The sequence below is a fragment of the Flavobacterium sp. genome (genome assembly GCF_040402835.1).
GTDB lineage: Bacteria > Bacteroidota > Bacteroidia > Flavobacteriales > Flavobacteriaceae > Flavobacterium.
In genome coordinates this window covers 57672-103438 of sequence record NZ_JBBALW010000006.1, presented here as the reverse complement: position 1 = coordinate 103438, position 45767 = coordinate 57672, and the positions used below count along the sequence as shown (strand labels likewise).

General features: G+C 33.3%; 42 protein-coding genes (1 of these 42 only partly in view). 28 read left to right on the top strand and 14 right to left on the bottom strand.

Annotated elements, in window-relative coordinates:
* Positions 1–112: 112 nt before the first annotated feature.
* Together AC9UEH_RS03605 and AC9UEH_RS03600 are read right to left on the bottom strand one after the other, a co-directional pair.
* Positions 113–2536 (bottom strand): YfhO family protein, encoded by a 2424-nt coding sequence (locus tag AC9UEH_RS03605; protein ID WP_509528478.1) that lies wholly within the window; start codon positions 2534–2536, stop codon positions 113–115.
* A 78-nt stretch (positions 2537–2614) separates the two neighbouring features.
* Entirely contained in the window at positions 2615–2881 is a 267-nt protein-coding gene (locus tag AC9UEH_RS03600; RefSeq protein ID WP_509528476.1) for a DUF4834 family protein, read from the bottom strand.
* A 126-nt stretch (positions 2882–3007) separates the two neighbouring features.
* Here AC9UEH_RS03600 and AC9UEH_RS03595 point away from each other — a divergent pair, with 126 nt between their 5' ends.
* Together AC9UEH_RS03595 and AC9UEH_RS03590 are read left to right on the top strand one after the other, a co-directional pair.
* Positions 3008–3985, top strand: coding sequence for a transporter (locus tag AC9UEH_RS03595; RefSeq protein ID WP_509528474.1), 978 nt, complete (start codon positions 3008–3010; stop codon positions 3983–3985).
* A gap of 3 nt (positions 3986–3988) precedes the next feature.
* Positions 3989–5113, top strand: coding sequence for a GTP cyclohydrolase (locus tag AC9UEH_RS03590; protein WP_509528471.1), 1125 nt, complete (start codon positions 3989–3991; stop codon positions 5111–5113).
* Between the two features lie 76 nt (positions 5114–5189).
* On the opposite strand, the gene AC9UEH_RS03585 is transcribed toward AC9UEH_RS03590, so the two are convergent.
* Complete coding sequence (locus tag AC9UEH_RS03585; protein WP_509528469.1) at positions 5190–5921, bottom strand: biotin--[acetyl-CoA-carboxylase] ligase; 732 nt, start codon at positions 5919–5921, stop codon at positions 5190–5192.
* 94 nt (positions 5922–6015) lie between these two features.
* On the opposite strand from AC9UEH_RS03585, the gene rsfS reads away from it, so the two are divergent.
* From rsfS to AC9UEH_RS03540, 9 genes are all read left to right on the top strand, one after another.
* A complete protein-coding gene (rsfS, locus tag AC9UEH_RS03580; protein ID WP_509528467.1) occupies positions 6016–6387 on the top strand; it encodes a ribosome silencing factor in 372 nt (123 codons plus the stop codon).
* Positions 6388–6401: 14 nt separating this feature from the next.
* Positions 6402–8333: an ATP-dependent zinc metalloprotease FtsH gene (ftsH, locus tag AC9UEH_RS03575; RefSeq protein WP_509528465.1), complete on the top strand. Its 1932-nt coding sequence runs from the start codon at positions 6402–6404 to the stop codon at positions 8331–8333.
* Positions 8334–8448: 115 nt separating this feature from the next.
* Positions 8449–9051 carry an LUD domain-containing protein gene (locus AC9UEH_RS03570; RefSeq protein ID WP_509528463.1) on the top strand — a complete coding sequence of 201 codons (603 nt, stop codon included), beginning with the start codon at positions 8449–8451 and terminating at the stop codon, positions 9049–9051.
* Position 9052: 1 nt separating this feature from the next.
* The gene (locus tag AC9UEH_RS03565) at positions 9053–9943 is read left to right on the top strand and encodes a phosphatidate cytidylyltransferase (RefSeq protein WP_509528461.1); all 891 of its coding nucleotides are present in this window, start codon (positions 9053–9055) and stop codon (positions 9941–9943) included.
* Complete coding sequence (locus AC9UEH_RS03560; RefSeq protein WP_509528459.1) at positions 9933–10586, top strand: phosphatidylserine decarboxylase family protein; 654 nt, start codon at positions 9933–9935, stop codon at positions 10584–10586. The genes AC9UEH_RS03565 and AC9UEH_RS03560 overlap by 11 nt, the downstream gene beginning before the upstream one ends.
* Entirely contained in the window at positions 10586–10855 is a 270-nt protein-coding gene (locus AC9UEH_RS03555; RefSeq protein WP_509528457.1) for an acyl-CoA-binding protein, read from the top strand. The genes AC9UEH_RS03560 and AC9UEH_RS03555 overlap by 1 nt, the downstream gene beginning before the upstream one ends.
* 6 nt (positions 10856–10861) lie before the next feature.
* Positions 10862–11635, top strand: coding sequence for a superoxide dismutase (locus tag AC9UEH_RS03550; protein WP_509528455.1), 774 nt, complete (start codon positions 10862–10864; stop codon positions 11633–11635).
* A gap of 47 nt (positions 11636–11682) precedes the next feature.
* Entirely contained in the window at positions 11683–12183 is a 501-nt protein-coding gene (locus tag AC9UEH_RS03545) for a DUF6452 family protein (RefSeq protein WP_509528453.1), read from the top strand.
* Positions 12155–12889: a DUF6048 family protein gene (locus AC9UEH_RS03540; RefSeq protein ID WP_509528451.1), complete on the top strand. Its 735-nt coding sequence runs from the start codon at positions 12155–12157 to the stop codon at positions 12887–12889. Before AC9UEH_RS03545 ends, AC9UEH_RS03540 begins: the two co-directional genes overlap by 29 nt.
* Here AC9UEH_RS03540 and AC9UEH_RS03535 read toward each other — a convergent pair whose 3' ends face one another.
* Both AC9UEH_RS03535 and AC9UEH_RS03530 read right to left on the bottom strand, forming a co-directional pair.
* Positions 12890–13126, bottom strand: coding sequence for a hypothetical protein (locus tag AC9UEH_RS03535; protein ID WP_509528448.1), 237 nt, complete (start codon positions 13124–13126; stop codon positions 12890–12892).
* 17 nt (positions 13127–13143) lie between these two features.
* Positions 13144–14316 carry a THUMP domain-containing class I SAM-dependent RNA methyltransferase gene (locus AC9UEH_RS03530; protein WP_509528446.1) on the bottom strand — a complete coding sequence of 391 codons (1173 nt, stop codon included), beginning with the start codon at positions 14314–14316 and terminating at the stop codon, positions 13144–13146.
* A 90-nt stretch (positions 14317–14406) separates the two neighbouring features.
* On the opposite strand from AC9UEH_RS03530, the gene AC9UEH_RS03525 reads away from it, so the two are divergent.
* The 8 genes from AC9UEH_RS03525 to AC9UEH_RS03490 all read left to right on the top strand — a co-directional run bounded on the left by AC9UEH_RS03525 (position 14407) and on the right by AC9UEH_RS03490 (position 19542).
* Positions 14407–15171, top strand: a complete 765-nt coding sequence (locus tag AC9UEH_RS03525) for an SAM-dependent methyltransferase (protein ID WP_509528444.1) — start codon at positions 14407–14409, stop codon at positions 15169–15171.
* Positions 15171–15851 carry a ZIP family metal transporter gene (locus AC9UEH_RS03520; protein ID WP_509528442.1) on the top strand — a complete coding sequence of 227 codons (681 nt, stop codon included), beginning with the start codon at positions 15171–15173 and terminating at the stop codon, positions 15849–15851. The genes AC9UEH_RS03525 and AC9UEH_RS03520 overlap by 1 nt, the downstream gene beginning before the upstream one ends.
* 225 nt (positions 15852–16076) lie before the next feature.
* Positions 16077–16898 carry an N-acetylmuramic acid 6-phosphate etherase gene (murQ, locus tag AC9UEH_RS03515; protein WP_509528440.1) on the top strand — a complete coding sequence of 274 codons (822 nt, stop codon included), beginning with the start codon at positions 16077–16079 and terminating at the stop codon, positions 16896–16898.
* Between the two features lie 2 nt (positions 16899–16900).
* Positions 16901–17122: a DUF6095 family protein gene (locus tag AC9UEH_RS03510; protein WP_509528438.1), complete on the top strand. Its 222-nt coding sequence runs from the start codon at positions 16901–16903 to the stop codon at positions 17120–17122.
* Positions 17123–17695 carry a pentapeptide repeat-containing protein gene (locus AC9UEH_RS03505; protein ID WP_509528436.1) on the top strand — a complete coding sequence of 191 codons (573 nt, stop codon included), beginning with the start codon at positions 17123–17125 and terminating at the stop codon, positions 17693–17695.
* 1 nt (position 17696) lies between these two features.
* Positions 17697–18236 (top strand): DinB family protein, encoded by a 540-nt coding sequence (locus tag AC9UEH_RS03500; protein WP_509528434.1) that lies wholly within the window; start codon positions 17697–17699, stop codon positions 18234–18236.
* 118 nt (positions 18237–18354) lie between these two features.
* Entirely contained in the window at positions 18355–18723 is a 369-nt protein-coding gene (locus AC9UEH_RS03495; protein WP_509528432.1) for a DNA topoisomerase IV, read from the top strand.
* Between the two features lie 45 nt (positions 18724–18768).
* Positions 18769–19542, top strand: a complete 774-nt coding sequence (locus tag AC9UEH_RS03490; protein WP_509528429.1) for a TerC family protein — start codon at positions 18769–18771, stop codon at positions 19540–19542.
* Between the two features lie 48 nt (positions 19543–19590).
* Here AC9UEH_RS03490 and msrA read toward each other — a convergent pair whose 3' ends face one another.
* Positions 19591–20238, bottom strand: a complete 648-nt coding sequence (gene msrA, locus AC9UEH_RS03485; RefSeq protein ID WP_509528426.1) for a peptide-methionine (S)-S-oxide reductase MsrA — start codon at positions 20236–20238, stop codon at positions 19591–19593.
* A gap of 146 nt (positions 20239–20384) precedes the next feature.
* Between msrA and AC9UEH_RS03480 the strand changes: the two genes are divergently transcribed.
* The 3 genes from AC9UEH_RS03480 to rlmD all read left to right on the top strand — a co-directional run bounded on the left by AC9UEH_RS03480 (position 20385) and on the right by rlmD (position 23350).
* Complete coding sequence (locus AC9UEH_RS03480) at positions 20385–21080, top strand: ABC transporter ATP-binding protein (protein ID WP_509528424.1); 696 nt, start codon at positions 20385–20387, stop codon at positions 21078–21080.
* Between the two features lie 15 nt (positions 21081–21095).
* The gene (locus tag AC9UEH_RS03475; protein WP_509528422.1) at positions 21096–21872 is read left to right on the top strand and encodes a TIGR02757 family protein; all 777 of its coding nucleotides are present in this window, start codon (positions 21096–21098) and stop codon (positions 21870–21872) included.
* 65 nt (positions 21873–21937) lie between these two features.
* Positions 21938–23350, top strand: coding sequence for a 23S rRNA (uracil(1939)-C(5))-methyltransferase RlmD (rlmD, locus tag AC9UEH_RS03470; RefSeq protein WP_509528420.1), 1413 nt, complete (start codon positions 21938–21940; stop codon positions 23348–23350).
* A 40-nt stretch (positions 23351–23390) separates the two neighbouring features.
* On the opposite strand, the gene AC9UEH_RS03465 is transcribed toward rlmD, so the two are convergent.
* From AC9UEH_RS03465 to AC9UEH_RS03455, 3 genes are all read right to left on the bottom strand, one after another.
* Positions 23391–24059, bottom strand: coding sequence for a hypothetical protein (locus tag AC9UEH_RS03465; protein ID WP_509528418.1), 669 nt, complete (start codon positions 24057–24059; stop codon positions 23391–23393).
* Between the two features lie 115 nt (positions 24060–24174).
* Positions 24175–25368 carry a pyridoxal phosphate-dependent aminotransferase gene (locus AC9UEH_RS03460; protein WP_509528416.1) on the bottom strand — a complete coding sequence of 398 codons (1194 nt, stop codon included), beginning with the start codon at positions 25366–25368 and terminating at the stop codon, positions 24175–24177.
* Between the two features lie 120 nt (positions 25369–25488).
* Positions 25489–25923, bottom strand: coding sequence for a DUF1573 domain-containing protein (locus AC9UEH_RS03455; RefSeq protein WP_509528414.1), 435 nt, complete (start codon positions 25921–25923; stop codon positions 25489–25491).
* 308 nt (positions 25924–26231) lie between these two features.
* Between AC9UEH_RS03455 and AC9UEH_RS03450 the strand changes: the two genes are divergently transcribed.
* Positions 26232–28979: a valine--tRNA ligase gene (locus tag AC9UEH_RS03450; protein ID WP_509528412.1), complete on the top strand. Its 2748-nt coding sequence runs from the start codon at positions 26232–26234 to the stop codon at positions 28977–28979.
* 51 nt (positions 28980–29030) lie between these two features.
* Here the strand turns inward: AC9UEH_RS03450 and AC9UEH_RS03445 are convergent, their stop codons facing one another.
* The 4 genes from AC9UEH_RS03445 to AC9UEH_RS03430 all read right to left on the bottom strand — a co-directional run bounded on the left by AC9UEH_RS03445 (position 29031) and on the right by AC9UEH_RS03430 (position 33116).
* Positions 29031–29333: a DUF6787 family protein gene (locus AC9UEH_RS03445; protein WP_509528410.1), complete on the bottom strand. Its 303-nt coding sequence runs from the start codon at positions 29331–29333 to the stop codon at positions 29031–29033.
* A 347-nt stretch (positions 29334–29680) separates the two neighbouring features.
* Complete coding sequence (locus tag AC9UEH_RS03440) at positions 29681–30634, bottom strand: D-2-hydroxyacid dehydrogenase (protein ID WP_509528408.1); 954 nt, start codon at positions 30632–30634, stop codon at positions 29681–29683.
* 169 nt (positions 30635–30803) lie between these two features.
* Entirely contained in the window at positions 30804–31889 is a 1086-nt protein-coding gene (gene serC / locus AC9UEH_RS03435) for a 3-phosphoserine/phosphohydroxythreonine transaminase (RefSeq protein ID WP_509528406.1), read from the bottom strand.
* Positions 31890–32027: 138 nt separating this feature from the next.
* Positions 32028–33116, bottom strand: a complete 1089-nt coding sequence (locus AC9UEH_RS03430) for an acyl-CoA reductase (RefSeq protein ID WP_509528404.1) — start codon at positions 33114–33116, stop codon at positions 32028–32030.
* A gap of 144 nt (positions 33117–33260) precedes the next feature.
* Here AC9UEH_RS03430 and AC9UEH_RS03425 point away from each other — a divergent pair, with 144 nt between their 5' ends.
* Positions 33261–33611, top strand: a complete 351-nt coding sequence (locus AC9UEH_RS03425) for a 4Fe-4S dicluster domain-containing protein (RefSeq protein ID WP_509528402.1) — start codon at positions 33261–33263, stop codon at positions 33609–33611.
* 77 nt (positions 33612–33688) lie between these two features.
* Here the strand turns inward: AC9UEH_RS03425 and AC9UEH_RS03420 are convergent, their stop codons facing one another.
* Positions 33689–36118 (bottom strand): TonB-dependent receptor plug domain-containing protein, encoded by a 2430-nt coding sequence (locus AC9UEH_RS03420; protein ID WP_509528400.1) that lies wholly within the window; start codon positions 36116–36118, stop codon positions 33689–33691.
* A 147-nt stretch (positions 36119–36265) separates the two neighbouring features.
* Here AC9UEH_RS03420 and ychF point away from each other — a divergent pair, with 147 nt between their 5' ends.
* The 4 genes from ychF to purL form a co-directional block, all read left to right on the top strand.
* Complete coding sequence (gene ychF / locus AC9UEH_RS03415; RefSeq protein ID WP_509528398.1) at positions 36266–37360, top strand: redox-regulated ATPase YchF; 1095 nt, start codon at positions 36266–36268, stop codon at positions 37358–37360.
* Between the two features lie 407 nt (positions 37361–37767).
* Positions 37768–39630 (top strand): DNA topoisomerase IV subunit B, encoded by a 1863-nt coding sequence (locus AC9UEH_RS03410; RefSeq protein WP_509528396.1) that lies wholly within the window; start codon positions 37768–37770, stop codon positions 39628–39630.
* 86 nt (positions 39631–39716) lie between these two features.
* Positions 39717–42353: a DNA gyrase/topoisomerase IV subunit A gene (locus tag AC9UEH_RS03405; protein ID WP_509528480.1), complete on the top strand. Its 2637-nt coding sequence runs from the start codon at positions 39717–39719 to the stop codon at positions 42351–42353.
* Between the two features lie 177 nt (positions 42354–42530).
* On the top strand, positions 42531–45767 hold the 5' portion of the coding sequence (gene purL / locus AC9UEH_RS03400; RefSeq protein WP_509528393.1) for a phosphoribosylformylglycinamidine synthase. It continues 429 nt past the right edge of the window; only the first 3237 of its 3666 coding nucleotides appear in the window; its start codon is at positions 42531–42533; its stop codon lies beyond the right edge, outside the window.

Here is a 45767-nt window from a genome sequence, read left to right as displayed (position 1 = left end):
GAAGCCTTTTTTTTGGCTTCTTTTTTATTTACTTTTATCGGACAACAATGATTTTGAATATTAAAAATATATTATTTACTGGTAATTTTTATATCAAATTTACAAATAAATATTATACAACAAACTTTCCTTTTTTTATTTTCATATAAATACCACCAATTAATAACAACAACATCAAAATAGAACTTATCAAGGCGATTGTACTTCCTGTTTTAACAACTTGTGGCTCAAATTTGAATTCAATACTGTGTTTTCCAGAAGGAATTTCCATTGCACGAAGCGCATAATCCGCTCTAAAATAATCCGCTTTTTTACCATCAATATAGACATTCCAACCATCTGCGTAATACATTTCTGAGAAAACAGCCAATCCTGAATTAGGGTTGTTAGAAGTGTATTTTAAATGATTTGGTTTGTAGCTAATCAAAGTAATCATTGCCAAACTATCTTTTACAAAAGTGGTGTTTTTCAATTGTGTTCCAAATTCTTTTTGGTTTACAATCGCACCATTTTTGGTGTCTAAACTATCCAATGCTTTCATTTCTTCATCTGGTGAATTTACGAATTTCACTTTTTGAACAAACCAAGCATTTCCATTGGCATTTGGATTAGAAGTTGGAAATGCTGCACCAGTCGAATCTGTTTGAATAATGTATTTTGTATTCAACATATTCAAAACTTCGGTATTGTTTTTTGCAATTTGATAATCAAATAATTGCTGCATTCTACGAGGTTTAACCGCGCTGTAACCACCAATAGATTGATGAAAATAGGAAGTTCTTGCATTTGCCATATTTCCATTTACTTCAAAAACGCGGTAATGGGTAGAATCGCGAAGGATTTCTAAATCAGAAGCAGTGGGTTGAAAAGGAACGTCAACATCACTTGGATTTACAAAATTCTTAGCATTCAAATAATTTTTATCAATAAAAAACAAGTCAGAAATCATTATGAAACCTACCAAAATAATTGCAGTGTTTTTAGCCAATTTGTTTTTTATGAAAAACCATAAAATTCCAAAAGCAACCAAGACTAAAAACCCAGAACGCAATAAATCAGCAGAATACAAACTTTTTCTATCTTCTTTTAAAGCATCAATAAATTCAGGACCATAATTTTGTAAAAAATAAGCATCACTTCCACCCGAGAAATTAAACTGACTTTTAATTACTAATAAAAATGCTATTATTCCGATAAAAACGCCACCAGAAGTATATAAACCTTTCAATTGTTGGTCTTTTTCTTCTTTAAAAAAGGATTGTAATCCCATAATTGCCAGAACCGGAATACACAATTCTAACACCACTTGAATGGAAGAAACAGCTCTAAATTTGTTATACATTGGAACAAAATCAATAAAGAAATCGGTCAAAATCGGGAAGTTTTTACCCCAAGAAAGTACTAAAGAAACCAAAGCTCCCGCAACAAAAATATACTTTATTTTGCGTTTATCCATAAATAAAGCCAACAAGCAAAGGAAGAAAACTACGGCTCCAATATAGGCAGGCGCTGCAACAATAGGTTGGTCTCCCCAATAAGCAGGCATACTCGAAACGAAATCTTTCGCTTGGTCTTCAGGAACACTTTTGCCAATTAAGAATTCATACATATTCGTATTTGTTCCAATATTTTCTCCATTAGAACCCCCAAAAATTCGAGGGGAAATCAAGTTGAAACTTTCCGCAATTCCGTAGCTGTATTCGGTAATATATTCGTGTGACATTGCATTATCAGAAACGCTTTTGGAACCATCAGGGCTGTAGGTTAATTCACTTTTATTTCGAGTGCTGTATTTTGCATATTCGGCTGTAGCCAATAAATTAGTAGCATTCGCACCAATGGCTAAAATTCCTGCAATTGCAAAAACTCCCAATGAATAAAATAAGGTCTTGAAATCCTTTTCTTTGGCATAATTATAAATGTAATAAAACGAAATTATTAGAATTAAAAACAATAAATAATAAGTCATTTGAAAGTGATTGGCATTCAATTCCAAGGCTGCGGCAATCATTGTAAGCAAACCGCCAACAAGAAATCTACGTTGGAAAACCAAAAGAACTCCAGCAACAACTAACGGCATATACGCAATAGCGTGGGCTTTTGCATTATGACCAACACCTAGAATAATTATCAAATAGGTTGAAAAACCAAAGGCCAAAGCACCAAAAAAAGCTTTCAAAGGATCTGCTTTTAAGACTAATAACAAGACATAAAACCCTAAGAAATAAAGAAATAAGTAATCGGCTGGTCTTGGCAAAAATCGTAAAGTAGCATCAAATTTATTAATATATTCGTGCGGATAATTAGCCCCCAATTGATACGTTGGCATTCCTCCAAAAGCAGAGTTAGTCCAATACGGTTCTGCATTTTCAGTAGCTCGGAAGTCATTTTGCTCCTTTGCCATTCCTGTATATTGAGCAATATCGGATTGCGCAATTTTCTTGCCTTGAAGAACTGGATAAAAATATAATAGGGAAATTAAAATAAAACCAAAAACGGCAATTGCGTGAGGATAAATTCTTTCTAATCTTTTCATTTTTTATTTTTAGATGACTGTAAAAGTAAAAAATAAATTAAACAAATCTGAATTTAAAAAAGCAAATACATCCAGTGACTATTCTATTTCTTCAAAATCAACATATTCGCCTACTTTTTTAGTTTCACGAGGTTTTGAAGCTGTTGAAGTATTGGAAACTTTTTCCTCTTGATTGTTAGGATTTTGTTGGTTTTGATATTGTTGTTGGAAATTTTGACCTGCTTTTTCAACTACTTTTTTCACCATTATTGGCAAAAGTAAACGCGCCAAAAACTTGAAAACATAATAAAACATTAATAGGTAGCAAATAGTTTCAATAAAACCTGAAAAAGAAGCCGTTTCCATAATCAAAATAATTTATGCAAAAATAATAAATCAATTTACAAATTACGCAAGAATTTTAAAATATGATTCTTAAATAAATAATAAATTATGGTACATTTGAATTGAAATAAATCTAAACCCAAAATTATGACCCAAGGCAATGCTTTTTTTCTAATAGTAGTATTATTTACAACATCAATACTTAATGCGCAATATACAGATGTAATCAATTCCAATCGTCCAGGAAAATCTATGGCAGCATTTTCAGTAGGGAAAACAGTAATTCAAGCTGAAATGGGTTTTTACGGAAGTACCGAAAAACACGACCTTTTGGGTTACGAAGCGAGAGGAATTGGGACTGATTTAAACCTTCGTTACGGTACTTTTTTGGAACAATTAGAATTCAATCTCGATTTGCAATATCAAAATGATACCTACAAGACTGATTTTGAAAATTATAGAAGAAAAGCCTTCAAACAATCAACTTTTGGTGCGAAATACCTGATTTATGACCCAAACAAAAACTATGAAGCAAAAGTTGATTTATTAAGTTGGAAAGCCAATCATAAATTCAAATTCAGAACCTTACTTCCTGCAGTTGGAATTTATGCAGGCATGAATCTCAATCTATCTAACAATGAATTTTCATTTCCTACAGACCCAAAAATTAGTCCAAAAGCAATGTTGATTACTCAAAATCAACTAGGAAGATCGGTAATTATAACTAATATTATTGCAGACAAAATAGGAACTGAATTTCCGTCCTATGGATATATCGCAACACTTACTCATGGTTTCAATCCAGAATGGATAGGTTTTTTAGAAACACAAGGGTACATAAGCAATTTTTATGCAGATAATGTAGTACGAGGTGGGGCAGCCTATTTAATTCAAGAAAATATTCAAATTGATGCCAACTTAGCAGTGAATTTCAAAAACACTCCTTCCCTTTTTGTAGCTGGAATTGGAATTTCTTGGCGTTTTGATGAAAATTATAATGAAGTAATGCTGAGAACTCCTAAATCAAAATCTGAAAAAGATAAAAAAGGAAAGGGCAAAAAAGAGAAAGATAAAGATAAAAGCAAAAAACGAGTTGATGAAGTTCCAGCTTCAAAAGGCAAATAAAATATGATTACAATAAAAGAAGCGATTACAAAAAAAGAGCTAACAGAATATATAAAATTCCCGTTTTCATTATATAAAAACAATGAATTTTGGGTACCGCCAATTATTGCCGATGAATTAGAATCATTTGATAAAACCAAAAATCCAGCTTTTGAGAACGCAGAAGCCTCCTTTTATTTGGCGTATAAAAACAATGAAATAGTAGGGCGAATTGCCGCTATAATTAATTGGAGCGAGGTCAATGACCAACAAAAAAAGAAAGTCCGTTTTGGTTGGTTTGATGTAATTGACGATATTAAAGTTACCAAAGCACTTCTTGAAAAAGTATCTGAATTAGGACGAAAATACAATTTGGAACATGTGGAAGGCCCAATGGGATTTTCCAATTTAGATAAAGTTGGCGTGCTTACAGAAGGTTTCGACCAATTAGGAACTATGATTACGTGGTACAATCATCCCTATTATGCGACTCATTTTGAGCAATTGGGATACGTTACCGAAAAGGAATATTTAGAAAACAAATTCCCTTTCGAAAATGTAAAATTGGAGTATTTCGACAAAGCACAGGAATTAATAAAAAGACGGTACCAACTCAAAGCGCTCAATTTCAAAAAAACCAAAGATGTCATGCCGTATGTGGATAAAATGTTCGATTTATTCAATGCTTCGTATGTCAGCTTATCTTCATTTGTGTCGATTTCTGATATTCAAAAAGAGTATTTCAAGAAAAAGTATATCAGTTTTATAAACCCCGAATACATCAAATTTGTAGAAGATAAAGATGGAAATTTGGTTGCTTTTGCCATTGTAATGCCCAGTTTTTCTAAAGCCTTGCAAAAAGCAAATGGTAAATTATTCCCTTTTGGATTCCTTCATTTACTAAATGCTCGAAACCATAGCAAAGATGTGACTTTTTATCTTATCGGCGTGCATCCCGACTATCAAAATAAAGGCGTTCACGCAATAATTTTCAAAGAATACCATACTACTTTTACTGAAAAAGGAATTCAAAATTGCATCCGAACACCAGAATTAGCCGACAATCATGCCATTCATTTACTTTGGAAAAACTTCGACCCCAAAATCATTTGCCGAAGAAAAACGTTCAGAAAAGAATTAGGAAATTAAAATATATTAACCCGAGGCTGATCCTAAAGGAATTCTTTTGATTAAAAAAGATGCTGATTTTAATTTAAAGGTTTTATCAATACAACATTTGAATTTCTTTAATTCCAAAAGTTTCGACGACATCATTTTCTAATAAAACAGCCAATTGCCCAAAAGAATTCACATTTTGAATTATTCCCATAAACTTTTCATTTTTGGAATTGCAAAAAGGCATTGGAACCCCTTTTTTGAAAAGTTTTTGATTGTATTCCAACCATAAATAGGATACTAAACCATTTTTCAAAACAGAAACATTTATTTTTATTGCATCAATAATTTTGAAAAGTAGTATTTCTTTATCAAATTCAGAACCCATTACAACCGCTAAAGAAGTTGCTTTTGGAAGTCCATCAAAATTAATTTGGTTCACATTTAGACCAAATCCAATGATAGAAACAATTTCACTATTATTTTTAATAGTGTTTTCAATCAAAATGCCCGCAATTTTTTTATTATCTGACAATATGTCGTTTGGCCATTTTATAGCTAAATTTGGAATGTTATAGGTTTCTAATGTCGAAAGAATAGCAACTGCAATAGCAACATTAAGATCAAAAATTTCAGTATTGTTTTTTAAAACATCTTTTATTAAGACGCTAACAATAAGGTTCTTACCAATTTCAGAATCCCACTTCGCCCCCATTTGACCTTTGCCATTGGTTTGATTTTCGGCTGAAACAACGGTAAAATTTTCTAGCATTTCTTTGCCTAACAAAGCCTTTAGGAAATCGTTCGTAGAATCTATGGCATCGAGTTTGATTAATTTCATATAATTAAAAGAGTGCTACAGTATTTAAACTTGTGTTAAGGTTCAAAATTAAGCACAAAAAATGGTAACTTTGCAAAAAATATAAAAATTTTAAATGGCTAAAAAAAACAATAGCAATGATGTTTTACTAACAAACATTATTAAGGGAATAGAAGAAGTAAAAGGAAATGATATTGACATTTTAGATTTGAGAGATATTGATAATTCAGCCTGTGATTATTTTGTTATTTGTAATGGTAATTCAAATACTCAGGTAAATGCAATTGTGAATTCTGTTCAAAAAACGGTTTCAAAAGAAATAAAAGATAAGCCTTGGCACGTGGAAGGAATGGAAAATGCAGAATGGGTTTTGATGGATTATGTGAATATTGTAGTTCACGTATTTCAAAAAAACATCAGAGAATATTACAACATCGAAAGCCTTTGGGGCGATGCAAAAATTACAACAATTGCTAATAAATACTAAAGATTTTATATTAAATGGCTACAGAAAACAATCAAAACCCTAAAAAAATTAAAATCAATCCTTGGTTGATTTATGGTGCAGTTGCATTGATTTTTTTATTCATAAGTTTCATGACTGGAGGTTCTAGCTTTGAAGAACCGCTAAAAACATCTTCATCAAAATTCAACGAATACCTTGAAAAAAGTCAAGTTGAAAAGGTAATTGTTTATAACAAAACGGAAGCCGATGTTTTTCTAACAGCTTCGGCATTAAAAGAACCAATTCACAAGGCTGTTGCAAAAGATTTATTAAACAGGCCCAATAAAGGACCTCATTATACATTTGATATTGGAAATGATCAAATATTCCAAAATAAGTTGGAAGCCGCAGTAAAAGCAGGACAATTGAAAGAATACAGCTTCTTGCCTAAAAGCAATTGGAGTGAACTTTTACAAATGATTCTTCCCTTTGTCCTTATATTAGGACTATGGATTTTCATCATGAGAAGAATGAATGGAGGCGCAGGCGGCGGAGCTGGGGGTCAAATTTTCAATATTGGAAAATCGAAAGCCAAACTATTTGATGAAAAAACAGATATTAAAACTACTTTCAAAGACGTAGCAGGACTTGAAGGAGCTAAAGAAGAAATACAAGAAATTGTTGAATTCTTGAAAAATCCTGAAAAATATACCAATCTTGGTGGTAAAATTCCAAAAGGAGCTTTGTTAGTTGGTCCTCCAGGAACTGGAAAAACATTATTGGCTAAAGCGGTGGCTGGAGAAGCACAAGTTCCATTTTTCTCTTTATCTGGTTCAGATTTTGTGGAAATGTTTGTTGGTGTTGGAGCTTCAAGAGTTCGTGATTTATTCAAACAAGCGAAAGAAAAGTCACCTGCAATTATCTTTATTGATGAAATTGATGCTGTTGGTAGAGCCCGTGGAAAAAGCAACATGTCTGGAGGAAATGACGAACGTGAAAACACACTAAACCAGTTACTTACAGAAATGGATGGTTTTGGAACCAATTCAAATGTAATTGTATTAGCCGCAACCAACAGAGCTGATGTTTTGGATAAAGCATTGATGCGTGCGGGTCGTTTTGACAGACAAATATTTGTTGATTTACCAGATGTTCGTGAAAGAAAAGAAATTTTTGATGTTCACCTTGCACCTTTGAAAAAAGTAGAAGGATTAGATACAGATTTTTTAGCAAAACAAACCCCCGGATTTTCAGGAGCTGATATTGCAAATGTATGTAATGAAGCTGCTTTAATTGCTGCAAGACACAACAAAACTGCTGTTGACAAACAAGATTTTCTTGATGCTGTTGATAGAATTGTAGGTGGATTAGAAAAGAAAAACAAAATTGTAACCCCTGAAGAAAAAAGAGCAATTGCTGTTCATGAAGCCGGACACGCAACGGTAAGTTGGATGCTTGAACACGCAGCTCCACTAATAAAAGTGACTATTGTTCCTCGCGGACAAAGTTTAGGAGCAGCTTGGTATTTACCTGAAGAACGATTGATTGTTCGTCCAGATCAAATGCTTGATGAAATGTGTGCAACAATGGGCGGAAGAGCTGCTGAAAGAGTCGTTTTTGATAAAATTTCTACTGGTGCTTTGAGTGATTTGGAAAAAGTTACAAAACAAGCTAGAGCAATGGTTACGGTTTATGGATTGAATGATAAAATTGGTAATATTACTTATTATGATTCGTCAGGGCAAAGTGAATATAACTTTTCAAAACCATATTCTGAAGATACTGCAATGATAATTGACAAAGAAATTTCATTGTTGATTGAAGGACAATACCAAAGAGCGATTCAAATTCTTAATGAAAATAAAGACAAACTGAATTTATTAGCCGATATATTAATTGAGAAAGAGGTTATTTTCAAGGACGATTTAGAAGCTATTTTTGGAAAAAGAAGCTTTGATAAAAATTTAATGGAAGAAACTTCGCTTTAAAATAGAATATTTATTACTTTTTTTAAAAAAATCTTAATTCAAAAATGCTTTTGAATTAAGATTTTTTTATCTTTGGATGTTTTGTATAAACAAACTAAATATTTTAAGTAATAGTATGAGTCTTTTTAGAAAATTTTTTGGTTCTGGTGAGGAATCCTCTGAAGAGGAAAGCCACAGTGAATTCAACCGTTCAGCAACAGACTTATCATTACCAGTTGATGAAAGATTTACATTTAACTTCAAAAAAAATGGAGGTAAATTTTTATACTGTGAAAATCTTGGGGAAGTTAAAGAACACTTTGAAAATATTTTAGAAGAAAACGATTGGTTTGAATCTGAAGTTTTATGTTTTGATCCCGGTTTGTACAGTATGTTAGATGATAATAAACTAACGTATGAAAAACCATTAAATCCTAAATTCCTTCTAGCTACTTGCGAAAATTTAATTGCTGAAGAAGGTTCAATCTTGTTTTCTTCAAATCAAATTAAGCAAAAAAAACCAAATGAATTACCTACTAACATAATTATTTTCGCAAAAACAAGTCAAATTGTTGAAAGTACTAGTGATGGACTACGAATGATTAAGAAGAAATATGAAAAAAATTACCCTACAAATATCACTACTATAAAATATTTTGAAAAAGTTAAAGAAGATGACTTTTTACACTACGGAAGTTCTGCTAAAAATTTATATTTATTGCTTTTAGAGGATTTATAAGATGAATGAAACTCTAAAAAGGGCCGTTTCAGGGTCTATTTATATCATTTTGTTACTTACTTCGATTCTGTATTCTACAGAAAGTTTTTTTGTGTTATTTGGGATATTTTTAACAATTACTATATATGAATTTTGCAATTTAGTTCAAATAAATAAAGTTTTCCCTATTCTTTTTGGTAATATCTTTTATACTTCAGTGACTTTAATTAGCCATTATAATTTAGTAGTTTCAAAAACTATAAATGAAATATTTAAAACTAATATTTCTTTTACAGTAAATATAGAACTACTAGATATAGTTTTATTAAGTATAGCAATCATAGTATCTATCAAATGTATCTTTTTTTTGTTGTATGATAAAATTCAAAAAGTAAGTGTTTCATCTAAATATATCTACTTATTAGGTTACATTATTCTACCATTTATTTTTATCACTAAAATTTCTTTCGGTGTAAAAGACTATAACCCAAAAATTATTATTGGACTCTTTATATTGATTTGGACTAATGATACTTTTGCATATATAGTAGGCAAATCGATAGGGAAAAATAAACTGTTTGAAAGAATATCGCCAAAAAAAACTATAGAAGGGTTCTTTGGAGGAATCATTTTTGCAATATTTGCAGGCTATTTAATATCAAAATATTACATTAAAGCTACCTCTCAATTTAGTGGAAAATCAATCTTAATTTGGACTATAATTTCAATTTTAGTTGGGATTATGGGAACAATTGGAGATTTAATTGAATCTAAGTTTAAAAGAATTGCTGGCGTAAAAGACAGCGGAAAAATAATGCCCGGGCATGGAGGGATTCTAGATCGACTAGATAGTGTTATATTTGTAGCGCCATTTGTATTTTTATTTTATAAAATTTTGAATTATGTTTCATAAAGAAGGAGGGAAAATTATCTTAATTGCAACTACACTAACGGTTGCGTTTTTATTATTAGCAGACACATTTATTGCAACTATTTGGTTGCAGAAAGCAGTAGAGATTACGATATTGTTGTTTTTACTTTTGATTTTACAATTTTTCAGAAATCCTGAAAGAACAGTTGAGATTAATGACAATAATATTATTGCGCCAGTTGACGGAAAAGTTGTTGTGATTGAAGAGGTATTTGAAGGGGAATATTTTAAAGATAAAAGGCTTCAAGTTTCTATTTTTATGTCACCTATAAATGTGCATGTAACAAGATATGCTTTGAATGGAGAAGTGAAATTTAGCAAATACCATCCGGGTAAATTTCTGGTTGCTTGGCATCCAAAGTCAAGTGAAGAAAATGAAAGAACTACGGTTGTTATTGAAAACCGTGTATTTGGAGAGGTTTTGTACCGACAAATAGCAGGTGCATTGGCAAGAAGAATTGTAAATTACGCTGAAGAAGGAATGCAAGTAATTCAAGGTACGGATGCTGGTTTTATTAAATTTGGTTCAAGAGTAGATTTGTTCTTGCCATTAGGTACCCAAATTAATGTAAAATTGAATGATAAAGCAATTGGAGGGAAAACAATAATTGCGATAAAATCGTAATGAAACAAAAAGATTTAGATACAAGATTTGCGGAAGCCGTTGAAATTGCTTCTACTATGGTACAGGAATCATTGCCTCAAGATGTGCAATTACGGCTGTATGCCTATTATAAACAAGCAACTTTCGGCACTCTTAATAGTAATCAAAATTCAAATTTTGATTTGAGAAATGCGTTCAAAACCAATGCATGGATGCAAATAAGTCATTTATCTATGGATGAAGCTAAGGAACTTTATATCGAAAATATAATGTCATTATATAAAAAATAACCAATCATGAAAAAGGCAAATTTATATTTATTGTGTTTTTCTATATATTTAGTAATAGTATCGTGTAATAATAAAAAACTTACAGAGGTAGTTGAAGTACCACTTCCTTCTGCCGTAGAAAAATACACGATAGGATCTCCTGACGATATTGAGGCGGAAAAAGGAACGTTTGAATTAGTCAAATTACCTTACAAGTATGATGCTGTTTCCCCTGAAATTGATGCGAGAACGATGGAACTTCATTATTCTAAACATTATCTTGCCTATGCAAATAGCTTAAATAAAGCTATAAAAAATACTGATTTTGAAAGATTAACTATTGATGAAATTTTATCAAAATCTGTAGCAGACAGTTTGAATTTAAGAAATAATGCCGGTGGATATTACAACCACAGTTTGTTTTTTGAATGTATAGGACCAAAAGCAGGCGGACTACCAAAAGATACTTTGGCGATTGCCATTACTAAAGATTTTGGCTCTTTTGAAGGCCTTAAAAATCAATTTAAAAATGCTGCCAACAAACAATTTGGTTCTGGTTGGGCTTGGTTAATAGTCGATAAAACTGGAAAACTACAAATTACAACCACAACCAATCAAGACAATCCTTTGATGCCAAAAGCTATCGTTTCTGGAACTCCAATATTAGCGTTAGATGTTTGGGAACATGCGTATTATTTGGAATATCAAAATAAAAGAAAAAATTATATCGATGCTTTTTTTAATATTATAAATTGGAAAGTCGTTGGAGAAAAATATGAAAAAGCTATAAAAAAAGAATAGCTAATTTTGAAATTTATGTATTTTAAACCCATTAGAACCCGCCAATAATGAAAAAAATATTCCCAGTTTTACTTTTATTATTAATAACTTTCTCCAGCTGCGAGAAGGATGATATTTGTGATGCAGCAACGGCCACAACACCAAAATTAATAATAGAATTTTACGATATTTTAAATCCAACAGTTTTAAAAAACGTAACCAATTTAGCAGTTAAAGAATTTGGAAGTACTACTGTTCTTGGTTTTGCAAGTGCAAGTAAAATCCAATTGCCATTAAAAACCAATGAAGATATAACTAAATATAGTTTGATTTTGAATAGCACAGATGTAACTATTGCAAATGAAGATTTTTTGCAATTCAATTACACTCGACAAAATATTTTTGTGTCGAGAGCTTGTGGCTATAAAACTATTTTCACATTAGACCCAATAACTCCATATATTAAAACTGATATGTCATCTCCAAATGGATATTGGATTCGAAATATAACTGTTGCAACCTCAAACATAACAACTGAAAATGAAACACACATCAAAATTTACTTTTAGTATTGCACTAATTTTGCTGTCGTTTTTAGTAAATGCACAACAGAAAAAAACAGACAGTATTCCTCCAAAAATTGAACGATTCGGAATTCGAGTTGGCGCCGATTTATTCAAATTAACTCGTTCTTTTTATGATAAAAATTACAAAGGAATTGAATTTGTTGGGGATTACCGACTCACGAAAAACTACTATTTGGCAGCCGAATTAGGAAATGAGAACAAAACTACCGACGATGATAGATTGAATACCACCGCAAAAGGCACCTATATTAAAGCTGGTTTTGATTATAATTCCTACGAAAATTGGTTGGATATGAGAAATATGGTTTTTATTGGGTTGCGTTACGGTGCAAGTACGTTCAGCCAGCAACTCAATAGCTATAAATTATACAATACTTCAACTTATTTTCCTGAAGCGCCAACAGTTGTTTCTGGAGAAACATTCAACGGATTATCAGCACAATGGTTTGAAGTTGTGGTTGGAATGAAAGCCGAAGTTTTGAAAAATATCTATGTTGGTTTCAGCGTTAGAATGAATAAAATACTTTCAAATACCAAGCCTGAAAACTTCGATAATTTATATATTCCAGGTTTTAATAGAACCTATAATGGCGATTTTGGTGTAGGTTTTAACTATACTGTTTCCTACTTTTTACCGCTATATAAAACAAAATCTTCACCGAAAAAACTGGTAAAAAAAAATAAATAGTTACTTGATTTTTTTAATTCCTTTGATAAACATCCATTTCATAAACAACTTTTCCCCGTCATTTGTTTTTACCGCTTGAAATTTAGGAGCCAAAAGTGTTCCTACTGCAAATGCCGTAAATGGAATCCAAAGTCCAGTTAAGTAAGTGTAACGTTCAATTAAATAGCGTCCCAAAATAAACAAAGTTGCAAAACACAACAATTGAAAAACAAACGCTTTTACTTGTAATTTTGTCATAATTCTTAAATTTAATATTATTCTGTAGGATTTTCTACCACTTGAAATTTCGTTCTTTTGCTACCTTCATACATTTCGTATTTTACCAAACGAGCTTCAATACTTGCATTGAAAAGTTTGATTTTTCGAGATGGTTTTAATCCAACATATTTCAAAGCTTCTAAATTTCCTGTAATGAACCATGCATTGGTACCAGGATAATTTTTCTTTAAAGTATCGCCAATATTTTTGTAAAATTCTTCCATATGAATGTCCAAACGCTCATCATAAGGCGGATTAAAAACGATATGCAATTTTCCTTCTGATGTTTTTTCAGTGTCAAAAAAATTGCGTTCTTCAATATTGATATATTCGTCTAAATTGGCGTTTTTAATATTGTCTTTTGCTTTATTTACGGCACTTGGTGCTTTGTCAAAACCTTTTATTGAATAATGAAATTCACGAACTCTTTTCATTAATGATTCCAAAATTGAATCAAATAAATCATTATCCCAATCGTTCCATTTCTCAAATGCAAACTCTTTTCTATTAATATTAGCTGGAATATTACAAGCAATCATCGCTGCTTCAGCAAGAAAAGTTCCCGATCCACACATAGGATCTAAGAAATCAGTTTGACCATCCCAACCAGAAAGCATTAAAATTCCCGCAGCCAAAACTTCATTTATAGGAGCAATATTGGTCGCCGTTCTGTAACCTCGTTGGTGTAATGAATTTCCAGAAGTATCTAAGGCAATTGAAACTTGGTCTTTATCAATATGAATATTAATTCTTAAATCAGGATGAATTTTATCAATACTTGGGCGTTGTCCCGTTCTATCTCTAAATTGATCCACAATAGCGTCCTTACATTTTTGTGAAACAAATTCCGAATGATTAAAATTATCAGAATGTACCGTTGCATCAATCACAAAAGTTTGGTTTGCACCAATAAATTTGGACCAATTAACACCTTGAACACCTTTATATAAATTTTGTTCGTTCGTAGCTTTGAAAAAATAAATTGGTTTTAATACCTTTAAAGCAGTTCTCAAAGATAGGTTTGCTTTGTACATAAAACCCTTGTCTCCTTTGAAACTAACCATTCTCACACCCTGTTCTACCTCTTGCGCACCAAGCATTTTCAACTCATTTGCTAAGATTTCTTCAAAACCAAAAAAAGTTTTGGCAATCATTTTAAAATTTTCCATACCTCACTAACCCCCAAAGGGTCAATTGTTATCGTTATATTTGGCAAAAATAGTCTAAATTTGTATTTTAAATGAAATTCAAATTAATAAATGTCAGATTTAAAAAATACAAACTCTCAAACTGCAAATTCTAAAGCCCAAAATTGGTTCGCCTCTTGGTTCGATTCGCCTTATTATCACATCCTTTACAAAGAACGAGATGAGGAAGAAGCGCAGTTGTTTATGGACACCATCGTTCATTATTTAAATCTACCCGAAGATGCTAAAATTTTAGATTTGGCTTGTGGAAAAGGGCGTCATTCCATTTATTTAAACCTATTAGGATTTGATGTTACAGGTGCAGATTTGTCATCAAATAGTATTGCTTTTGCAAAAAAATCCGAGAATGAAACCTTACATTTTGTAGAACACGATATGCGTAAACCATTCGAACAAAAATTCGATGCCATATTAAATTTATTCACAAGTTTTGGTTATTTTGAAAATGATGAAGACAATTTAACGACATTAAAAGCCATAAAAGAAAGCATTTCAGAGTACGGATTTGCCGTAATTGACTTTATGAATGTGCCAAATGTCTTGACTAATTTAGTTCCCGACGAAGTGAAAACGGTTGACAATATTGACTTCCACATCAAACGATATTTAAAAGACAATCATATTTATAAAGAAATAGATTTTGAAGATAACGGAGAAAAATATCATTTTACCGAAAAAGTAAAAGCCTTAACATTACAAGATTTTGAATCCATGATGGAACAAGCAGATATTTATTTATTAGATATTTTCGGTGATTATCGCTTGAAAAAATTCCATAAATTAGAAAGTGAAAGATTAATAATGATTTTCAAATAATGAACACTTATTTCCCCTTACTTTTACCACTATTATCTGTATTAATTGGATATATAATTGCATTATTCCTAAAACCAGAAGCCAAGAAAAACTTAAAATTACTATTGGCTTTCAGTGGTTCATTTTTGCTTTCATTAACCGTTATGCGTTTATTGCCAACGCTTTATGAATCACAAAACTCATCGGTTGGATTGTATATTATGTTCGGGATTTTATTCCAAATCATCTTAGAATTTTTCTCAAAAGGCGCCGAACACGGACACGTTCACGGTCACGAAAAAATGTTCAAAATGCCTTGGCTTTTATTCATAAGTTTGTGTATTCACGCACTTTTAGAGGGTTTTCCAGTGAGTCACCAACACGAATTGGCAATAGGAATCGCCATTCATCATTTTCCAATTGCAATCATTTTGACCACATTTTTTGTAAATGCACAATTGAATAAAAAAGCGATATTTTTATTTATGATTTCGTTTGCAATTATGACGCCTTTGGGAACGTTACTTTCGGATATTCTTCCCTTTTTAAACGATTATTACACCCAAATTACTGCGGTTGTCATTGGAATTTTGTTCCATATTTCCTCAACCATAATTTTTGAAAGCAGCGAAGGACACAAATTTAATATTGCCAAAATTTCAATGATTATTTTAGGAATTGCAATGGCTTATTTTATTTAATTTGGGCGTGACCTCGTTTAGAACATTTCGAGGTACGAGACAATTTTCGTTTAACGAGGTCGGGCTTTACGTTGCAAGTCCTCGTCAAGTTCCGCTACGCTACATTTGTCTGTGGGCTTTTCACTGCAATCCCTCACGCGAAAAAAAACTGCAATTGCTCAAAATTACAATAGTCCTTTCAATAAAAACTTTGTAACTTTGAACTTGAATCTTTGAACCTAAAAAATGACTTTTATAAAAACCACCGAACAATCCTCAAAATACGAACATTTAGAAAAAATGTCGGTTCAGGAATTGATATTTAATATCAATCAGGAAGATAAAACTGTCCCTTTTGCAGTGGAAAAAGCATTGCCGCAAATTTCACTCTTGGTTGCTCAAATAGTAGCTAAAATGCAAATAGGAGGACGCCTTTTTTATATTGGCGCAGGAACTTCCGGTCGGTTAGGAATTGTAGATGCTTCAGAATGTCCGCCAACTTTTGGAGTTCCTTTTGATTTGGTAAATGGAATCATTGCTGGTGGCGACAAAGCCATTCGCAGAGCGGTAGAAAATGCCGAAGATAATGCAACACAAGCGTGGATTGATTTACAAGAACATGCCATTTCTGAAAATGATGTTGTCATTGGAATTGCGGCTTCAGGAACTACACCTTACGTTATTGGAGGTTTGAAAGCGTGCAATGAAAATAATATTAGTACAGGTTCTATTTCGTGTAATGCAGAAAGTCCGCTTTCGCAAACAGCAAAATTCCCAATAGACGTGGTAGTTGGCGCCGAATTTGTAACTGGAAGTTCCCGAATGAAAGCAGGAACAGCACAAAAATTAGTACTGAATATGATTTCAACGGCAACGATGATTCAATTAGGAAAAGTCAAAGGAAATAAAATGGTTGATATGCAATTGAGCAACAGCAAATTAGTGGATCGTGGCGTAAAAATGATTATGGGTGAAATTCCTGTAACGTATGAAATTAGTGCAGAATTATTAGATAAATACGGAAGTGTCAGAAAAGCAGTTGATCATTATTTAAATAAAAAAAAATAAAAATGAAAACAGAAAAAGACCTATTGAACAAAGGAATAAAATTTTTGACAATTGCATTGCCTTGTCTGTTTATAGGGCCTGCGATTATTCATTTTGGTTTTATAAACAAGCTACAACCTACATTTTATTTGATATTAGGAATTGGAATTGCAATTTGTATTACAGCAATGGCATTACTGTTTTTAGGATTAAATACTATAATGAAAAGCCTTTTTGGCAAATAAATGGAAAACTTAATTAACGTTAACCAGACTTTTGAAAAAGTTAATTTTATAAATAAAAAAGTCAATAATCGGGAGTTTGAAGGTTGTGTTTTCAAGAATTGTGATTTTTCAAATAGTGATTTTTCTAGTAATACATTTATAGATTGCGAGTTTTTCGATTGCAACCTATCGGTGACTAATTTGAGAGGAACGGGATTGAAAACGGTAGATTTTATTAACTGTAAATTGCTTGGAATTCAGTTTCATGAATGCGATGATTTTTTATTTAACGTCAGTTTTGAAGAATGCGTTTTAGATTATGCCTCGTTTGCCAATAAAAAAATGTTGAAAACAAAATTTATGAATTCATCTTTGAAAGAAGTTACTTTTATTGGCGCAAATTTATCAAATTCTGTTTTTGAGAATAGCAATTTGGAAGGGGCCATTTTTAATGATACACAATTGACTGCTGTAGATTTTACTTTGGCACAAAATTTCAAAATTGACCCAGAGTTTAATCCAATGCGGAAAGCAAAGTTTTCATCGCAGGGAATCGTTGGATTATTGGATAAATATGATATTAAAATTGAGTAATATGAGCGTAACTGATTCTTATTTAGAAAGTGCTAAAAGCCAATTTTCATATTATAAAACATTGGGTGAAAAAGCAATAAATCAATTGACAGAAGAACAACTTTTTATTTCAACAAATGAAGATTCCAATAGTATTGCAACAATTGTGAAGCATATTTCAGGAAATATGATTTCACGCTGGACTGATTTTTTTACTTCCGATGGTGAAAAAGAATGGCGTAATCGGGATAGCGAGTTTGAAGAAACTATAAAAACAAAAGAGGAACTAATGATTTTTTGGAATAAAGGTTGGGATTGTTTTTTTGAATTACTGTTCTCTTTAAAACCAGAACAATTATCAGAAATCATTTATATTAGAAATGAAAAACACACTGTAATTGAAGCAATTAATAGACAATTAGCGCATTATCCATATCATATTGGACAAATTGTTTTTTATGCTAAACAATTAAAAAATAGTGAATGGGAAAGTTTATCAATAAAGAAGAATAAATCAAAGAATTACAATGATGAAAAATTCTCGCAAGATAAAAAAGCATGAAATAGTTGAGAAAATATGATATTAATATAGAATAACTAGCCCTGATGGAAGGGAAAATCCCGAGCTTTTTAGCGAGGATTTGGAATGACAGCAGGATTAGCTTCAAAAAAAAATAAAAATGAAAAAAATAATATTCTTTGTGCCACTTTTGATTTTGACATCGTGTTATGATGTAGAACGAAATTGCAAGGACTTTAAAACGGGCAAGTTTCAGTTTGATTTTGTCGTGAATGGCGTTAAGAAAACAACAGTTTTTGAGCGTTCAGAGACGTTACAAATCGAGACTTACGAAGGCAAAACCGATACGGCAACGGTGCGTTGGGTGAACGATTGCGAGTTTGTTTTACAGAAATTACACCCAAAAAACATTCAAGAAAAAAAGGCAATTAGTATGAGAATAGTGTCAACTACGAAAAATTCTTATACCTTTGAGTTTGGAATAATTGGAAGTGATGAAAAGCAAAAAGGAATTGCTAAAAAACTTTAGATTATCAAAATTATAATACAAAAATAATTTTTTACAACTAAATAAATGGAAGTTTTTTTAAACCCAAGCGCCTGGATTGCCTTATTAACATTAACATTTTTAGAAATCGTATTAGGAATTGATAATATCATTTTTATTTCGATTGCTACTGGGAAATTACCCTCTGAAAAAAGAAAAAGAGCTACAAAAATCGGAATGTTTTTGGCAATGTTTATGCGAATTGCTCTTTTGATGGGAATTTCTGTGTTGATTGCTATGAAAGAAGCATGGTTTACATTTGATTACAGTTGGTTTTCCGCTCAAATTACAGGGCAAAGTCTGATTTTATTGTTTGGAGGATTGTTTTTACTGTACAAAAGCACCAATGAAATTCGCGAAAAAGTGGAAGAAAAAGGACAGGAAGAAAAAGAATTGGGAAAATCAGCAACCAAATCTTTTTCAAACGTGATTGTGCAAATAATTTTGATTGACATTGTGTTTTCATTCGACAGTATTTTGACAGCAGTTGGAATGACAAATGGTGTTGAAGGTGCAATTTATATAATGGTTACAGCTGTTGTAATATCCGTTTTAACCATGATGCAGTTTGCAGTTCCTGTTGGAATTTTTGTAAATAAGCACCCTTCCATCCAAATATTAGGATTGACATTTTTAGTCTTAATAGGGTTTATGCTGATAACGGAAGCTGCACATTTATCCAATGCCTCCTTTTTTGGAAACCACGTGGAAGCGGTGCCAAAGGGCTATTTATATTTTGCCATTTCCTTCTCCCTTTTGGTAGAAGTTTTGAATATGAAAATGACGAAAAATAAGAAATAAAAAAAGCCACTTTCGAGTGGCTTTTTTAGGTATGAAAAAATTATTAATTTATTTTTTGAGTTTGTCTTTGAATAATTTCCTTACTTTTTCGACTTTTGGAGTAATTACATAACTGCAATAACCTTGAGATTGATTTTGGTTGTAATAATTTTGATGGTAATCTTCCGCTTCATAGAATTTTGTTGCAGAAGAAATTACAGTTACTATTGGTTTTCCAAACGTATTTTCTTTCCTTAATAAAGTAAGATAGTCTTCAGCTGTCTTTTTTTGGAGTTCGTTATGATAGAAAATTTCGCTTCTATATTGAGTTCCCGAATCATTACCTTGCCGGTTTAAAGTTGTTGGATCGTGTGTAGCAAAGAATACTTCTAATAATTCTCCAAAAGAAATTTTACTTGAATCAAATTCAATTTGGATCGCTTCAGCATGACCTGTATCGCCATTGCAAACCTCTTTGTAGGTTGGATTTATAGTCTTTCCACCAATATATCCTGATTTCACCGATTTAACACCGTTTAATTCTAAGAATACTGCTTCTGTACACCAAAAACAGCCACCAGCGAATGTTGCGACTTCTATTTTTTCTTGCATTTCCATTTTTATAGGTTGTTTGATTTTAGGTATAATAACCTCTTTTTCTTTTGATTGACACGAAAAAGGCAACATTGCCAAAAGGATTCCAATTTTCTTTTTCATAGTTTTCTAATTTTTGACAAATTTATCAAGAAATATGGATAGTCTTTTTCTAATTAACTAAAGATTATAATTTGTGATTAAATTTTATTTTCTGTTCCATTCAAAAATCGTTAAAATCTTTGTTTCTTTGTGGAAACTGTTCCAAAATGATACACGCAAAAAATATATATAAATTTTACGACGAACTCCAAGTATTGAAAGGGGTAGATTTGCACATTAAAAAAGGTGAAATAGTATCGATTGTTGGCGCTTCTGGCGCCGGAAAAACAACGCTTTTGCAAATATTAGGAACGTTAGACAAACCGAGCAATCCACGTTCTAATGATGGAATTACCGCAGATAATAATTCAGAATTAACTATAAATGGCGAAAACGTTCTAACGATGAATGATAAGACTTTATCTAAATTTAGAAATTTGAATTTGGGTTTTATCTTTCAATTTCATCAATTATTACCTGAGTTTACCGCTTTAGAAAATGTATGTATTCCTGCTTTTATTGCCAATAAATCCAAACATGAAACCGAAATTGCTGCTAAAAAATTGTTGGATTATCTTGGACTTTCCAATCGAATAAATCATAAACCCAACGAACTTTCTGGTGGAGAACAACAACGTGTGGCAGTTGCAAGAGCCTTAATTAACAATCCTGCAATTATTTTTGCTGACGAACCTTCTGGGAATTTAGATACCGCATCGGCAGAAAATTTGCACCAGCTATTTTTTAAATTACGGGATGAATTCGGACAAACATTTGTAATTGTAACCCACAACGAGGAATTGGCTAATATGGCAGATAGAAAATTGGTTATGGTTGACGGGCAAATTAGTAACCATTTATAGGGTTCCAACTATAAAATGACAAACAACGAAATCAAATCTTTTCTTGACGAAAAAGTAGAATTGTACAACAATCTGAATTTTATTGAAAGTGATCCTGTTCAAATTCCACATTTATATTCTCAAAAAGAAGATGTTGAAATAGCAGGTTTTTTAAGTGCTACTATCGCTTGGGGAAATCGCAAAATGATCATCAAAAACTCCCATCGAATTATGGATTTGATGGGAAATGCGCCTTATGATTTTGTAATGTCCCACACTGAAAATGATTTGGAGCGATTAGAATCCTTTGTTCATCGTACATTTAACAGTCAAGATTTTCAGTTTTTCATAAAAAGTTTACAAAACATTTATAACAATCATAACGGATTGGAAGCTGTTTTCTATAAAGGACAACTTAATAATAGCGAATTGAATTCAATGCAATCGAGTATTTCTGAATTCAAAAAAACCTTTTTTGAAATATCGCATCTTCACAGAACCGAAAAACATGTTTCCGATCCAATGAGTAATTCTGCTGCGAAGAGAATCAACATGTTCCTTCGCTGGATGGTTCGGCAAGACAATAAGGGCGTAGATTTAGGCATTTGGAAATCGATATCTCCTGCTTCTCTTTCATGCCCTTTGGATGTTCATTCAGGAAATGTAGCCCGTAAATTAGGGATTTTAAACCGAAAACAAAATGACGGGAAAGCGGTTGCTGAATTGGATGCTATACTTAGAAAATTTGATGAAAAAGATCCTGTAAAATATGACTTTGCGTTATTTGGTTTGGGAGTTTTTGAAGGATTTTAAAGTAAATAACATAAATTTCTAAAAATATTTTAACTTTTGGTTTTATAAAAACTTATTTTTGCGCTATGGCTAGAAAAATTACAGACAAAATCGTATTCGATCATATAAAAGTCCTTGATGCTGGCGCAAAAGGCGTTTCAGTTGCTAAAGCACCCGATGGAAAAATAATCTTTATTCCTAATGTTGTTCCTGGAGATGTTGTAGATGTTCAAACTTTCAAAAAACGCAAAGCGTATTATGAAGGAAAAGCAGTGAGGTTTCACGAATTTTCTGAACACAGAATAGAACCAATTTGCGAATACTTTGGCGTTTGTGGGGGTTGTAAATGGCAAAACATGAACTACAACCAACAATTATTCTACAAACAAAACGAAGTAAAAAACCACCTTCAACGTATTGGAAAAATAGAACTTCCCGAATTTGAACCAATTTTAGGTTCTGAAAAACAGTTTTTCTATAGAAACAAAATGGAATTTGGCTTTTCTAACAGCCGGTGGTTAACTGAAGAAGAAATTGGAAGTACCGAAGATTTGGGAAATAGAAACGCACTCGGATTTCATATTCCGAAAATGTGGGATAAAATTTTAGACATTACAAAATGTCATCTTCAAGAAGACCCTTCCAATGCCATTCGTAATGAAGTTCGTGATTTTGCAAACCAACACAATCTAACTTTTTTCAATCCAAGAAGTCATGAAGGATTCCTAAGAACACTGATGCTAAGAACAGCATCAACCGGAGAAATCATGGTATTAATTCAATTTTTTGAAGAAAACAAACCAAATCGAGAATTGCTTTTAGACCATCTTTACGAAAAATTCCCGCAAATAACTTCTTTACAATACGTAATTAATTCAAAAGCAAACGATACTTTATACGATACAAATATAAAATTATACAAAGGACGAGATTATATTTTGGAAGAAATGGAAGGTTTGAAATTTAGTATAAATGCAAAATCATTCTACCAAACTAATTCTGATCAAGCATTTGAATTATACAAAATCACTAGAGATTTCGCAGGACTTACCGGCAATGAAATTGTTTACGATTTATATACTGGAACTGGAACTATTGCGCAATTTGTATCTAAAAATGCCAAAAAAGTTATTGGTGTGGAAAGTGTTCCTGAAGCTATTCTTGACGCTAAAGCCAATGCCGAAAGAAACAATATCACTAATTGTGAATTTTATGTTGGTGATATGAAAATTGTTTTCAACGAGGATTTTATCGCACAACACGGGAAACCAGATGTGATTATCACCGATCCACCAAGAGATGGAATGCACAAAGATGTAATTGAACAAATCATGAAAATTGCGCCTGAAAAAGTAGTTTATGTAAGTTGTAATTCAGCTACACAAGCACGTGATTTAGCGCTAATGGATGAAAAATACAAAGTAACTCGTGTTCGTCCTGTTGATATGTTTCCACAAACGCATCACGTTGAAAATGTAGTGCTTTTAGAGAGAAGATAATATTTTTTAAGTTCTCTATTACTAATTATTTAATAGAGAATCACTCTTTTACAACAATTATAGTTGCCTTAAATCCCGTGGAAAGATTCCATTGATTTGCAGAAATCTGCTTTCCTTTATCATCATAAACTTGAAATTCAGCTGTGTTGGGGCCTGAAGTTCCTTCATTTAATGCTTCAATATCAATTTTATTGAAACCCGCTTTTAGTGTCATTTCAAACTCCTTAAAGTCTGCTTCCAAAAGAACGTTTTCTTGAATTATTAAATCATTAATATAAATTCGAACTCGATCGCCATCAACAAATTGATTGTCTCTGCAAAGTATTTTTAAAAAGATTGATTTTGTTTTAAAATCACCTAAATTTTGGTTTTTTCTAAAAGCTTGAGAAACTTCCCCGTCACCCATTTTGTTCAATTTATCTTGATATACAAGTCCTGGTTTTATAAAATCATTTTTTAAAGTAAGGTCAATTGGCTTAGAACCTCCAATTTTTTTAAAAATAATTTCAGGCTCTTTGTTTAACGGAATGTCTTTGAAATTAGGTTTAATTGAAGGTAATGGGCTGAATTTTGAAGGTGTACTCTTCGATTTAGATATCGGATTTTTCTTAATTGGAGAAATCTCAATAGAATTATTTCCGTTATCAAACTGAGAATATCCAGTGGCAACAAATAAAAGCGTACTAATTAATGATAAAATAAATTTCATAAACTTAAAAAGGTGTCAAATCTTTAATTTTTTCATAAATGTAAATAAAAAAACTTCGCTAATAAATACATTAACGAAGTTTTAAGCAATGAATGCAATATTTTAAAACAGTATCTTACTTTGAATTATAAACCGAAATAGCATCTTTCAATATTTCTACCGAACGAATCAAATCTGATTTTTTCAAAACATAAGCAATTCGAACCTCGTTCAAACCAACGCCAGGTGTAGAATAAAATCCTGCAGCAGGCGCAACCATTACTGTTTCTTTATTTAAATCATACGATTCCAAAATCCATTGTGCAAAAGTATCCGCATTGTCAATCGGCAATTGCGCAATGCAATAAAAAGCGCCTTTTGGTTTGCTCACTTTCACACCTTCAATTTTATTTAATTCATCAACCAAGGTATCTCTTCGGTCTCTATATTCTGTAATTACCTCGTCAAAATAACTTTGTGGCGTGTCCAAAGCCGCCTCGCTCGCAATTTGTGCAAACGTTGGCGGACTCAATCTTGCTTGCGCAAATTTCATAGCAGTAGCCATCAATTCCTTATTTTTCGAAACAATACAACCAATTCTTGCGCCACACATGCTGTATCTTTTGGAAACAGAATCAATCATAATCGCATTTTCTTCCAATCCAGGAATATTCATCACCGAATAATGAACATCACCATCATACGTAAATTCGCGATACACTTCATCAGCAATCAAAAACAAATCGTGCTTTTTTACTAATTCAGCAAGTTGCAGAATTTCCTCTTTTGAATACAAATAACCCGTTGGATTTCCAGGATTACATATCAAAATTGCTTTGGTTCTAGGTGTAATTAATTTCTCGAAATCTGCAATTGGAGGCAACGCAAATCCCGTTTCAATAGTCGAAATAACGGGCACCACTTTCACACCAGACGCAGTCGAAAAACCATTATAATTAGCATAAAAAGGCTCTGGAACAATTATCTCATCACCGTAATCCATTGTGCTTCCCATAGCAAAAAGCAACGCTTCAGAACCACCCGTAGTAATAATTATATCGGCAACCTCAATCGGTAAACCTGTTTTTTTATAATACTCGGATAATTTCGTTCTATAGCTTTCAAATCCTGCAGAATGACTGTATTCTAAAACCTTAATATCAAGATTTTTAATAGAATTCATAGCCACTTCTGGAGTTTTAATATCAGGTTGACCAATGTTCAAATGATATACTTTATTTCCTTTTTTCTTAGCAATATCAGCATAAGGCACCAATTTACGAATTGGCGATTCTGGCATCTGTTTTCCTTTATTTGAAACTTTAGGCATAATTTGTAGTTTTGAAATGCAAATTTGCAAAATTTATTTTGAAAAAATAGAAAATTTAGCAATCTTTATTTCACAAAAAAAGCGCCTCGTTTGAAGCGCTTTACTTTTTATTTAAATTAGTTACTGACTCGGCAATGCTTTTTTCTTTTCCAACAAATTAACCTCTGGTTTTACGATAACTTCGCCCTTAATTTTCAGCGCAATTTTACCGCTTTCAACATTCACCGCATTCGATTCCACCGTAATCGTTTTGCGAATTGGGCCCGGATTCATATTGTATTTCACATCAATTTTCCCCGTCATTCCTGGCAAAATCGGCTCAGTCGGCTTCGTCGGAACCGTACATCCACAAGTCGATTGCACATTTGTAATAATCAGTGGCGCATCGCCCGTGTTTTTAAAAATAAAAGTCCGAATTCCACTATCAGAATCCTTCGAAACCGTTCCGAAATCAACCGTATTGTCTTTATTCAAAAATTCAATTTTCGCCCCAACTTGAGCAAACCCTCCCACGTTAATGGCAAAAAAGGCAAATAATACACGTAATTTTTTCATCGAATAAGTCTTTAATTAGTTATAGTAAATTTACTTTTTTTTAATTAATTGCACAAATTTATATTTCCCTTTTTAAACTGTCCATAATTATTTACTTTTGTAGCAATTACAAAAAACGTACCAATTCATAATCTCTTTTTTTGGGAGCGAAATTTTTGGCATTTTCAGTAATTCATTTTCCTGCTGTCCGTTGCAATCCTCGCTAAAAAGCGCGGGATTTTCACTGCCATCAGGGCTATATTTTTTTCATTTGAATACTTAGAAATGTTCAAAAACACAACAATTAGAAACAACGAACAAACAATAAAATGACAATTCCATCGCAATTCGACGCTAAAAACATAGAAGATAAATGGTACGAATACTGGATGAAAAACAACTATTTTCATTCCACACCCGACCATAGAACGCCTTACACCATTGTCATTCCACCACCAAATGTTACTGGCGTGCTACACATGGGGCACATGCTCAACAACACAATCCAAGATGTTTTAATTCGTCGTGCGCGACTAAAAGGATTTAACGCCTGTTGGGTTCCAGGAACCGATCACGCCTCCATTGCAACCGAAGCAAAAGTAGTAGCAAAACTAAAAGCCGAAGGAATCAACAAAGACGATTTAACGCGGCAAGAATTCCTTGCTCACGCTTGGGAATGGACTGATAAATACGGCGGTGTAATCTTGGAACAACTAAAAAAATTAGGAGCTTCTTGCGATTGGGAACGCACAAAATTCACAATGGATCCAGATATGTCAGCATCTGTAATCCGCTCATTCGTTGATTTGCACAAAAAAGGATTGATTTATCGTGGATTCAGAATGGTCAATTGGGATCCTGAAGCCAAAACAACACTTTCTGACGAAGAAGTTATTTACGAAGAACAACAAGGAAAATTATATTTTATAGAATACGAAATTGTAGCTTCCAATGAAGATGAAGCCATAACACAATCCATTTCTTCGGATAATTCTAAAAATGATGATAACAGAAGAATTGATTCTCAACTTAACATCCAGTCATCCTCTCCTTTGGAGAGGGCTGGGGAGAGGATTATTGTTGCGACAACGCGCCCCGAAACAATCTTTGGAGATACCGCAATTTGTGTAAATCCAAATGATGAAAGATATGCTCATTTAATAGGTAAAACAGTTGTTGTTCCAATATGTGGTAGAGAAATTCCTATAATTGCAGATGAATATGTCGATGTCGAATTTGGAACGGGCTGCTTGAAAGTTACACCGGCACACGATATGAACGATAAAACCCTTGGAGAAAAACATAATTTAGAAATTATCGACATCTTCAATGAAGATGCATCGCTGAATAGTTTTGGATTGCATTATCAAGGAAAAGACCGTTTTGTAGTTCGTGAAGAAATCGCAAAAGAATTAGAAAAAAATGGCAGTTTGGTAAAAACCGAAATTCACCTAAACAAAGTGGGAACTTCAGAAAGAACCAAAGCCGTAATCGAACCTCGTTTGTCAGACCAATGGTTTCTAAAAATGGAAGATTTGGTAAAACCAGCCATAAAATCGGTGCTGGTTGATGGAGAAATAAAATTGCATCCAAATCGTTTTAATAATACCTACGCGCATTGGTTGAATAACATCCGTGATTGGAATATTTCGCGTCAATTATGGTGGGGACAACAAATTCCCGCGTACTTTTTTGGTGACGGAAAAGAAGATTATGTTGTAGCTTCAACTATTGAAGACGCTTTATTTTTAGCGAAATCCAAAACCAACAACCAACAACTAACAACCAGCAACCTTCGCCAAGACGTTGATGCTCTTGACACTTGGTTTTCCTCTTGGCTTTGGCCAATGTCAGTTTTTGGAGGAATTATGGATCCTGAAAATGAAGATTTCAAATATTATTATCCAACAAATGACTTGGTTACAGGTCCAGATATTTTATTTTTCTGGGTTGCCCGAATGATAATTGCAGGTTATGAATACACCGATAAAAAACCATTTACAAATGTATATTTAACAGGTTTGGTTCGCGACAAGCAACGCCGAAAAATGTCTAAATCATTAGGAAATTCACCTGATCCATTAGATTTAATAGAAAAATTTGGTGCCGATGGTGTTCGTGTAGGATTGCTTTTGAGCGCTTCGGCAGGAAACGACATTATGTTTGACGAAGAATTGTGCAACCAAGGAAAAGCATTTACAAACAAGATTTGGAATGCCTTTAAATTAATCCGTGGTTGGGAAGTTAGTGCGACTATTCCTCAGCCAGAAGCTTCAAAAGTTGCCATTGAATGGTATGAAGCAAAATTGCAACAAACGCTTTTGGAAATTGAAGCTAATTTCGAAAAATACAGAATTTCTGATGCCTTAATGGGAATTTATAAATTGGTTTGGGACGATTTTTGTTCTTGGTTTCTTGAAATGATAAAACCAGCATATCAAGCACCAATAGACAAAATTACTTTTGATAAAGCAATTGAAATGCTGGAAAGTAACTTGAAATTATTGCATCCATTTATGCCCTTTCTAACAGAAGAAATTTGGCAAATTCTTGCCGAAAGAACTCCAGATGAAGCTTTAATCGTTTCGACATGGCCTAAAATAAAATCATTTAATGCGCAATTAATAACTGATTTTGAAAACACAATCGAAGTGATTTCAGGAATCAGAACCATCAGAAAAGACAAAAATATTCCATTCAAAGATACTATTGAATTGAAAATTGTTAATAATGACAACGTAGCAACTCATTTTGATTCCGTAATATCCAAATTAGGAAACATAACTACATTGAATTATGTAACCGAAAAAGTGGACGGTGCCTTATCATTCCGAGTAAAATCAAATGAATATTTTATCCCAATTACAGGAAATATCAATGTAGAAGAAGAAATTGCGAAATTATCGGAGGAACTAAAATACATTCAAGGATTTTTGAAATCAGTACAAGCAAAACTGTCTAATGAAAAATTTGTTGCTGGTGCGCCCGAAAAAGTATTGGCAAACGAAAAACAAAAAGAAACAGATGCACTTGCTAAAATTGGAACAATCGAGCAAAGTTTAGCAAGTCTGAAATAATTCAAATAGCAAAAAAAAACCTCAAAAAGTTAGATACTATTTGAGGTGTTTTTATTTAAACACAAATCCCAATCCCATACTTTTCAGCATTCTTTTACCAAAGGGAAAGAAAAATTTAGATTGCCCGAATAAATAGCCAAAACCCATTAATAAAAAGGGATATATTGGCAAAACCAAAAGTAGTAAAACCAAATAATACAAAAACCAATGTGTGTTTTCATTATTGATTCCCAAAAACGACATCAAATAACTCGAAATTTTAGCCGACAAAGAACCATTAATAGCAAAAACAACAAGTATCAATAGTAATTGAAAATTGTTCGTAGTTCCCCAGCGTTGTTTTAGCTTCTTCATCGTTTTTGAATCTTTCCCGAAATTACAAAATTAATTGCCAAATTACATTTTTAACCAACCAAAAAATGCACCTCGATTAAGGGATGCATTTACATTTAAATGAAATAATTTAAATAATGTTTCTTGACAAAAAACCTTTTAAAACCAGGGAACCTCAACAAAAATAGTCCCTACGTGACATTTTTACGGGAAACACTTCTTATTATTTTACCAACATTTAACTCCTATCGGAGTATATCTCGTAGAGATTATATGTTGGTAAATAAATAGTTATGAAGATGAATTTTGTCCCCTAGGGACTATACAATTTTTTATCTAAAAAGTATGAAATCTAAAAAAACGCTTCTTTAATTCTTCAATAAACTAATAATTTGTGAAGCCAGTTCGGTTCCAATTCTATCTTGCGCTTCCAATGTAGCAGCTCCAATATGTGGTGTCAATGAAATTTTGTGATTCATCAAAATAGTGATTTCAGGCGTTGGCTCGTTTTCAAAAACATCTAAACCAGCAAACAAAACTTTGCCACTATCCAACGCTTTTACTAAGGCAACCTCATCAATAACACCTCCACGAGCACAATTTACAATTCCAACACCGGTTTTCATTAGTGCCAATTCTGCTTCTCCAATAATATATCCATCTTGGGCAGGAACGTGCAATGTGACGAAATCTGCTTCTTGAAATAACGATTCTAATGATTGAGAAACGATTGTAGTTGTAATTGATTGACCATCAAAAAATACTACTGAAACGTCCACTTTCTCAATAAAACTATCAGCAGCAATAACTTTCATTCCTAATCCTAAAGCCATTTTTGCAGTAGCTTGACCGATACGACCAATTCCTACAACTCCCAAAGTTTTTCCTCGCAATTCAATTCCATTTGCGTACGCTTTTTTCAAACCTTCAAAATTAGAATCTCCTTCCAAAGGCATATTTCTATTGGAATCGTGCAAAAATCGAACGCCAGAAAATAAATGTGCAAAAACCAATTCTGCAACAGATTCTGATGAAGAGGCAGGCGTATTTATTACACTAATCCCTTTGCTTTTAGCATAATCAACATCTATATTATCCATACCAACTCCTCCTCTACCAATGATTTTCAATCCCGGACAAGCATCAATTATATCTTTTCTAACTTTCGTTGCACTACGAACTAAAACCACGCTCACGTTATTTTCATTCACAAAATTCGCAACTTGTTCTTGCGCAACTTTTGTAGTAATTACTTCAAAACCCCCTTTTTCTAAAGCTAAAATTCCACTTTTAGAAATTCCATCGTTTGCTAATATTTTCATTGTTTATGTCATTGCGAGGGATTGCGAGGCACGTGGTAAAGCAATCTCATCCTCCTATTAATATTTTTTTTACTATAAATTCTAAATGATATCGTTTCCTAATTCTTTCAAATAACCAAATAACCGAATCAACAAATAAACACTTTATCCGATTAACCGAATTAACTCCTTAAAAATTCATTCCTGATACTTTGCTTTCAAAATCCTGCATCACATCAACTAAAACCTGAACACTTTCTATAGGAAGTGCATTGTACATCGAAGCTCTGTAACCGCCCACAGAACGGTGACCTGGCAATCCCGAAATACCAGCTTCTTTCCATAAAGTATCAAAAATAGTAGCGTGCGCTTCATTCTCCAATAAGAAAACGGCATTCATATTCGAACGATCTTCAACATTTACTGCTCCTTTGAAATAAGGATTTCTATCAATTTCTGAATATATCAAAGCTGCTTTTGCGTTGTTCAGTTTTTCTATAGCAGCAATTCCACCTAATTTTTTTAACCATTGTAATGTCAATAAAGAGGCATAAACAGGAAAAACAGCTGGCGTATTGTACATACTTTCAGCTTTTATGTGTTTTTCATAATCCAACATGCTTGGAATTACTCGCCCTGATTTGCCAAGAACTTCTTCTTTTACAACAACTAAAGTAGTTCCTGCCGGCCCCATGTTTTTCTGAGCTCCAGCATAAATAATATCGAATTTAGAAAAATCTAAAACCCTCGAAAAAATATCTGAACTCATATCACAAACCACAGGAATGGAAACGTTTGGAAATGTTTTCATTTGAGTTCCAAAAATAGTGTTATTGCTCGTGCAATGAAAATAACTAGCCTCTTCAGGAACGGTATATCCTTTTGGAATATGATTATAATTTTGATCTTTTGAGGAAGCAACAACGACCGTTTCTCCAAATAACTTTGCCTCTTTTATTGCTGCCGAAGCCCAAGTTCCTGTATCAAGATAGGCTGCTTTTCCATCTATTTTCATTAAATTATAAGGAGCCATTAAGAATTCTAAACTTGCTCCTCCATGAAGAAATAACGCTTGGTAGCCTTTTCCTTTCAAATCTAATAAATCCAAAGCCAAATCTCTCGCTTCATCCATTACAGCAACAAAATCTTTGCTTCTGTGTGAAATTTCCAAAAGTGACAAACCCGAATTATTGAAATTTAAAATTGCTTCCGCTGATTTTTCAAAAACTTCTTGAGGTAAAATGCAAGGACCTGCGCTGTAATTATGTTTTTTCATTGTAATGGTAATATTCAAAAAATTAAAGTACAAATTTCGGAAATAGGAAACTAAAAACGATTAATAATATCAAAATAATTCTATTGTTTTATTAACAAAATCGTTATAGTTGGCATCGCTAATTGAGAATTTGATACTCTATAATGTAATTAAGAATTTTATGGTGTCCACATTATCTGCATAATCCCATAAATTTGGTTTTTGAGATTGTCCAAATGCAACGCTATTTTCTATTAAATCATTTGAAACAATGCATTGAATTAGCTCATTGTCAGCTTGTAAACGCAATTTAATATCTTCTAAATTTTCATAAAATTCATAAAACACACTCGAAATTGGCGAAGCATAACTGCTGTCTTCTTTGATAATTAGAAATTCATTATCCAACAAATTAAAATTGCTCATTAAGAAAACTGCTTTGTTATAATCGTAATTATTAATGTATTTTTCATATTTGATTACGTCTTGATAAGGAAACATTCCGCCAAAAAAAGCATCAAAATTATAGTCTTTTGGAACAAATATTTTAGAAACATTTCTGCATCCCAGACCAAAATAGCGAAACACATCCTCTCCCAAAGCAATCATTTGTTCTTTCGTTTCTTGCCCGTTTAAAACAGCAACTGAATTTCTTGATTTTCTAATAATAGAGGGTTTGTCTTTGAAATAAAATTCAAAATATCGCGCCGTATTATTACTTCCTGTTGCAATTACAGCATCAAAACCTTCTAATTTACCTGCCACGAAAGTAATGTAATTTACGAGTTTTGGTTCAATTGAAATCAAATATTCAGCTAAAAAAGGCAATAAATGTTGGTCATTTGAAGATGTTTTTACCAACACTTTATGTCCAGAAAGCAACACCGAAATAAAATCATGAAAACCAACCAATGGAATATTTCCTGCTAATATCAACCCTACTGTTTTAGAATCTACATCGTTGAAATTATAGGCGTCCAACCATTGATTTAAGTTGTCAAATGTCAATGCTTCCGCCCAAGATTGAATGGCAAAATACACATTATCATTGGTGTACCAGCCGTTGTGCGATTGTGATAATTTGATTAAAGCATTAAAGCGTTCAAAAAACACCCGAGACGCAGTCGAACTGAGCGAAGCTAAATCATTATTTAAAACAGCTTCCTTTTTTAAGTTTTCAACCTCCGAAAATTGAGATAAGAAAGTCCCAAGTGCTACGAAAATATTTTTTTTATGTTCTAAAGTCATATTGATTTGCTTATGAATAGTTTTGGGTGTAATTTTGCACAAAAATAAGGATAAATATGTCGAATGTCAAAAGTCGAATGTCAAAAGATTCAAATCTCTTTTAACTTTAAGACTTTAAGACTTTCAACTTTAAGACTAAATAATATGGCAATAATAATAACAGATGAATGTATCAATTGTGGTGCTTGTGAGCCAGAATGTCCAAATACTGCAATTTATGAAGGAGCAGACGATTGGAGATATAAAGATGGAACGAAAATTCGTGGAAAAGTAATATTAGCTGACGGAACTGAAGTTGATGCAGATGCCGCACAAACGCCAATTTCGGACGATATTTACTATATTGTTCCTGGAAAATGTACAGAATGTAAAGGCTTTCACGACGAACCACAATGCGCCGCAGTTTGCCCAGTTGACTGCTGTATCCCCGATGATAATCACGTTGAAAGTGAAGAAACGTTGCTAAACAGACAAGCTTTCTTGCATAACGAATAATTATCAAAATAGCATTAAATAAAAAATCCTGAGTTGTAAAGCTCAGGATTTTTTTGTGGTTATATATAAAGTATTGATTAGAAATTAAATCCTAATCTTGCATAATAATACGCTCCGTTGAAGCCCATTTGAACGGCATCCCAATATCCACCAGCTTCAGTATTCCCTGATTCATCTTGTTTCGTTGGATAAACATTGAAAAGGTTATTGCTACCTAATGTTAATTTCAAATGATTTGTCATTTTGTATCCAACTGTTAAATCAGTGTTCACTCTTGCATCATATACATTATCCAAGCCAGCATAGTCAATTAAAACTACTTTACTGAAATGAGTGAATGCCAATCCTGCATCAAATTTGCTTTGAGAATAGTTAAGATTTAACCCGAATTTGTTTTTTGGAGCAGAAGCCAATAAAAAAGCTTGTTCTCTTTTTCCGAAAAAAGTTTCAGCATCTAAAGCACCGTTTTTAACTTTTTCAATTTTCATATCATTGATGTTCCCGACAAGAGTAATACCATAAGTAGCATTATCAATTCTTTTTTTCCAAGCTAAAACGATGTCTAAACCAACCGTTTTCGTATCTGCTGCATTAGCAAAAAATTGCGCTTGATTCACCCCTAAACCTTGGCCTGAAGCGTCAAAATAGCTTGTTAATACAATTCTATTTTTTACATTAATCATATAACCATCAACGGTCGCAGTGAAATTTCCGAAATTAGCCGTTACTCCTAAAGAAGAATTGACCGCTGTTTCTTGTTTCAATTTTTGAATTCCAAAAGAACGCGTTACTGGACTATCATTTGGAGAAAGTAAAATCTCAGTTGCACCTGCTGCATTAATATTGGTAAAATGCAAACCATAATAGGATTGAGCTAATGAAGGAGCACGGAAACCAGTACTCACAGAACCTCGTAAGTTAATATGGTCTGTAAGTTTAAGTCTTGATGCTAATTTGCCATTGGTAGTACTTCCAAAATCACTGTATTTTTCAAAACGAACAGCTCCACTAACCATAAACCTTTTGGTGAGATCAAATTCAGTATCTACATATAAAGATAGGTTACTTCTGTTTTTATCCACTGCATTGCTTGGGCTGTAACCTGGGAAACCTTGCGAACTTCCTGGTCTTGGATCTCCAGAAACAGGGTCGATTGGTGGTGTTTGAAGTGCAGGATTCGTAATTGGATGTCCATTCACATCATACGTTGTATAGGAAGCTTCTTGTCCAGCAAAAACAATAAAGTTTTCGGTGCGAAATTCTGCTCCAAAAGCTAAATTCATTCCACCTAATACGGTATCATAATTTTTTGAGAAATCAAAATTAGTAACATCCTGAGACAAACTATGTCCACCAGCATCAAATTCTGTAGGCGAAGCCATCAATAACGATGGATTCATTGTTCCTTTTATAGTGTAATGAAAAAGATTTTTTCCATACGTATTACTAATGTCAATTTTCCAACCACTATCTGTTACTGTTGTAATTCCAGCTGTTAGTGAATTGTCTAAAACAATGGACGTAATTCTAGGGGTGTATCCACCTGGATAAAAAGATTCTACCACATTGGCGTTGCCACTATTTCTTGTAAAAGCATACGCATCGGTATCTCTATAATTTTTACCGCCAAAAGCATAGAATTTAGTTCTTGCAGAAATTGGAATTGCAGTATTTAAAGTAAAATTATAACTGTCCATTGAAGCTTCTCCAAAACCTTTTCTGAAGTCAAAACCTGGTCGAAGTACTTTTTGTTTTGTGAAATATTCCGTTGTGAAATTTATAAAACCTCCGTCTTTACCGATAGCAACACCATAGTTAAGTCCAACTTTTACAGTATTCCCATCAAAAGCTTTTCTTTTGGTATACGTATTTCCATTCCCATTTTGATCTAAGGTATAGTCTGCTGTATTTGCCGTTCCTGGAAGGAAATTTCCTTGAGCATTTGTGTTATAAGCGCCATAGGTAATTGCTCCTGTTAGTTCATTGACATTGTCATTCAATACAATATTAATTACACCCGCAATGGCATCAGAACCATATTGCGCCGCTGCTCCATCTCTCAAAATTTCAATTCTTTTTATGGAAGTAGCCGGAATTGCATTCAAATCGGTTCCTGTATTTCCTCTACCACGAGTACCATACAAAGTAACCAATGAAGATTGATGTCTTCTTTTCCCATTAATCAAAACCAACGTTTGATCGGGTCCCATTCCTCTCAAAGATGCAGGATCTACGTGATCGGCACCATCTGAACCTGATTGTTTATTGGCATTAAATGAAGGCGCAATGTACTGCAACAATTGATTAATTTCAATTTTCCCACTTTGTGTCGTGAGATCTTTCATATTAATAATATCAATCGGAACGGCTGAATTCACCACTGTTCGTTTGGTATTTCGAGAACCTACAATCTGAACTTCTTTAAGTTCTTCTGCTTTTTTCTCTTGCTCTTGTGCAAAAATAATAGTAGCATTTAGAAAAAACAGTAACAATGTAATTTTTTTCATAGTTAATTAAATTAGGTTTATAAACAATTTTAATAATTAGCAAGTTACCTTTTTTAATTAACGATTACTTAACATCAATCATTTTTTTATACAATTTTTATTAAAAGATATAAATCCTATATTTGCACTCTTTAAAAACAAACTATAATGAAAGCAGGAATTGTAGGATTACCAAATGTAGGAAAATCAACGTTGTTCAATTGTTTATCAAATGCCAAAGCGCAAAGTGCCAACTTTCCCTTTTGTACCATCGAACCTAATATAGGAGTAGTAAATGTTCCTGATTCGAGAATTTCGAAATTAGAAGAATTGGTCAAACCAGAACGCGTTCAAATGGCAACTGTTGACATTGTTGACATTGCAGGATTAGTGAAAGGTGCCAGCAAAGGCGAAGGTTTAGGAAATCAATTTCTTGGAAACATCAGAGAATGTAACGCAATTATTCACGTTTTGCGTTGTTTTGATAACGATAACATCATCCACGTTGATGGAAATGTAAACCCAATTCGTGACAAAGAAACCATCGATATCGAACTGCAACTAAAAGATTTAGAGAACGTTGAAAAAAGGTTGGAAAAAGTAAATCGTGCTGCCAAAACTGGAAATAAAGAAGCTCAAACTGAAAAAGCACTTTTAGATAGAATCAGAGAAACATTGCTTCAAGCAAAATCGGCAAGAACCATCATTCCTCAAAATCACGAAGAAGTGGAATTAATGGAAGGTTTCCAATTAATTACTGCAAAACCAGTTTTATACGTTTGTAATGTAGATGAAGAATCCGCTGTAAACGGAAATAAATATGTAGATCAAGTTCGAGAATTAGTAAAAGACGAAGCCGCAGAAGTAATTCTACTTTCCGTTGGTGCCGAAGCAGATATCACCGAATTAGAAAGTTTTGAAGAACGTCAAATTTTCTTAGAGGACATGGGATTAACCGAGCCAGGCGCATCCGTTTTGATTCGTGCAGCCTATAAATTACTAAAACAACAAACCTATTTCACAGCAGGTGTCAAAGAAGTTCGCGCATGGACAATCGACGTGGGAGCAACAGCACCGCAGGCTGCAGGAGTAATTCATACTGATTTCGAGAAAGGATTCATCCGCGCCGAAGTAATCGCATACGAAGATTTCATCCATTATGGCTCAGAAGCAAAATGCAAAGAAGCCGGAAAATTCAAGGTCGAAGGCAAGGAATATATCGTAAAAGATGGCGACGTAATGCACTTCCGATTCAACGTATAAAAACTAAGATTTCAAAACCGCTACCAATTTAGCGGTTTTTTTTGGTGCCAATTCCAGCTTTCCACTTCAAGATTTTTCCATAAAACGTTTTTTTCTAAGGCAAAAAAGCAGCTTCCTTTAGTCGCTCTTTTTTGCCAAGAAAAGATACGTTTTCTCAAAAAAATGCTTTCCGTTGCAATCTGGGGCACAATCCCGAGACAACGGAAAAATAGATTTTAAAAGGAATTTCAGAAGATTTAAATTAAAAATCTACAATCTTAAATGAAAAATTCCATTGTCAATATCATTCTTAATAACTTTGATTGCAAAATATTTTAAAACAAATCGAATTTCACTACATTAGCAAATTCGTGGTCTAAACAAAAATAATGACTAAAGAAAAGCAGTTAAATTCGATAAAAATAAAAATGTCAGATCAAAATCAATATACCGAAGACAACATCCGTTCACTAGACTGGAAAGAACACATCCGAATGCGTCCCGGAATGTACATAGGAAAACTTGGTGATGGTTCGTCTCCAGACGATGGTATTTATATTCTTCTCAAGGAAGTTCTCGACAACTGTATCGATGAGTTTGTTATGGGAGCAGGTAAAAACATTGAAGTTACCATCAAAGAGAAAACCGTAACCGTTCGCGATTATGGACGTGGAATTCCACTTGGAAAAGTGATTGACGTAGTTTCCAAAATGAATACAGGTGGAAAATACGACTCGCTTGCCTTCAAAAAATCAGTAGGTTTAAACGGAGTTGGAACAAAAGCTGTAAATGCTTTATCCTATTATTTCCGAGTTGAATCTGTTCGTGATGACAAACAAAAAGCCGCAGAATTTTCAGCAGGAAACTTGGTTCTTGAAGAAGATATTGTAGAAACTACCAAACGAAAAGGAACTAAAGTTACCTTTATTCCAGACGAAGCTATTTTCAAAAATTACAAATTCCGTTATGAATATGTAATCAAAATGGTAAAGAACTATTGTTATCTAAACAACGGTTTGACCATTTTATTCAATGGCGAAAAATACTTTTCAGAAAATGGATTAAAAGATTTATTAGAAGAAACCATCCACGCTGATGATTTAGAATATCCAATTATTCACTTGAAAGGCGAAGACATAGAAATTGCAATTACACATAGTAAAACCCAATATAGCGAAGAATACCATTCGTTTGTAAACGGTCAAAATACCACTCAAGGAGGAACGCATCTTGCTGCCTATCGGGAAGCAATTGTGAAAACCATTCGGGAATATTACAACAAAAGTTTTGAAGCTTCCGATGTGCGAAAATCGATTGTAACTGCAATTAGTATCAAGGTTATGGAACCTGTTTTTGAGTCGCAAACCAAGACCAAATTAGGTTCTACCGATATGGGTTCGGAAGCAGGAATGCCTTCGGTTCGTACCTTTGTAAATGATTTTGTAAAAACCAAATTAGATAATTTCTTACATAAAAACCCACCAACTGCAGATGCTTTGTTGCGTAAGATTTTGCAAGCCGAAAGAGAGCGTAAAGAATTATCTGGAATCCGAAAATTGGCTACCGATCGTGCAAAAAAAGCCAATCTTCACAATAAAAAATTAAGAGATTGTCGGGCACATCTTCCTGATACAAAAAATCCTAAAAATTTAGAAAGTACTCTTTTTATTACCGAAGGAGATTCTGCTTCTGGATCGATTACAAAGTCACGCGATGTGAATACCCAAGCGGTTTTCAGTTTGCGTGGAAAGCCATTGAATTCCTATGGAATGAGCAAAAAAATTGTTTATGAAAACGAAGAATTCAATTTGCTTCAAGCAGCATTAGACATTGAAGATGGTTTAGAAAAATTACGATACAACAACATAGTAATCGCTACCGATGCCGATGTCGATGGAATGCACATCCGATTATTATTGATTACTTTCTTCTTGCAATTTTTTCCAGAATTGATAAAAGAAGGGCATTTATATATTTTGCAAACGCCCCTTTTCAGGGTTCGTAATAAAAAAGAAACCATATATTGTTATTCTGATGACGAACGAAAAGAAGCAATCGAAAAATTGAAGCCAAAACCAGAAATTACGCGATTTAAAGGTTTGGGAGAAATATCGCCCGATGAATTCAAGAATTTCATAGGCGAAACCATTCGTTTGGATCCGGTTATGATGGACAAAAACACCTCAATTGAGCAATTATTGTCTTTTTATATGGGAAAAAATACGCCAGACCGCCAAGAATTTATCATCAAGAATTTGAAGGTAGATTTAGATGTTGTTGAAGCAAGTTAAATTAAAAGATGCAAAGAAATTAAATGGACGAAGATAACATAATCCCAAATGAAGACGAATTTAACGAAGAGTTAAACGAATCTGCAATGGAACAAGGCTTTGAAGATATAAAATCATCAGAAGGAAAGCATTTTTACGAAAATGACGAGGACGGCAACGATACCATTACCAAAGTTACAGGAATGTACAAAGATTGGTTTTTGGATTATGCCTCGTACGTAATTTTAGAACGTGCTGTACCTGCAATTGAGGACGGTTTTAAACCTGTTCAACGCCGTATTATGCATTCGCTTAAGGAGTTGGACGATGGTCGTTATAATAAAGTTGCCAATGTTGTTGGTCATACAATGCAATACCATCCTCACGGAGATCAGAGTATTGGTGATGCTATGGTGCAAATTGGGCAAAGAGAATTATTGATTGATTGTCAAGGAAACTGGGGAAATATCCTTACCGGAGATAGCGCCGCAGCCTCTCGATATATAGAGGCACGATTATCAAAATTTGCTTTGGAAGTTTTGTATTCCCCAAAAATTACCGATTGGGGAGTTTCCTACGACGGCCGTCGGGCTGAACCTAATAATTTACCTGTAAAATTCCCATTATTATTGGCTTCTGGAGCTGAAGGAATTGCTGTTGGACTTTCCACAAAAGTATTGCCTCACAATTTTAATGAATTAATTGATGCTTCTATAAAAATATTAAAAGGAAAACCATTTCAGCTATTTCCAGATTTTATGACGCAAGGAATTGCAGATGTTTCCAACTATAATGATGGATTGCGTGGTGGAAGAGTTCGTGTTCGTGCTAAAATTGGACAATTAGACAAAAATACCTTGGTGATTACCCAAATTCCGTTTTCTACAAATACGACTACTTTAATAGATAGTATTTTGAAAGCCAATGAAAAAGGAAAAATCAAAATCAAGAAAATTGAAGACAATACTGCTGCTGAAGTTGAAATTTTAATTCATCTTTTTCCAGGCGTTTCTCCAGATAAAACCATAGATGCTTTATTCGCTTTTACCGCTTGTGAAACTTCGGTAGCGCCTTTAGGATGTGTAATTGAAGACAATAAACCTTTATTTATTGGTGTTTCAGAAATGTTGAAAATTTCAACAAACAGAACGGTTCAATTACTAAAAAGTGAACTCGAAATTCAATTAAGTGAATTAGAGGAACAATGGCATTTTGCTTCATTGGAACGTATTTTTATTGAACAAAAAGTATATCGATTAATTGAAGAAGAAACAACAAAAGAAGGCGTAATTTCTGCAATTGACGAAGGTTTGAAACCGCATATAAAACATCTAAAACGAGCCGTTACTGAAGATGATATACTTCGATTGTTAGATATTCGGATTATGCGTATTTCTAAATTTGATAGCAATAAAGCCCAAGACAAAATCGAAGCTTTAGAAGGCGATATTGAACAAGTAAAACACGATTTAGCCAACTTGATTGATTTTGCAATAGCATTTTTCACTCGTCTTAAAGATAAATACGGAAAAGGAAGAGAACGTCAAACAGAACTTCGCATTTTTGATGATATTGAAGCTACAAAAGTAGTCTTAAGAAACACTAAATTATATGTAAATAAAGAAGAAGGATTTGTGGGAACAAGCCTTAAAAAGGACGAATATGTTACCGATTGCTCTGATATTGACGATGTTATTGTATTTCTTCGAGATGGAAAAATGATGATTACTAAAGTCGATGCGAAAACATTTGTTGGTAAAGATATCATTCACATTGCTATTTTTGATAGAAGCGACAAACGAACGATTTATAATATGATTTATCGCGATGGAAAATCAGGACCATCGTACATCAAAAGGTTCAATGTTTCTGGAGTTACACGTGACAAACCGTATGATTTAACAAATGAGAACTCAGGCTCTCAAGTATTGTATTTTTCTTGTAATCCAAACGGAGAAGCCGAAGTAATTACTATTTTACTGCGCCAAGTTGGAAGTGTTAAAAAATTAAAATTCGATATTGATTTTGCGAAATTAGCCATCAAAGGTAGAACCTCTAAGGGAAATATTGTTACCAAATATCCTATCAAAAAAATTGAATTGAAAGAAAAAGGTATTTCTACATTATTACCGAGAAAAATTTGGTTTGATGATACCGTTCAACGATTGAATGCAGATGGACGAGGCGAATTGTTAGGAGAGTTCAGACCAAATGATAAAATTTTAATCATACAAAAATCTGGTAAATTAAAAGTCATTATTCCCGAATTGACGACGCATTTTGATGAAGATATGGTTGTTCTTGAAAAATGGATTCCTAAAAAACCTGTTTCCGCAATTTATTACGATGGCGAAAAAGAGCGTTATTTTATAAAACGTTTCTTAATAGAAGTGGAAAATAAAGAAGAAATTTTCATTACAGAACATCCAAACTCACAATTGGAAATCGTTTCGACTGATTATCGACCTGTCGCAGAATTGGTATTTAACAAACTTAAAGGGGTTCAAAAAGAAAATTTAACAGTTGATATTGAGTCTTTCATTGCTGTAAAAGGCTTTAAAGCACTTGGAAATCAATTGACAACCGACAAAGTAAAACAGGTAAATTTATTAAAATCTTTAATTTACGAAGTCCCTAAAGAAATAATTCCAGAAGAAATCGAAGTTGAGGGAGATATCGAAGTTAATGGCATTGACGATTCTGAAATTCAACTTGATGAAGACGGACAAATCACGTTGTTTTAATTTTTTTTATGACCTCAAAACTTTTTTTGATAAAAAATTAGATAAATAACAATGATTTATTTATTAAAAAAGTATAAATAATGATATCAATAAATTTCACTCAGACACTTTAATATTAATTTTGCACAACGCACTTTTTTAAAGTATTTTTGCGTAACACAACAATAATTACAAAAAATGATTCACTTCTTCGGAAACCAGACCAATACGGTTTTTGCTGTTCAATCGCAAAACGAACTTTCTGCCCAAGACATTTCAAAATTAAACTGGCTTTTTGGCAATTCAAATAAAATAGAAAAATCCGTTCTAAATACAATTGGAACGGATTTTTTTATTGGCCCACGAGCCACAATGATAACGCCTTGGAGCACGAATGCCGTTGAAATCACTCAGAATATGGGGATTTCTGGAATTATCAGAATTGAAGAATTTCAAAAAGTTACAGCTGATTTTACTGATTTTGATCCAATGCTTTCTCAAAAATATTCTGAATTACATCAAGATATTTTTACCATAAATAGTCAACCAGAACCCATTCTTGAAATCGATGATATTTCTAGATATAATAAATCAGAAGGTTTGGCTTTGAGTCAAGAAGAGGTTGATTATTTGGATACTTTATCAATTAAAATAGGACGAAAACTAACCGATTCTGAAGTTTTTGGTTTTTCGCAAGCCAATTCAGAACATTGTCGTCACAAAATTTTCAACGGAACATTTGTAATCGATGGCGAAGAAATGCCCTCTACCCTATTCAAATTAATCAAGAAAACAGCTGCTGAAAATCCAAACGATATTGTTTCTGCTTACAAAGATAATGTGGCATTTGTAAAAGGACCAAGGGTGCAACAATTTGCACCAAAAAGTGCTGACAAACCTGATTTCTATGAAACCAGAGATTTCGATTCTGTAATTTCATTAAAAGCAGAAACTCATAATTTCCCAACAACTGTTGAACCTTTTAATGGCGCAGCAACAGGTTCTGGCGGAGAAATTCGTGACCGATTAGCTGGCGGACAAGGTTCATTGCCATTGGCTGGAACGGCGGTTTATATGACTTCCTATTCTCGTTTATCTGAAAATAAACCTTGGGAAAATGGAATGGAAGAAAGAAAATGGCTGTATCAAACCCCAATGGATATTTTAATAAAAGCATCAAATGGAGCTTCTGATTTTGGAAATAAATTCGGTCAACCCTTAATTACAGGTTCTGTTTTAACATTTGAACACGATGAAAATAACCGCAAATTAGGATACGACAAAGTCATTATGCAAGCGGGTGGAATTGGTTATGGAAAATTAGATCAAGCCATCAAGAAAAAGCCAAAAGCAGGCGATAAAATCGTGATTTTAGGTGGTGATAATTATAGAATTGGAATGGGTGGAGCGGCAGTTTCATCAGCAGATACAGGTGCTTTTAGTTCTGGAATTGAATTGAATGCCATTCAACGCTCGAACCCAGAAATGCAAAAAAGAGCTGCAAATGCAATTCGTGGATTGGTTGAAAGCGACTTAAATCCAATAGTTTCCATTCACGATCATGGAGCTGGAGGACATTTGAATTGCCTTTCAGAATTAATCGAAGAAACGGGCGGTTTAATCGATTTAGACAAATTGCCAATTGGCGACCCTACGCTTTCCGCAAAGGAAATTATTGGAAACGAATCTCAAGAAAGAATGGGATTGGTAATTGCGCCAAAAGACATTGAATTACTACAAAAAATAGCTGACAGAGAACGTTCGCCAATGTATCAAGTTGGCGATGTTACGGATACCAATCGCTTTACATTTGAATCAAAAACTACGGGTCAAAAACCTATGGATTTTGCTTTAGAAGATATGTTTGGAAGTTCCCCAAAAGTGGTTATGACGGATAAAACCATTACTCGAAATTATTCCGAATTAGACTATTCCCAAGATAAAATTTCAACCTATTTAGAGCAAGTATTGCAGTTAGAAGCCGTTGCTTGCAAGGATTGGTTGACCAATAAAGTCGATCGTTGCGTGGGTGGAAAAGTCGCCAAACAACAATGTGTAGGGCCGTTGCAATTGCCATTAAATAATTGCGGCGTAATGGCATTGGATTATTTAGGAAAAGAAGGAATTGCAACTTCCATCGGACACTCGCCAATTGCGTCGTTAATTGACCCAATTGCAGGAACCAGAACGGCAATTGCAGAAGCATTATCAAATATTATTTGGGCACCAATAAAAGACGGAATGAACGGACTTTCATTGTCTGCCAATTGGATGTGGGCATGTAAAAACGAAGGCGAAGATGCCCGTTTATACGCTGCTGTAAAGAGTTGTTCCGATTTTGCAATCGAATTAGGAATTAATATTCCTACTGGAAAAGATTCCCTTTCGATGAAACAAAAATACCCAAATGATGAAGTAATTGCACCCGGAACGGTGATTATTTCGGCAGGTGGAAATTGCATTGACATTAAAAAAGTAGTCGAACCGGTATTACAAATTGACGGCGGTTCCATTTATTATATCAATCTTTCACAAGATAATTATAAGTTGGGTGGAACTTCATTTGCCCAAATATTAACAACTATTGGAACAGAAACGCCAACAATTAAAGATTCAAAATTCTTTAAAAACGCATTCAATTCAATTCAAGAATTAATTTTAGAAAATGAAATTATTGCTGGTCACGATATTGGAAGTGGCGGATTGATTACTACTTTATTTGAAATGTGTTTTGCAGATATTAATTTGGGAGCTAGAATTAATTTCTCAACTTTTGAAGAAAAAGACCTTATAAAAATATTGTTTTCTGAAAATATTGGAATTGTATTCCAAGCCAAAAATGATGCTGTAATTGAAAATAAACTTTCAAATAACGGAATTGAATTTTTCAAAATTGGTTCTGCAACTAACGAAGCTACTTTAGACTTTGGACATTTGACTTTAGACATACCTAAATACCTAGATATTTGGTACACAACATCGTATTTATTAGACCAAAAACAATCTAAAAATGGAATGGCGAAAGCCCGTTTTGAGAATTATAAAAACCAACCTTTAAAATTCATTTTCCCTACTCATTTTACAGGAAAAAAACCAGTAATTGATTCGACAAAACCACGTCCAAAAGCAGCAATTATCCGTGAAAAAGGAAGTAATTCAGAACGTGAAATGGCAAATGCTATGTATTTGGCAGGATTTGATGTAAAAGATGTTCACATGACCGATTTGATTTCGGGACGTGAAAATTTAGAGGAAATTCAGTTCATTGGCGCTGTTGGAGGTTTCTCGAATTCAGATGTTTTAGGCTCTGCCAAAGGTTGGGCAGGAGCCTTTTTATACAATGAAAAAGCAAAGACTGCCTTAGATAATTTCTTCAAAAGAGACGACACTTTATCCGTTGGAATTTGTAATGGTTGCCAATTATTTATGGAGTTG

What these genes read in the sequence shown, in the direction of transcription:
- AC9UEH_RS03600 (WP_509528476.1), bottom strand. Translation starts at nt 2,881, where the DNA reads ATGGAAACGGCTTCTTTTTCAGGTTTTATTGAAACTATTTGCTACCTA.
- AC9UEH_RS03585 (WP_509528469.1), bottom strand. Translation starts at nt 5,921, where the DNA reads ATGAAATTAATCAAACTCGATGCCATAGATTCTACGAACGATTTCCTA.
- AC9UEH_RS03455 (WP_509528414.1), bottom strand. Translation starts at nt 25,923, where the DNA reads ATGAAAAAATTACGTGTATTATTTGCCTTTTTTGCCATTAACGTGGGA.
- msrA (WP_509528426.1), bottom strand. Translation starts at nt 20,238, where the DNA reads ATGAAAAAGAAAATTGGAATCCTTTTGGCAATGTTGCCTTTTTCGTGT.
- AC9UEH_RS03545 (WP_509528453.1), top strand. Translation starts at nt 11,683, where the DNA reads ATGAAAAAAATATTCCCAGTTTTACTTTTATTATTAATAACTTTCTCC.
- serC (WP_509528406.1), bottom strand. Translation starts at nt 31,889, where the DNA reads ATGAAAAAACATAATTACAGCGCAGGTCCTTGCATTTTACCTCAAGAA.
- AC9UEH_RS03535 (WP_509528448.1), bottom strand. Translation starts at nt 13,126, where the DNA reads ATGACAAAATTACAAGTAAAAGCGTTTGTTTTTCAATTGTTGTGTTTT.
- ychF (WP_509528398.1), top strand. Translation starts at nt 36,266, where the DNA reads ATGAAAGCAGGAATTGTAGGATTACCAAATGTAGGAAAATCAACGTTG.
- AC9UEH_RS03500 (WP_509528434.1), top strand. Translation starts at nt 17,697, where the DNA reads ATGAGCGTAACTGATTCTTATTTAGAAAGTGCTAAAAGCCAATTTTCA.
- AC9UEH_RS03495 (WP_509528432.1), top strand. Translation starts at nt 18,355, where the DNA reads ATGAAAAAAATAATATTCTTTGTGCCACTTTTGATTTTGACATCGTGT.
- AC9UEH_RS03425 (WP_509528402.1), top strand. Translation starts at nt 33,261, where the DNA reads ATGGCAATAATAATAACAGATGAATGTATCAATTGTGGTGCTTGTGAG.
- AC9UEH_RS03605 (WP_509528478.1), bottom strand. Translation starts at nt 2,536, where the DNA reads ATGAAAAGATTAGAAAGAATTTATCCTCACGCAATTGCCGTTTTTGGT.
- AC9UEH_RS03570 (WP_509528463.1), top strand. Translation starts at nt 8,449, where the DNA reads ATGAGTCTTTTTAGAAAATTTTTTGGTTCTGGTGAGGAATCCTCTGAA.
- AC9UEH_RS03405 (WP_509528480.1), top strand. Translation starts at nt 39,717, where the DNA reads ATGGAACAAGGCTTTGAAGATATAAAATCATCAGAAGGAAAGCATTTT.
- AC9UEH_RS03525 (WP_509528444.1), top strand. Translation starts at nt 14,407, where the DNA reads ATGTCAGATTTAAAAAATACAAACTCTCAAACTGCAAATTCTAAAGCC.
- AC9UEH_RS03540 (WP_509528451.1), top strand. Translation starts at nt 12,155, where the DNA reads ATGAAACACACATCAAAATTTACTTTTAGTATTGCACTAATTTTGCTG.
- AC9UEH_RS03465 (WP_509528418.1), bottom strand. Translation starts at nt 24,059, where the DNA reads ATGAAATTTATTTTATCATTAATTAGTACGCTTTTATTTGTTGCCACT.
- AC9UEH_RS03420 (WP_509528400.1), bottom strand. Translation starts at nt 36,118, where the DNA reads ATGAAAAAAATTACATTGTTACTGTTTTTTCTAAATGCTACTATTATT.
- AC9UEH_RS03445 (WP_509528410.1), bottom strand. Translation starts at nt 29,333, where the DNA reads ATGAAGAAGCTAAAACAACGCTGGGGAACTACGAACAATTTTCAATTA.
- AC9UEH_RS03590 (WP_509528471.1), top strand. Translation starts at nt 3,989, where the DNA reads ATGATTACAATAAAAGAAGCGATTACAAAAAAAGAGCTAACAGAATAT.
- AC9UEH_RS03510 (WP_509528438.1), top strand. Translation starts at nt 16,901, where the DNA reads ATGAAAACAGAAAAAGACCTATTGAACAAAGGAATAAAATTTTTGACA.
- AC9UEH_RS03505 (WP_509528436.1), top strand. Translation starts at nt 17,123, where the DNA reads ATGGAAAACTTAATTAACGTTAACCAGACTTTTGAAAAAGTTAATTTT.
- AC9UEH_RS03440 (WP_509528408.1), bottom strand. Translation starts at nt 30,634, where the DNA reads ATGAAAATATTAGCAAACGATGGAATTTCTAAAAGTGGAATTTTAGCT.
- AC9UEH_RS03430 (WP_509528404.1), bottom strand. Translation starts at nt 33,116, where the DNA reads ATGACTTTAGAACATAAAAAAAATATTTTCGTAGCACTTGGGACTTTC.
- AC9UEH_RS03480 (WP_509528424.1), top strand. Translation starts at nt 20,385, where the DNA reads ATGATACACGCAAAAAATATATATAAATTTTACGACGAACTCCAAGTA.
- rsfS (WP_509528467.1), top strand. Translation starts at nt 6,016, where the DNA reads ATGGCTAAAAAAAACAATAGCAATGATGTTTTACTAACAAACATTATT.
- AC9UEH_RS03460 (WP_509528416.1), bottom strand. Translation starts at nt 25,368, where the DNA reads ATGCCTAAAGTTTCAAATAAAGGAAAACAGATGCCAGAATCGCCAATT.
- AC9UEH_RS03520 (WP_509528442.1), top strand. Translation starts at nt 15,171, where the DNA reads ATGAACACTTATTTCCCCTTACTTTTACCACTATTATCTGTATTAATT.
- AC9UEH_RS03410 (WP_509528396.1), top strand. Translation starts at nt 37,768, where the DNA reads ATGTCAGATCAAAATCAATATACCGAAGACAACATCCGTTCACTAGAC.
- AC9UEH_RS03550 (WP_509528455.1), top strand. Translation starts at nt 10,862, where the DNA reads ATGAAAAAGGCAAATTTATATTTATTGTGTTTTTCTATATATTTAGTA.
- rlmD (WP_509528420.1), top strand. Translation starts at nt 21,938, where the DNA reads ATGGCTAGAAAAATTACAGACAAAATCGTATTCGATCATATAAAAGTC.
- murQ (WP_509528440.1), top strand. Translation starts at nt 16,077, where the DNA reads ATGACTTTTATAAAAACCACCGAACAATCCTCAAAATACGAACATTTA.
- AC9UEH_RS03560 (WP_509528459.1), top strand. Translation starts at nt 9,933, where the DNA reads ATGTTTCATAAAGAAGGAGGGAAAATTATCTTAATTGCAACTACACTA.
- AC9UEH_RS03450 (WP_509528412.1), top strand. Translation starts at nt 26,232, where the DNA reads ATGACAATTCCATCGCAATTCGACGCTAAAAACATAGAAGATAAATGG.
- AC9UEH_RS03565 (WP_509528461.1), top strand. Translation starts at nt 9,053, where the DNA reads ATGAATGAAACTCTAAAAAGGGCCGTTTCAGGGTCTATTTATATCATT.
- AC9UEH_RS03595 (WP_509528474.1), top strand. Translation starts at nt 3,008, where the DNA reads ATGACCCAAGGCAATGCTTTTTTTCTAATAGTAGTATTATTTACAACA.
- AC9UEH_RS03530 (WP_509528446.1), bottom strand. Translation starts at nt 14,316, where the DNA reads ATGGAAAATTTTAAAATGATTGCCAAAACTTTTTTTGGTTTTGAAGAA.
- AC9UEH_RS03475 (WP_509528422.1), top strand. Translation starts at nt 21,096, where the DNA reads ATGACAAACAACGAAATCAAATCTTTTCTTGACGAAAAAGTAGAATTG.
- ftsH (WP_509528465.1), top strand. Translation starts at nt 6,402, where the DNA reads ATGGCTACAGAAAACAATCAAAACCCTAAAAAAATTAAAATCAATCCT.
- AC9UEH_RS03490 (WP_509528429.1), top strand. Translation starts at nt 18,769, where the DNA reads ATGGAAGTTTTTTTAAACCCAAGCGCCTGGATTGCCTTATTAACATTA.
- AC9UEH_RS03555 (WP_509528457.1), top strand. Translation starts at nt 10,586, where the DNA reads ATGAAACAAAAAGATTTAGATACAAGATTTGCGGAAGCCGTTGAAATT.